Raw genomic sequence first — 57,230 nt, 5'->3', positions numbered from 1 at the left:
ATCGAGCCGTGCCACCTGACCCGGCTCGTCCGCGACTCGCATGGCGGGGAACGCGGTCTCGGCGGCCACGATCGCCGCGTTCTTGAGGGTCCGTGCCAGATACTCGGCGATGTCCGAGCCGCGGCGGGACGCGCGGTAGAGGTGCGCGGCCATCCCGGGGGCGTAGGGGTAGGCGCCGTGGGTCCAGATGACGGGGAGCGTCTTGTTGGCCAGGAGGCCGACAGCCCAGAGATGGTACGGGGCGCCCTGCTGCGTTTCCGGGTCCTGCCCCTCCGGCTCCGGTCGCCGGTACGGGAGGAGGGACCGCAGCCGTGCGTACATCCCGCCCCGGCCGTCGTTGACGGCGCCGTACAGGGCGTGTGCCTGTTGCCAGAGGGCCCTGCTGGGCGAGGGCCACAGGGGCTTGGACACGCCGTTCGTCGTCATGCTGTACACGGCGTCCTGGAGGTGACGCGCCTGGTCGAGTTCCAGGAGCTCACCGGCACCGATCAGAACCCGGTCGACCATGGCCTGCCCGTGCGGACCGTGCGCCGGACGCAGCAGTACGGAACGTCCCAGGACGCTGTGCAGGTCCGCGGAGCTCCGGGGCGCCCGGGGCTTCCGCTTCTCGTCGAACCTGCGCTGCTCAAGGACGGACGTGGTCCAGGAGGTGTTGAGCGGCTCGCCCGGTCCGTCGGGCGGATAGAGGTTCAGGCGCAGCGTCTCGCCGAGCGTTCCGCCCAGGGTGACGACCCGGATTCTGCCGGTCAGGCGGCCCGCCGCGAGGTTGGTGACCCGGGCGCCGAGCACGCTCCCGGTGATGCGTGCCCGCCCGTAAGGACCGTAGACGTGCTGGGTGAGGGTGGCGCGGAACGCGTCCGCCGCGGGGAGCGGATTATCCCGTTCGAGATGATGATGGTCGAAGTGCTGGTTGTAGTCGCCGGAATGCTCAAGGACCAGCTGAGCGGTTCCGGTGCCGCTCGTGCGGAGATCGTGCGCCAGGTCGGAATTCTGCGCCAGGGGCTGCGTGGGGTGGAACAGGTCCCAACAGTCTGCCGGTTGGCTCGACAGCCACGCGGCGGCCGGTGCGAGAGACCGTTGCCCCAGGACCCAGGCGAGCCAGTCCTCGTCGGAGGACGGGCAGGTTCCGGAAGCGAAGCAGATGGCCAGCAAGTACTCGATGACGGCGACGCTCTCGCCCGGCGAGGCGCAGTCGAGGGCGGCGAGGTCGTCGGCCCGCTCGAAGACCGCGCGCAGGGAATGGTGCGCGGTCGCACCGTCGAGACCGACGGCGGGGATACACGGCTGCGACCGAGGGTCCCAACTGGCGCGCTGCCCGGCGGAAACCGCCGGTCGGACCTCGGGCAATCAGTGTCACTTCCTTCTCTTCGATACGGAACCCCCGCGCATGCGGGGCAAAGCCCAATCCAGGGCTCTACGGCCATCCGACGGGCCACTCCCGCGGAAAGCGGGAAACGCTTCCCCGGCCGGGACGGTTCCTTTCGGTTCCCGTACTCGCCATCCGGCCGGATGGCACCTGCACAAAGGACTAAAATTCGAGGTGCCGATGTCTCGGCACCCCTGGCAGGACCTCACCGGGAGACCGGCGAGGTGCGAACGGTTCCCGCCCCGTGCGCGCGGAACGGGAACCGCTCACTGCCGGGGTCGGCCGTTCTCGGCGCGTTGTCGGCGTCGAGAACGGCCTTCTACCAGAGCTGGTCGACGACCTTGGCCGCCACTGCGCTGACCACTCCAGCCACGAGGATGAGGACCAGCTCATCCCTGCGGCGCCCCAGCCACCTGCGTGTTGCCCTGCCCATGTCGCTCCTCCGCGTCGAGGTCTGCACCTCGGCGGTCGCCGAGCTGCAGACAACGCCCCGGCCCGAGCGGGCGGCAACAGCCAGATTCTGTCGATCAACGTCCAGTCGGGGAAGGCGATTTCAGGCCGTCACGGAGCGGGGTGTCCCATGTCCAAGCCAGAGCCGTTCGACCATCCGAGTTCGATCCCGGGTGCCGTTCGCTTTCGATGCCAGATGCCCTGCGGGGGTGTGGCGGGTGGCGCTGGGGTGCCGCCGGGCTCAGCGTGGGCGTCGGCGTACGAGGATGCTGAGCGTCGTCCGTGCGTCCTTGCGGCGATCCTGCGCGGAGGCGAGGACGGAGACGAGGGCTGCGGTGATCAGGGCGACCCCATAGAGTAGACCGGCGGTTCCGCTCAAGAGTGCGGTGTAGAACGCGAGTTCATGGAGCTGAAGCATGAGGTGACCTTCTGTCGGGAGCCGGTTTCGGCTGCTTGCGGTGATGGGCTCCAGACTGGCGGCGTCGCACCCATGCAACCCAGTTGCGCTGCTCACGCCGCACGATTTCCGCAGGTCAAACGCTTGGATTGGTACGGCGGCGGCCGAGTTTTCCGCGTAACGAACACGACTGGGAGCGGGCGGTGGAGGGTTCGGCCGGGGGAGCGCGGGAGGCGCTGCGCGGAATGCTTCAGCAGGCGTGGAGTTCCCGGAGCCTCACGCAGACGGGTGTGGCCAGGGAACTGCGTGTCTCCCGCACGATGCTGCAGAACTGGCTCAGGGGGGATAGGGTCCCCTCGCTGGATCACGTGCGTGCCCTCCTGGCCGTACTGGCCCGGTCGCAGAGCGGGAACGGCTCGCCGATGACGTACTCGGACGCCGAGTGGGAAGCCGCCGTGACGGCGGCGAAGGCGGAAGCGAAGAGCACGCAGCACCGGCAGATCCCCATCAACCGGCGGAAGGCCGACCACGGCCTTCGCTTCATCGGCCTGCACGGCTCGGCCCCCGACGTGTCCGCCTCCGAAGTCCGCCCGCGCGTACACGAACGCGCGGAGATGAAGGCGTTCGTGCAGGAATCCCGTTCCGGCGCGCCGTCCTACCTGTGCTGGCACGCCGACGGCCCCGTGGGCAAGACGATGCTGCTCGCCGGTTACGTCCGCCACCGGCCCCCGAGCGGCAGCGACATCCTGACCTTTTTCGTCTCCGCCGCCCACGGCACCGACACCCGAGCCGCGTTCGAGAACGAGATCTCGACCCAGATCGACCGGCTTCTCGACAGAAAGGAGCGGAGCCCCGTGCCCAAGGGCACCCGTGCGTGGAACGCCCGATTCGCCCAGGCCGCCGAGAAGAGCGCGGGACACGGACGGAACCTCCTGCTCGTGGTCGACGGACTCGACGACGACGTGGCCTGGTCGGGCGAAATGGCTCAGTCGGGCGACGGAGCCGGGCCGGCGCCGGGCGACGACGGCGGGGTCCGTGGGTCCGGAGACCGTTCCAGGGGTGGGCCCGGGAACTCGGCCCGGGCCGGACGGAGAACCGCGCGCGAGAGCATCGCCGCGCTTCTGCCTGCCGTCCCACCGCCCACCATGCGCGTCATCGTCTCTCTCCGCCGCTGCGCCCCCCTTCCTCGCGACGTCCCCCAGAAGCGGCACCCCCTGCGGCAGAGCCAGAATCTGCGCACCCTCCTGCCGATCGCCGGGGTGCCGAGGTTCCGACAGCCGCCACCCGACGCCACCGCGCTGGGTGAACCGGTCGCGGGACTGCTGGCCATGGCGGACGGCGGCCTGCGGATCACGGACCTGGCGGAGCTGACCGGGCTCTCCGTGGACCACCTCGACCGCCTGGTGCGCGGCCCGGCAGGGCGCGCCCTCGTGACCGAGGACCCCGTGCTCGGGACGTACGCCTTGGCGGACCCCCGCGTCGTGCACGCGGTGCGCGAGGACCTGGGAAGTTCTGCGGTCCGGCGGTACACCGAGCAGCTGCTGCTCTGGGCGCGCGGGTGGCGCGCGGCCGGCTGGCCGGACGACACTCCTCCGTACGCCTTGGCGCATCAGCTCCGCCTGCTCACCGGCAGCGCCGAACGCGTCTCGTACGTACTGGACCTGCCGCGCCTGCGGCGGCTCGCACGCACCGCCGGGCCCGACGTCCCGCTCGCCCAGCTGGACGCCTTCGAGGCGGAAATTCACACGGCGGCGGGCATCACGTCCGCCGAGCGGCTGGCGCAACTGACCGCCCTCTGCGGTGCGCGGACGCTGCTGCGCCGGGCAACCGATACGTACGTTCCCGACGGGGCCCCGGCTCTCTTCGTCCGGCTCGGGGACGCGGAGCGTGCGCGTGGCCTGGCCCGCTCCGCGCCCACAGCCGTTGACAGAGCCGTCCACCTGGCGGAGGTGGCGGTGGAGCTGGCCCACGCGGAACAGCCCTCCACGAGCCCGGTCGGCCCGAACGTCGACGCCCTCGTCCAGGAGGCGGCGGAGTGGCTGGCCCGGGGCCGCGAGGACCAAGGCTTTCCCGGCGCCTTGCGGGAACCCGAGTCGTACGCACGACTCCTCTCCGCTGCCAGGGCGCTGGCCGGTCTGAACGGTCCTGGTACCGCCCGGCCACTGTTCCGCGCGGTGCTCCGGGACCCGGCGGCGGGGACGGCGGCGACAGCCGAGGCAGCAAGGGAACTGGACGCCGTCATGGCGCTGTGCTCCCGGGCGGAGACGCTCAGCGCGGGCGACCTGGGAGCCCGTACCGCGGCTGTCGAACTCTACGGAGCGTTGGCGAAGGTGGCACCCCATCTCGGCTCCTACGTCGGCCATCGCATCGAGGCCGTCTGCGAGGATCTCGGCGACGCGGAAGGACTGGGGACGGTCGACGTCCTGGCCACCGCGGCGTCGGTGCTCGTCGCTCTGCCCGCGAGGCGACAGCGCAAAGCCGCCGAGCAACTGCAGCGGGCCCGCACCCGGATGCGTCGGGCGATCGAGGTGTTGAGGGACCCCGACTCCTCACCCGACGCCTTGTCGGAAGCCGATCGCGCCCACCTGCGCCGCGAACTCGCCGGGACGCTGGAGCGCCTGGCCGAGGCCACAGTGGCCATGAAGGCGGTGGGCGACCATGACGGCACCAGACGCCAGATGGAGGCCGTACCGGAGGACCAGCGTGTCGGAATCCTCGGGGACCCCCTGCTGGAACGCGCGCAGTCGATCCTCTGCGCGGCTGAGAAGGAGAGGGTGCGACGGGCCGACGAGGCTGTCGAGAAGAGCGAGAAGGAGCGCAAGGCGAAGCGCAGGAAGGCTGACGCCGAGCGGGCGGTATTGAACGAGGCGCGGACGAGCCGCCGTGTACGAGCCTCCCGGGCAACACAGCCCACACGAAAAGAACTTGAGAGCACGCGAGCCTCCTCCTCGTCCCGCCGTCCCGACTCGCACCGGCGATCGACCGGCCTGGTGGGCCCAGGCGACGGCCTGTACCCCGATCGTCTGGAGCAGCCTCTCCTACGCATGCTTCTGGAGGTGGACGACGAGGTCGGTGCGGGGCGTCTGGTGCGCGGCCGGCAACTTCTGGAGGCGGCGCTGCGGAGCCGCCCCGCAGCACAGCACGGGGGCGCCTCGCATCTCCTCGATAACTGGACTGTGGAACTCTGCCAGGTCATGGGCGCGGCAGGCGCATCGGACGAGGCCGAAGTGCTCGTGCGGCACCTGCCCGACCCCCATGCCCGCGCGCGACATCTGGCGGCCCTTTCTCTCGGCTGTTCGCTCGCCGGACACGAGGGCCCGGGCGCCCGTCACGCCCGGGCAGCGGCTGGGCTGCTGCCCGCCGGAGCCGTCCCCGATCTGGCCAACGCCATTGCCCAGGCCCTTGCCCACGTCGGGGACGAGGCCGCTGCCACCGCCGTGATCACGGGGGACAGCGCGCAACGGCTGCAGGCGTTGACGGCCGTAGCTGCCGGACTCGCACGACACTGCCCGGAGGCGGCCGCGCGCGTCGCCGAGCCGCTGGTGGACACTCTTGCGCGGCGGATGGCAGCGGCCGGCCCACGCGTGCCTCTCGCCGAGCTTGCGGCGCTGCTTCTTGCCTACCCCGACGTCCGGAGCCCGGCCCCTCGGCTGAGCGACACCCTCGGCCGGGCCGTGCTGAGCGTCGCAGCCCCCGCCATGGCGGCGCCGGAACAGGCGATGGCCGTCCTCGCCCTGCTGGAACGGCTCCGCTGCCTTCCGGACGAAGCGGTGGACGCGGCCGAGAGTTCGGTCGGCAGATGGAGGCGCGCCCCTCAGCGGGGATCGCAGTCGTCGGCGGAACTGGCGCTCCTGGCAGCGGTGGACGGTGACATGGCCGCCGTGCGGCGGCACGCGGACATGGCGCGGACGTGGGACGATCGGGCGGTGGCGCTCGGTGCCGCCGCCGCCCATCTGGCGGGCCTCCACGTGGCGCCGGCCGCGAACAGCGGCGCCCATGACCGAGTGCTCCGGACCTGCCTGGCACTCGCCCGTACCGCGGCCCACGGCAGTCCCCCCGACACGGAGGCGGCCCGGGGCATCGCCATGCAGCTCCTGCGATCCGACGCGTGGACACGCGTGATCCCGCTGCTTCCTTCTCTGGCTCCCGGGGCACCGAGGCGCCTTGGCGCCATGGCGCGAGACGTGCACCGTTGGCTGGTGTGACCGAGCCGTATGCGCTTCGCTGCGAGCGGCGACTTTCCGTTCCCGCTTTTCCCTTTCCTCCATGTTCCCTCGGCCGACCGTGACGGAGAAGGGCGCGGTGGCCTTCACCGTACCGGTGAACATCTCGCCTTACTGCTAAGCCCTGTTGGCCCGGCCGAGGACGTAGGTGTACACGATCGGCACGCCGGTGGCGGCTTGCTCGATGTCCCAGTAGAAGGGGATGTCGGCCTGGGCGTACTGGTCGACGGTGCTGCCCGGGCCGGCCCACGGTCCGTCGAGGCCGCGACGCCCGGCATCCGCAGGCCCGACTCCTCCCACCTGCCCCTTCACGCCCCGCCCCGTGGCGCGCGGGTGTCCCGGGCGTGGGTGCGTGAGGATGGGGGCATGGCGAACCGACTTGCGCAGTCCACCTCCCCCTATCTGCTTCAGCACGCGGACAACCCCGTCGACTGGTGGGAGTGGTCCCCCGAGGCCTTCGCGGAGGCCGAGCGGCGGGATGTGCCGGTGCTGCTGAGTGTCGGGTACTCCGCCTGCCACTGGTGCCACGTCATGGCGCACGAGTCGTTCGAGGACGAGGCGACGGCCGCGTACATGAACGAGCACTTCGTGAACGTGAAGGTCGACCGGGAGGAGCGGCCGGATGTGGATGCGGTGTACATGGAGGCGGTGCAGGCGGCGACGGGGCAGGGGGGCTGGCCGATGACCGTGTTTGTGACGCCGGGGGCGGAGCCGTTCTACTTCGGGACGTATTTTCCGCCGGAGTCGCGGCACGGGATGCCCTCGTTCCGGGAGGTGCTCGAAGGGGTGGCGGGGGCCTGGACGGAGCGGCGGGAGGAGGTCGGGGAGGTGGCCGGGCGGATCGTGCGGGATCTGTCCGGGCGGAGCCTGGCGCACGGGGGCGACGGGGTGCCGGGGGAGTCGGAGCTGGCGCAGGCGTTGCTGGGGCTGACGCGGGAGTACGACGCGACGTACGGGGGGTTCGGCGGGGCGCCGAAGTTCCCGCCGGCGATGGTGGTGGAGTTCCTGCTGCGGCACCACGCCCGCACGGGGGCCGAGGGCGCGCTGCAGATGGCGGTGGACACCTGCGAGGCGATGGCGCGGGGCGGGCTGTACGACCAGCTGGGCGGCGGGTTCGCCCGCTACTCGGTGGACCGCGAGTGGATCGTGCCGCACTTCGAGAAGATGTTGTACGACAACGCCCTGCTCTGCCGCGCGTACGCGCACCTCTGGCGCTCGACCGGGTCGGAGTCCGCCCGGCGGGTGGCGCTGGAGACGGCCGACTTCATGGTGCGGGAGCTGCGGACGGCGGAGGGCGGATTCGCCTCCGCGCTGGACGCGGACAGTGAGGACGCGGAGGGTCGGCACGTCGAGGGAGCGTACTACGTCTGGACGCCTGCCCAGCTGCGCGAGGTGCTGGGGGAGGAGGACGCGGCGTTCGCGGCCGGGTACTTCGGGGTGACAGAAGAGGGCACCTTCGAGGAGGGTGCCTCCGTGCTGCGGCTGACGCCGTCCGGGGTGGTGGACGCGGAGCGGGCCGCAGATGTGCGGGCCCGGCTGCTCGCCGCCCGGGAGCGGCGGGCGCGGCCCGGCCGGGACGACAAGGTCGTCGCCGCATGGAACGGGCTGGCCATCGCGGCGCTCGCCGAGACGGGCGCGTACTTCGACCGGCCCGATCTGATCGAGCGCGCCACGGAGGCGGCCGACCTGCTGGTCCGGCTCCACATGGGCCCCGTCGCCCGGCTGGTGCGCACCTCGAAGGACGGCCGCGCCGGGGAGCACGCCGGCGTGCTGGAGGACTACGGCGATGTCGCGGAGGGCTTCCTCGCGCTGGCGTCGGTCACCGGGGAGGGGGCCTGGCTGGAGTTCGCCGGGTTCCTGCTGGACATCGTGCTCCAGCACTTCCGGGGCGAGGGCGGCCAGTTGTACGACACCGCCGACGACGCCGAGCGGCTGATCCGCCGCCCCCAGGACCCCACGGACAGCGCCACCCCGGCCGGCTGGACGGCGGCGGCCGGTGCGCTGCTCTCGTACGCCGCGTACACCGGCTCCGAACCCCACCGCGCCGCCGCGGAGGGCGCGTTGGGCGTCGTCAAGGCGCTCGGGCCGCGTGCGCCCCGGTTCATCGCCTGGGGGCTCGCCGTCGCCGAGGCGCTGCTCGACGGGCCGCGCGAGGTGGCCGTCGCCGGGCCCGTGGGCGGTGAGCTGCATCGTACGGCCCTGACCGGGACGGCGCCCGGGGCGGTCGTCGCCGCCGGGGAGACCGCCGGGGCGGAGTTCCCCCTGCTCGCCGACCGGCCCCTGGTGGGCGGTGCGCCGACCGCGTACGTCTGCCGGCACTTCGTCTGTGAGGCGCCGACCACCGACCCGCAGGTGCTGGCCCGCGCGCTGGGCGGTGAGTGACGGGGGCGGCGGCGAGGGTGCGAGGGCGCTCCTGCGGTTCCCCCGTCAGAGGCGCAGGCCGTTTCGCGGGGCTTTCGGCGTTTCGTCGGTCGTCGCCGGGAGATCTGCGCGCTTGCCGTTGATCCGCAGGCACCGGCCCGCGCGCTGGGCGGTGAGTGACGGGGGAGGGCGATCTCTCGCCGCCGTCAGAGCCGCAGGCCGTTTCCCAGGGCCTCCAGCGCTTCGTCGATCATCGCCAGGAGATCGCCCCGCATGCCGTGCTCGCCCCAGTACAGCGTGACCTCGCACAGCGCGCCCAGCACCGCCGCCACGAAGATCCGGACGCGCAGGTCGTCCGGGTCGCGGCCGGTGCGGTCGGCGAGGACCTGGGCGAGCGTTCTGGCCGTGTTCGACATGGTCTCGGTCATCCGGGCCCGGATGGCGGGGATCTCGACCATCAGCCGGGTGCGCTGGCGCAGTTCCTCGTCATCCGTGGTGATGAACCGCCCCAGCGCCTCGCGCATCATCAGCCGCAGCGACTCCAGCGGCGGTTCGTCCGCCGGGCGGCTGCGGAGCGCGGCCTCCATGACCGGGTCGTACTCGTCGGTGAGGACGATGTCCTCCTTGGTCGCGAAGTAGCGGAACACGGTGCTCGGCGAGACCTCCGCCGCCTCCGCGATCTGCTCGATCGTCGTCGCCTCGTACCCCTGCTCCTCGATCAGGCGGTAGGTGGCCCGCCGGATCGCGACCCGGGTCTTGAGCTTCTTGCGTTCACGCAGACCCATCGGGGGCTGCGCCCCGGATGCGGCGAAGGAGGGGGTGCGGGAGGTGGCGGCCATGCGGGCCATTGTCAGGCATCGACCGGGGCCCCGGCCACGTCGGCGGTGCGGCCGGCCCGGCGGCCGGTCCTCGGCAGGAACGCCCGGACCAGCAGCGCCCCGGCCAGGGCGGCGGCCGCGACGACGAGGAGGACCAGGCTCATCCCGTGCAGGTACGCCGCGTCGGCGGAGTCCGCGAGCCGCGGCGCGCCGAGCCGGGCGGCGACGGCGTGGGCGGCCACGACGGAGTCCCCGGCGGTGTCCGCGGCGGCGGCCGGCACCCCGGTGGTGTCGAGCCGGTCCCCGTACGCCCCCGCGAGCACGCTGCCCAGCAGGGCCACGCCGAGCGCGCCGCCGGTCTGGCGGACGGTCATCAGCAGGCCCGAGCCCCGGCCCGCCCGGTCGGCCGGCAGGGCGCCGAGCGCCGCGTCCATGGAGGGGACGATGGCGAAGCCGAAGCCGAAACCGGCGACGGAGAGCCACAGGGCGGTGAAGCCGTATCCGCTGTCGACGGTCGTACGGCTGCCGAGCAGCGCGGCGAGGGCGAGGACGACGAGCCCGGCGGAGATGGTGGCGCGGGCCCCGAAGCGGGCGGTGACCGGCGCGCCGGCCTTCGCGGTGAGGATCAGCCCGCCCATCATCGGCAGCATCCGCAGACCGGTGCCGAACGCGTCGTGGCCGAGGACCGCCTGGAGGTGGGCCGGCAGGACGAACATCAGCCCCGAGATCACGAACATCACCAGCGTCGCGGCGAGCGCGCTCAGCAGGAACGCCCGCTGCCGCAGCAACCCCAGGTCGAGCATGGGGACGGCGGTGCCGCGCTCCCGTACGACGAGGCAGCCGAGCAGGACGGCGCCGGCCGCCGCCGCCGCGAGGACGAGCGGGTCCGTCCAGCCCCGGCCCGGGGCCTCGATGATCGCGTAGATCAGGACGGCCAGGCCGGTCGCGGTGAGCGCGGTGGAGAGCGGATCGACGCGGGGCGCCGCCGGGTCGCTGGTCTCGGGGAGCAGGAAGACGCAGGCGGCGATCCCGAGCGCCACCATCGGCATGTTGACCAGGAAGACCGAGCCCCACCAGAAGTGATCGAGCAGCCAGCCGCCGGCGATCGGGCCCAGCGGCATGCCGATCGCCGAGGCGGCCGAGACGATCCCCACCGCCCTGATCCGGTCCTCCGGGTCGCCGAAGAGCGAGGGCAGGACGGACAGGGCCAGCGGCATCACGAACGCCGCGCCCACGCCCATGACGCACCGGGCCGCCACCACGGCGGCCACCTCGTCCGCCAGGGCGCCCACGACGCTTCCGGCCAGGAAGACCGCGAGCCCGGCGAGCAGCATCCGGCGGCGGCCGAAGCGGTCACCGAGCAGTCCGGCCGGGAGCATCAGCGCGGCGAACACCACGATGTACGCGTCGGCCATCCACTGCTGCTCGCCCGTCGTGGCGCCGAGATCGCCCGCGAGGGTCGGCAGCGCCACGTTGAGGATCGTCATGTCGAAGCCGAGGACGAGCATGCTCGCCACCAGCGCGCTCAGGGCCCACCACCGTCGCTCCACCGTATGCCCACCCCGTCCACGTCCCTCATCCTGATGGCTACTGTTAAATGACAGTAACTCTCAAAAGGGAGTGAGTGTCAATGAGTGGGGAGGGGGTGAGGAGTGGGTGCGCGGGCATGCGAAAGGGCCGCGGCTCGGCAGCCGCGGCCCTTTTCCGGGGAGGGGAGAGGTGTGTCAGGTGTGGTTGTACGCCACCAGGGAGATGCCGACGTAGTGCACGACGAACGCCGCGAGCGTCAGTGAGTGGAACACCTCGTGGAAGCCGAACCAGCGCGGTGACGGGTTCGGCCGCTTGATGCCGTAGATGACCCCGCCCGCGCTGTAGAGCACCCCGCCGACTATGACCAGCACCAGCACCGCGATCCCGCCCGTGCGCATGAAGTCCGGCAGGAAGAAGACCGCCGCCCAGCCCATCGCGATGTAGCAGGGCGTGTAGAGCCAGCGGGGGGCGCCGACCCAGAAGACCCGGAAGGCGATTCCGGCGACCGCCGCCCCCCAGACCGCCCAGAGCAGCGGTGTCCCGGTGGACTCCGGCAGCAGGAGCAGGGTCAGCGGCGTGTACGTGCCCGCGATGATCAGGAAGATGTTCGCGTGGTCCAGCCGGCGCAGGACCGCCTCGCCGCGCGGCCCCCAGGTGCCCCGGTGGTACAGCGCGCTCACGCCGAACAGCAGGCACGCGGTGAGCACGTAGATCGCGCAGGCGACCCGGCCGCGCGTGCTGTCCGCGAGCGCGACCAGCGCGATTCCGGAGATGAGGACCGCCGGGAACATTCCGGCGTGCAGCCAGCCGCGCAGGCGTGGCTTCAGCGGGAGGGCATCGGTCCCGGCGGAGGGCGGAGGCTCGGCGGTGGCGGCAGTCATTCCCGCATCGTACCTACGCCTCCGTAGGTAGCGGATGTGAGTGGTGATGCTCACGTGTGCGGCCCCCTGGACATATGGGCGCGACGGTCGGATGATCAAATGAGTGCGGTCGGCACCGGATGAGCGCCGGGGAGTTCGAAGGGGTAGAAGCATCCGGGCCGCAGCCCCCACGGGGCCAACCAGACACAGACACCCTCATCAAGGAGCGATCGTGGCGCGCGACATCGCGGCTCCCCTCACTGTCCCCACCAACCACCGGGAGCTGGTCTCCTGGGTCGACGAGATCGCAGCCCTGACCGAGCCGGACCGCGTGGTCTGGTGCGACGGTTCGGAAGCCGAGTACGAGCGCCTGTGCGGGGAGCTCGTCGCCAAGGGCACGTTCACCAAGCTCGACGAGATCAAGCGCCCGAACTCCTACTACGCCGCCTCCGACCCGAGCGACGTCGCCCGCGTCGAGACCCGTACGTTCATCTGCTCCGCCGAGGAGGAGGACGCCGGTCCGACGAACCACTGGAAGGACCCCGCCGAGATGCGGGAGATCTTCACCGGCGAGCAGGGCGTCTTCCGCGGCTCCATGCGCGGCCGGACCATGTACGTCGTGCCCTTCTGCATGGGCCCCGTCGGCTCGCCGCTCTCCGCGATCGGCGTCGAGATCACCGACTCCGCCTACGTCGCCGTCTCGATGCGCACCATGACGCGCATGGGACAGGCCGTCCTGGACGAGCTGGGTTCCGACGGATTCTTCGTCAAGGCCGTCCACACCCTCGGCGCCCCGCTGGCCGAGGGCGAGCAGGACGTCCCGTGGCCCTGCAACGAGACCAAGTACATCTCCCACTTCCCCGAGGACCGCGAGATCTGGTCCTACGGCTCCGGCTACGGCGGCAACGCCCTGCTCGGCAAGAAGTGCTACGCGCTCCGCATCGCCTCCGTCATGGCGCGTGACGAGGGCTGGCTCGCGGAGCACATGCTGATCCTGAAGCTCACCCCGCCGCGCGGCGAGTCGAGGTACGTCGCGGCCGCGTTCCCGAGCGCCTGCGGCAAGACCAACCTCGCCATGCTGGAGCCCACGATCCCCGGCTGGACCGTGGAGACCATCGGCGACGACATCGCGTGGATGCGGTTCGGCGATGACGGCCGGCTGTACGCCATCAACCCCGAGGCGGGTTTCTTCGGCGTCGCGCCCGGCACCGGCGAGCACACCAACGCCAACGCCATGAAGACCATGTGGGGCAACTCCGTCTTCACCAACGTCGCGCTCACCGACGACGGGGACGTCTGGTGGGAGGGCATGACCGAGGAGCCGCCCGCCCACCTCACGGACTGGAAGGGCAACGACTGGACCCCCGCGTCCGGGACGCCCGCCGCCCACCCCAACGCCCGCTTCACCGTCCCGGCCGGGCAGTGCCCGACCATCGCGCCCGAGTGGGAGGACCCGAAGGGCGTGCCGATCTCGGCCATCCTCTTCGGTGGCCGCCGCGCCTCGGCCGTTCCGCTGGTCACCGAGTCCTTCACCTGGCAGCACGGTGTCTTCCTCGGCGCCAACGTCGCCTCCGAGAAGACCGCCGCCGCCGAGGGCAAGGTCGGCGAGCTGCGCCGCGACCCCTTCGCCATGCTGCCGTTCTGCGGCTACAACATGGGCGACTACATGAACCACTGGCTGGAGGTCGGCGCGGACAAGGACCAGTCCAAGCTGCCGAAGATCTACTACGTGAACTGGTTCCGCAAGGACGACACCGGCCGGTTCGTCTGGCCCGGCTTCGGTGAGAACAGCCGCGTCCTGAAGTGGATCGTCGAGCGCCTGGACGGGAAGGCCGAAGGCGTCGAGACCCCGATCGGCGTCCTGCCGGCCAAGGGCTCCCTCGACACCGAGGGCCTGGACCTCTCCGACTCCGACCTCGACCTGCTGCTCACCGTGGACCAGGAGGTCTGGCGCGAGGAGGCGGCGCTGGTCCCCGAGCACCTCAACACCTTCGGCGACCACACGCCCAAGGGTCTGTGGGACGAGTACCGGGCCCTGGTCCAGCGCCTGGGCTGAGCACGCCCCGCGCCCGTTGTGGCGGCCGGCCCCCGGAACCCGAGCGGTTCCGGGGGCCGTGTCCGTTCGCGGGGGTGCGGTCGGGCCGTGCCCGTTCGTCGTGCGGTCGTGACCTCTCCGAGCTGTCGGTGCGAGCGCGCCGCCGCCTACCGTCGGAGCGAGCCGTACCGGGGGGTGCGGGAGGGGCGGGGGCCATGACGGACACGAAGTATCCCGAGTACCCGGACCGTCCCGTGGTGCGGTATCCCAGGCATCCCGATACCCCGCTCCTTCCGCGGCGGCCGAGGATGCCCCTCTGGCTCACCGTTCTGCTCATGGTGCTCGCCGCGCCGGCGGTGCTGTATCCGGTCGCCGTCGTCGTCGGCTACGTCTACGCGTACGGCGAGGCCCACGCGGACATGCGCTTCCCGTCCCAGGACGTGACCCTCACCTCCTGCCACCGGGACGCGACGAGCGGTGTGCCCGTGGCCCGCGTCCGGGTGGAGAGCGGGGCCGCCCGGCCCGGGAGCTACCGGGTGGACGTCCGCTTCCGCGATCCCGGGGGCAACGACGGCGGAGCGGGCCGGAGCGTGCCGGCCGGGCGCACCACCGTGGTCGTCGGGGAGCTCGCGGTCGGCGCCGTGGCTGACCGGGACGTCGCCGGCCCGGTCCCCGTGCGGGGCCGTCCGGAGTGCGTGATCCACGACGTGGTGTTCCGGTCGTCGGAGTTGGCGGCGAAGGGGGCCCCGTTCCCGTCTCCCCTGTCCTGAGCGGGCCTGCCCTTCGGCTACGGGGGAGCGGGCCCCCTCCTCCGTCACGCGTGGGCGGGCCCGCTCGTCCGCTACGGGATGGGCGGGCCCGCTCCTCCGCTACGGGGTGGCACCCGGTCCACGCGCCTCCACGGCCGTGGACCGGGGCCGTTCAGTGGGCGCCGACCAGGCGTCCGGGGGTGCCGGACGGGTCGGTGCCTGCGGCCTCGGCGGCCGCGCTGTGGGCGTCCATCCGCTCGGCGGAGAGGATCGCGGCCACGGTGTCGGCCCGCGACGCGGCCACCACCAGGGCCCGGCCCGCGAGGGCGTGGGCGCGGCGGTGGAGCGCGGCCGCGGGGGCGTCGGAGCGGCCGGCGTGGCGGGCGGGCGGTGCGCCGCGCAGCCGGGCGACCTGCTCGGCGATGCGGTCGCCCGCCGTGTCGAGCCCCAGTTCGTCGGTGACCGCGAGGAGGGCGGCCAGATGCCCGGCGAGCTGGATGTCCAGCTCCTCCTCGCGGCTGCGGTGCGGGAAGTCGCCCGAGTGCTCGGCCGGTGTGTGGACCGATGTGGTGCGGATCGGTTCGTACATGGAGGGCCTCCTCGTGACGCTGGGAGATCCATCCTAGCTTGGATTGAGTCTAAAGTTGTCCATCTTCGAGATGGCGGGGGAGCGGGCGGGGCCGCGTTCCCCGCTACACCTGGCTGTATCCGTCCAGGAAGTGGGCGATCCGGCCGATCGCATCGGTCAGATCCTCCGTCGACGGCAGGGTCACCACCCGGAAGTGGTCGGGATCCGGCCAGTTGAAACCGGTGCCCTGCACCACCATGATCTTCTCGGCCCGCAGCAGGTCCAGGACCATCTGACGGTCGTCCTTGATCTTGTAGACCTTGGGGTCGAGACGGGGGAAGAGGTACAGCGCCCCCTTCGGCTTCACGCAGGTCACGCCCGGGATCTGCGTCAGCAGGTCGTACGCCGCGTCCCGCTGCTCCAGGATCCGGCCGCCCGGCAGCACCAGATCGGTGATCGACTGCCGGCCGCCGAGCGCGGTGGCCACCGCGTGCTGCGAGGGCATGTTGGCGCACAGCCGCATGTTGGCGAGGATCGTCAGCCCCTCGATGTACGAGGTGGCGTGCGCCTTGGGCCCGCAGACGGCCAGCCAGCCGGAGCGGTAGCCGGCCACCCGGTAGTTCTTCGACAGCCCGTTGAAGGTGAGGACCATCAGGTCCGGGGCGATCGTCGCGGTCGGGGTGTGGGTCGCGCCGTCGTACAGGATCCGGTCGTAGATCTCGTCGGAGCAGACCACCAGGTTGTGGCGGCGGGCGATCTCCGTCAGCCCGCGCAGCATCTCCTCGTCGTAGACCGCGCCCGTGGGGTTGTTCGGGTTGATGATGACGAGGGCCTTGGTGCGGTCGGTGATCTTCCGCTCGATGTCCGCCAGGTCCGGCATCCAGTCGGCCTGCTCGTCGCAGCGGTAGTGCACGGCGGTGCCGCCGGCCAGCGACACGGAGGCCGTCCACAGCGGATAGTCCGGGGCCGGGACGAGGACCTCGTCCCCGTCGTCGAGCAGCGCCTGCATCGACATCTGGATCAGCTCGGAGACGCCGTTGCCCAGATAGACGTCCTCGACGTCCAGGTCGATGCCCTTGGTCTGGTAGTGCTGCATGACCGCCCGGCGCGCGGACAGCAGGCCCTTCGCGTCGCCGTATCCGTGCGCCCCGGACAGGTTGCGCAGGATGTCCTCAAGGATCTCGGGCGGGCACTCGAAACCGAACGCGGCGGGGTTGCCCGTGTTCAGCTTGAGGATGCGATGACCCGCTGCTTCCAGCCGCATCGCCTCTTCGAGCACGGGGCCCCGGATTTCGTAACAGACGTTGGCGAGCTTCGTGGACTGGATCACCTGCATGTCTGCGAGCTTACGACCACGTTTCACGGCCCGCCCGGCTTTGTCCGGCCCGTCACCCGTGCGGGCAGCGCCGCCCGTCCGCCCCGGCTTCCATCGCCATGCGCCCGCCGCCCCGGACCGTGGGAACCCCGGGCGCGGGGCGCGGCGCGGCTTGGAATGGGGTGGAGGAGGGACGTGACGGAGCGGATCGGGTGAGATGCGCCACGGCGCGGTGCGGGACCGGGGTCCCGGGGTGCCGTCGCGGCGTACGGACGGGCCCGGGAGCCGTCGCCGGGTGCGGGCCGGGTCCCGGGGCGCCGAGGCGAGGGGCCGCGCCCCCGCGTCACTCCGGCAGGACGGCCCCGTCCGGCACCCGTATCCCGAAGACGTCCACGAGCAGGCGGACCGTCTCCTCGCGGTCCGCGAGCTTCCGCTCCTCCCGGCTCCCGTCGTTCGCCGTCACCACCAGCGTGCGGCCGGTGAGGGACAGATGGGCGTCCAGGGTGACGTGCTGCGCGTACAGCCGCTGGGAGAACGGGGACCGGGGGTTGGTCGCGATGTGCCAGTTGACGACCTCGAAGTCGGGCGCCTCGAAGGGCTCCTCCGTGAACACGTACTGCGTCTGCCACTCCTCCTCGCCCGTCGCGGCCCGCAGCTCGTAGAGCGGCAGCGGCCCGTCGTGCGCCACCCGGACCAGCCGGTGGCGGCGCGGGGCGTCCGCCACCTCGGCGCCGTCGGCCAGCGGGACCGGCTCCAGCAGGGCGCCCATGCCCCCGAAGCCGACGTCGGCGACGTACGGCACGGGCTCGTCCGCCACCGTGACCAGCAGCAGCATGTGCGTGCGCGGCCGGACGTCCCCGGGGCGGGCGCCCAGCACCACCCGCCCGGCCAGCAGCCGCACCCCGAAACCGAGGGCCCGCAGGGCCGCGGCGAACAGGGTGTTCTGCTCGTAGCAGTACCCGCCGCGACCGCCGCGCACGAGCTTCGCCTCCAGATCGGGCAGGGCGAGCGAGGGCACCGTGCCCCGCACCGGGTCCAGGTTCTCGAACGGGATGCCCAGCGCGTGCGCGCGGTGCACCGACCGCAGCACGGCGGCGGTGGCGGCGCGCTCCCCGGACCAGCCGATGCGGGCGAGGTAGGCGTCGAGGTCGAGTCCGGCGGAAGCGTCGCGAGTCATACGGAAATCCTGCCAGGCGGGTCCGACAACGCACCGCGCGCGGCCCCCGGTCCCGCCCGCCGGTCCCCCCCCCGGGAAGCGCCTGCCGGCCCGCCCCGCCGGGTCGGCGCGGAAAGCGTGTGACGGCCGCGCGGGCGGCACCATAGGGTCACCGCATGGACCGGCACACCAGACACGATTCCGGCGACCGGGCCCTGCGGCACGTCGCCTCCCTCTCCTCGGGGGACCCGCTCGACCCCGCGCTGCGGCTCACGCTGAACCTGCATCCCGACCGCGCGTCGGCGGGGCTGCCGGTGCTGGAGGCCCTGGCCCGGGACGGCGTCTACCACTCGCAGTTCGTCACCGGCACCAGCAACGGCGGCCTCACCGCGCACCCCGGCGGCGACCGCTGGCTGTGGGAGAGCCGGATCTTCGGCGGTGCCTACGACGAGGCGCCCGCCGAACAGCGGCCGGTGTACGGGGCGCTGAACTTCCGGCGCTCGCCCGTCGGGGCCGCGCCCCGCTTCGGCTCCGCCCATCTGCGATTGACGGGCGAAACGTTGCACCGCGCCACCTTCTGCTACCCCGACAGCGCCGCAGAGCCGTCCGACTTCGGCGTCGCCGCCGGGACGCATCTGATCGCCCTGGCCGAGGCCGACGACCAGGACGCCCTGGACGACTACATCGAGGCGCAGGTCCACGGCCCGGTGCTGCTGGACCGCGACGTGGAGGCCCTGGTCCTCGATCCCTGCTACCGGGGCACCCCGGTGGAGTCGGCCGCCCGCGCCCTGCCCTTCCGTACGGAATGGCACGCCGGATTCCGGCTCTCCGTGGAGCGGCTGCGCGAGCACGGGGACTACCGGGGCGAGGAGTTCGTCGCCCTCGGCGCGAAGATCGCCGAGGACGGCTTCCTCGACCCGCGGATCATCGGAGACGCCGCCCGGACCGGCCGGTACGACCTCCAGGCGCTCAAGCGGGTCTGGCATCTGCTCGCCCGGTTCGGCGCGCCGTCGCTGTCCGGCCGCCGCACCACCCGACCGGACCGGGCACAGGATGTCGGGCCCGGCACCCCCGCCCCTTCCTAGCGTGGTCGGCGTAAGGAAGGAAGGAGACCGGGGTGCTGGAACGGCTGAATCTGGCCATGGACCGCATCGAGGAACGGCTGACCGGTGAGGTCGACGTGGCCGAACTGGCGGCGCTCGCGACGACGTCCGAGTACCACCTGCGGCGGATGTTCTCGGCCCTGGCCGGGCTGCCGCTGTCGGAGTACGTCCGGCGCCGGCGGCTGACGCTCGCGGGTGCCGAGGTGCTGGCCGGTGAGCGGACGCTGCTGGACGTGGCGGTGCGGTACGGATACGGCTCGGGCGAGGCGTTCGCCCGCGCGTTCCGGGCCATGCACGGCATCGGTCCGGGCGAGGCCCGGCGCACCGGCGCCGCGCTCAGCTCCCAGCCCCGGATGTCCTTCCGTCTCGTCGTCGAAGGGACCAGCAGCATGCGATACCGGATCGTGGAGAAGGAGGAGTTCCGTGTGGTGGGCCGGAAGGCGCGTGTTCCCCTGGTGCACCAGGGGGTGAACCCGGCCATCGCCGCGTTCGTCAGGGGGCTCGGCCGGGACACGGTGGAGCGCATCGCCGCCCTGTCCGACCAGGAGCCGGAGGGGATCCTCGCGGTCAGCGACGGTCTCGACCCGAGCCGGGCGGAGGGCACCGAACTGGACTACTACCACGCCGTGGTGAGCTCGGCGCCCGTGCCCGAGGACATGGACGCGCTCACCGTCCCGGCGGGCACCTGGGCGGTGTTCGAGAACGAGGGCGCCTTCCCGCAGGCGCTCCAGTTCCTCTGGCGGGACGTGTTCACGGAGTGGTTCCCGTCCAACCCGTACCGCAGCCGCCCCGGCCCGGAGATCCTGAGCGTCCGCCTCTCGCCCGACGGGGCCGACGCGCGGGCGCGGTTGTGGATCCCGGTGGAGCGCGCCCCCGCCGGCTGACCGGCCGTCCGCCCCCGGTGGCGGCCGCCGTCCCCCGTGAGAGCTACGCGCAGGTGTCCACCGCACGGTGACGATCTCCGTGCGCCGGATCCGTAGCGTCGGAGCGAAGCCGCGGAAGAGGTCCGGGGCTCCGGAACAAGGGGGACGCATGAGGATCGTGTGGCAGCTGCTGACGGTGGTCGCGATCTGGGCGGGGGGCGGTCTGACCGTCCAGGCGGTGGGCGGGAACCCCTGGCTCGCGCTGGTGACCGGGACGGTGACCGCCGTCCTCTCGGTGGTCGCCTACCGGTGGATCGTGGGGCGCACCGAGCACCGGCCCGTCACGGAGCTGTCCGGCGACGGCGCCGCGCGGACCACGGCGCTCGGCACCCTGCTGGGCGCGGGTCTGTTCGCCGCCGTCGTCGTGAACCTGGCCCTCCTCGGGGACTACCGGGTGGACGGCATCGGCTCGGTGTCCGGCGCGGTGGGGCTGGTGGGCTTCATGGCGGCCGCCGCCGTGACGGAGGAGGTGGTCTTCCGGGGCGTGCTGTTCCGGGTGGTGGAGGAACGGCTCGGGACCTGGGCCGCGCTGGCCCTGACCGGGGCGGTGTTCGGGCTCATGCACCTGTCCAACCCGCACGCCGATCTCTGGGGCGCGTTCACCGTCGCCGTCGAGGGAGGCGGGATGCTCGCCGCCGCGTACGCCGCGACGGGCCGGCTGTGGCTGCCCATCGGTCTGCACTTCGGCTGGAACTTCGCCGGGGCCGGCATCTTCGGTGCCGAGGTCTCGGGCAACGGCTCGTCCGACGGCCTGCTGGACGCCTCGACCTCCGGGCCCGATCTGCTCACCGGCGGCTCCTTCGGCCCCGAAGGCAGCGTCTACTCCCTGGTGTTCACCGTGCTGGTGACGCTCGTCCTGCTGCGGACCGCCCACCGGCGCGGCCGGATCGTGCCCCGGCGGGGGCGGCGTGCGGAAGCGGCCGGGGCGCGCACTACGGTCGCCCCGTGAGCCTTCCCCGTACCCTCCCGGCGTTCTGGCAGCGACTGGACGTCACGGTCCGCGACCTTCCGCTCGGACTGCTCCTCGCGGCCATGTCGTACCTCCCGGGCCTCCAGCACCGGGGTACGGAGCTGGGAGGGCTGCCGGGGCGCTCCTTCGACGCCCTGACCGCGCTCGCCGTCGCCCTCCAGTGCCTGCCGCTGGCGGTGCGGCGGCGGCTGCCGGCGCTCTGCCTGGCCCTGGTGACGCTCGGCTTCGCCGTGGACCAGCTGCGCGGCTACCACCTGATCGCGGGCATCGCGCTGCCCGTCGCGCTGCTGAGCGCGGGCTCCCATCTGGAGCGGCACCGGCGCACCACCGCGCTGGTCTTCACCACGGTGTACGCGGCGCTGGCGGTGGCGCTCTCGGCGGCCGGCCCCGGCGAGACCCCCGTCGGGTACGCCGGGTTCCTGTCGGCGCTGGCCCTCGCCTGGGGCGCCGGAACGTGGCTGCGCCACACCCGCGCCCTGGAGGCCGAGCACCGCCGCCGGGTCGCCGAGGACACCCTGCTGGCCGAACGCACCCGGATCGCCCGGGAGTTGCACGACATCGTGACCCACCACGTGACGGCGATGGTCGTGCAGGCCGAGGCCGCCCGCTATCTGACCGCGGCCCCCGACCGGCTCGACCGGACCCTGGAGACCGTGGGGGACACGGGCCGCCGGGCCATCGCGGATCTGCGGCAGCTGCTGGACCTGCTCAGCCCCAGCGAGGGCAGCGGGCCGAGGACCCCGGCGGTCGGCCGGATCCGCACGCTGGTGGAGCAGACCCGCGACTCCGGCCAGCCGGTGGAGTTCACGGAGGAGGGCACCCCCGCCGCCGCGACCGGCAGCGCGGAGCTGGTGGCCTACCGTGTGGTGCAGGAGGCGCTGACCAACGCGCTCAAGTACGCCCACGGCAGCCGCACTTCGGTGCGGGTGCGGCACACGGGGAGCGAGATCACGGTGGAAGTGGGCACGGACGGGTCCGGGACCCGGGCCCCGGTCGCGGGCGGCAGCGGGCGCGGGCTGGCGGGGCTGCGGGAGCGGGTCGGCGTCCTCGGCGGCGACTTCGACGCGGGCCCGCACGGCGACGGCGGCTTCCTCGTCACCGCCCGGATACCGGCGGGGAGCGCCTCGTGACCGAGCAGACCCCCGCCACGGCCCCCGACCCCGTCCGCGTCCTGGTCTGCGACGACCAGGTCCTCGTCCGCACCGGACTGGCCACGATCATCGACGCCCAGCCGGACCTGGAGGTCGCTGGGGAGTGCGGCGACGGGCGCACGGCGGTCGAGATGGCCCGCCGGCTGCGGCCGGACGTCGTCGTGATGGACATCCGCATGCCGGTCCTCGACGGCATCGAGGCCACCCGCCTGCTGGCCGGCTCCGGGGTGGCGGACCCCGTCAAGGTGCTCGTGGTGACCACCTTCAACCTGGACGCGTACGTGTACGAGGCGCTGCGGGCCGGGGCCAGCGGCTTCCTGCTGAAGGACGCGCCGCCGGCCCAGCTGCTGCACGGGATCAGGACGGTGCGGACGGGGCAGGCGCTGCTGGACCCGGAGGTGACCCGGGCGCTGGTCGGGCGGTACGCCGCGCGGATCCGGCCCGCCGACGGTGCCCCGGAGGTATCCGCGCTGACCCCGCGCGAGCGGGAGGTGCTGCGGCTGATCGCGGACGGCCTCTCCAACGGCGAGATCGCGGCGGCCCTGGTGATCAGCCCGGAGACCGTCAAGACCTTCGTCTCGCGGATCCTCGCCAAACTCGGCCTGCGCGACCGCGTCCAGGCGGTCGTGTACGCGTACCGACAGGGGCTGGTGTCCTGAATTCGCTCCTTGTGGCGATCCCCCGTGTGCGTAACCATGCGCATGTCAAACCGGAAGAACTTCGGTTGCAGAGGCCCCACACGCTCTGCACAGGTCACTTGAGGGGACCCCCACATGAAAAAGCCTCTCGTCGGTGCGCTCTTCACGGTGCTGCTCCTCGGCGCCGGCGCCCTGCCCGCGGTCGCGGCCACCGGCCATGACGCGCCACTGCCTCAGGCGGACGTCCGGGCGAAGGTCAAGCCCAGGGCGGTGAGCTTCGCCGGGACCGTCGCGCTCAGCAACTGCTCCGGATCGGTCGTGCGCACCCCGAGCTCCCAGCCCGGCGACCCGGCGCTCGTCCTCTCCAACGGGCACTGCCTGGAGACCGGGTTCCCCGGGCCGGGCGAGGTCGTGTTCAACCAGCCCTCCAGCCGCTCGTTCACTCTGCTCAACGCCTCCGGCAGCGGCGTCGGCACGCTGCGGGCGAGCAAGGTCGCGTACGGCACGATGACCGACACCGACATCTCGGTGTACCAGCTCACCTCCACGTACGCCCAGATCGAGAGCGCCTACGGCATCAAGGCGCTGGAGCTCGACACCGCGCATCCGGTCCAGGGCACCGCGATCACCGTCGTCTCCGGGTACTGGAAGCGTACCTACAGCTGCAACGTCGACGGCTTCGTCTACCGGCTGAAGGAGGGGGAGTGGACCTGGAAGGACTCGGTCCGCTACACCTCCGCCTGCCAGACCATCGGCGGCACCTCCGGGTCCCCCGTCGTCGACAACGCCACCGGCAAGGTCGTCGCCGTGAACAACACGGGCAACGAGGACGGCCAGAGCTGCACGGACAACAACCCGTGCGAGGTCGACGAGAACGGGCAGGTGACGGTCCGCGAGGGCATCAACTACGCCCAGGAGACCTACGGGATCGCCGCCTGCGTCGGTGCCGGCAACGTCTTCGACCTGAATCGTACGGGGTGTGTGCTGCCCAAGCCGTGACGGCCGGACCGCTCTCCCCGGGGCGGAGGTGTGCTCCGTCCCGGGGGCGTGGCGGTGACGCGGATGACCCGGACAGCTCAAGCGGGCTGCTCAATGGGCGTTATGGGCGAAATGCGGCTATAGGCTCCGCGCATGATCAGCCATGCCCTTCCTCTGGCGGCGTCCGGTCTGAAGATCGACTGGACCAAGATGCCGACGTACAACACGATCATGTCCGTCGCCGCGGGCGCCGGCCTCCTGCTGGTGGTGGCGCTCGGATACCAGCTCCTCGACTCCCGTCGCACCGTCACCCCCGAGGGCTGGGCCCTGGCGTTCGGGGCGATCGGCTTCACCCTCGTCACCACCGGCCTGCACATGACCCTGACCTGGCCGCTGGCCGGGCAGGGCTTCCCCTTCGACAACGTCATCTTCGGCGAACCCGCCCTCGCCTTCGGCGTCTTCCTCCTCGCGGGGGGCTTCTACCTCTGGAAGCAGGGCGCCCTCGTCGTCGACGGCGCCGACCGCGTGGCCCGCGCGGCCCGGATCGCCGGCCCCATCTCGGTCTTCGTCTTCGGCCTCGGGCTCGCCTGCTTCGGGATCGCCGCGGCCGGCTGGAAGTACACCCTGTTCGCCGCGCCCCCCGAGGAGCCCATCTCCGGCGAGTTCGCGGACATGCCGATGCTGGAAGCGAGCTTCATGTCCGGCCTGTACGTCCTCGTCGGCATCGGAGCCCTCCTGTTCCCGTTCGCGCTGCGCCGCCCCCGGACGTGGATGGCCCCCGTCATCGGCGTCGTCTGGGCACTGGCCGGGCTGGCGTTCCTGTTCTTCGGCGGGCTCAACTACTTCACCCACATCGGACTCATCGTCAACACGATGTGACCCGTCCCGCCTCGCGCCAGGGCCCGCCGTGGCAGCATGCTGCCTCCGGCTGGCAGCTGACTGCCGTACGGAGGGCCCCCGGGCCGCCCCCGCCGGCTGCCAGACTCGGCCGCGACGCTCCGGGCGCTCCGCCCGGAGCGAGCGACGGACCTCCGCGGTGGCCGCGGAACGGGGGAGCAGCACGAGATGGACAACGACAGGAACCGCGGGCGGGCCCGCACCGGGGGACGGGCGCGGCGTACGGTCTTCGGCGCACTGGCCGCCGCATGCCTGGCGGCGGCCGTCGCCGGCGCCGCGGGGTCCGCCCCGTCCGGCACCGCGCCGGAGGGGACGCGCATCGCGGCGGTGGGCTTCGACCCCCGGATCTGCGACGTGAAGTGCGTGGCCAACGGCTGGCAGAGGGACGACCGGTAGGCCGGGACGGGCGGGGTCAGATCCAGCCGCGCTCACGGGCGAGCAGCGCCGCGTGGGCGCGGTTCTCCGCGCCCAGGATCTGGAACAGCTCGGAGACGTGCCGCCGGTAGGTGCGCAGGGACACCCCCAGCTTCCGGGCCCCCGCCTCGTCCTTCGCGACGGTGCACATCGCCTCCAGTACGCGCAGTTGGAGCGGCGAGACCCCGGCCGACGCGTCCTGCGACTGTCCCGCGGCGGTCTCGAAGTCCTCCGCCGCCTCCCACAGCCGCTCGAAGTTGTTGATGATCGTGGTGACGATCCCGCGCTCCCGCGAGCAGAGCGCGCCCCTGGCGGTGTCCGAGGGGTCGATCGGCACCAGCGCGGTGTGCCGGTCGTAGATCAGGATCAGCTCGTCCAGCGTGTCGAGGACCCTGATCCGCGCCCCCGCCGCGTTCAGCTCGCGCAGATACGACAGCGTGAGCGGGTCCGCGAGTGCCGAGGCCCGGACCAGATTGCGGATGACCACCCCCCGGCGCAGACACCTCATGTCGAGCGGCCGGGCGTGGGCGATGTTCTCCGGTGTCAGCGCGTCGTAGGGCTCCGCCGACTGGACCTCGGAGCGGGCGAAGAAGGAGAGTTCGTCCAGGCGGGTGCGGATGTCCGCGATCTCGGTGAGGCGTTCGGTCGGTCCGTCCGCCGCGCCGGACTCCCGGGCCGGGGACTCGCCGGCCAGCGAGTCGATGACCGGTTGCAGCCGGGAGAGCATGCGGATGCTCTCGTACAACTCCTCGAGGCGCTGTTCGGCCAGGCGCCCCACGACGGCCTCCGGGGAGCGGGCCCACACCCGGCCGCCCTCCTCCTTGAGCAGCCGCAGCTCGCGGAAGCGGCGCAGTGCGCCCTCGGTCTCCTCGGGCGCGCACCGCAACAGGATGTGCACGTCCTCCAGTTCGGCGCCCGGGTTGCGCAGCAGATGCCGGTAGACGTCCTCCTCGGCCTCCGTCAGCCCGAGTATCTGCATGGTGTGCGCGATCAACGCCGGTGACCCTCCCCCGTGAGCCGCGCCCCGACGGGGGCCGTGCGGTCCGGGGGAGTGTAGAGCGCGAGCGCGCGGGCGGTAAAGGGGCGCCCAGGCAAGGGAGTTGGGGCGGCGCGCTACGTGCCGTCGTGCGCGGCGAGCACCGTCAGGGACCAGCGGACGCCCTCGGGGGCGTCGACCGACAGGCCGTACTCCTCGTCGCCCAGCACGCCCGCCTCGAACTGGTTCCTCGACTCGGTGACGGCCGGCCACTGGTCGCCGCACGGCACGTCGAAGGTCGGCTCGGGCGTCATCGCGACGGTCACGGAGCCCTTGCCCCGGCAGTCGACGTAGATCCAGTGCTCCCGGCCGCCGTCGGCCCGGAACGAGCCCAGGTCCTTCTTCCCGGTGCCCGGCCGGGCGGTGAGCACCACCCGGCACGGCTCGGGGTCGGCTTCCCCGCACGGCCCGGAGCGCGGCACCCGCATCTCGGTCGCGGGAGCCGGTGCCTTCGACGCCCCGGCGCGCGCGGCCGTCCGAGGGCCGGGGTCCGCGCCACACCCGGCGGCCAGCAGCAGGGCGCCGCAGGCCAGCAGCGCGCCCACCGGGCGGGCCGGTGGCAGCGACCGTCGTGTCCCCCGCATGATTCCTTCTCTTCTCGTCCGCATCGGTACTCCGCCTCACGTTCGGGGCGGGTGCCGGCCGGCCGCACGGGAGACGGCCGGCCGGCACCCGGGATCGGATGCGTCAGCGGGAGACGACGGTGAACTTCCACCCGTTCTCGTGGGTGGGGGCCCAGGCGCTGTAGCCGCTCGCCAGGGTCGTCGTGGAGCAGTTGCCGTTCACCCGGTAGTAGCGCCAGTTGAACTTCTTGCCGAACGAGCCGTAGCGGGACTGGAGGTACTTGCCGGACGGGATGTTCTTGGTCACCTTGTGCCCGACCGTGATGGTGGAGGTCTTGGTGACGGACGCGCCGGTGGTGACCTTGGCCTGGGCGATCACCCCGCCGACACTCGCCTCGCCGCTCACGGAGAAGGAGTACTTCAGCGATCCGCTCTTCTTGACGGACACGGTGACCTTCCCCGGGCCCTTGCCGTCCTTGAACCGCGCCGAGGCGATCGAGTGGTGGACGGTCCTGACCGAGGTGACCGAGTAGTTGCGCTCGGTGGGGCAGCCGGTGGCGACCCGGCCGGTGGCGGCCGCGGGGGTGGCCGCGAGCAGGCCGCCCAGCAGGACGACCCCCGTTCCGACGGCGGTGGCGCGGGCGGTGAACTGACGGGTGGACATGGTGGACTCCTCGTCCTCGGCGCGCGGAAACGCGCTCGGGCTCATCGTGGAAGACCCGCGCCGGGGGCGTGTGGTGAAAGCGGCGCCGAGCAGGCGGGACTCCCACCACACGCCCTGGGGGCCGGCTGTGTGCCGTCGTCCCCGGCGGGCAGCGCCAACGATGGCAGGAGGCGAGGGGCGGCGGGCCGCTTCCGGCGTGCACCAAGTGGCCAGTCGCTGGCAGCATCCTGTCGCTCCGTCAGGAAGCCGGACGCCCTCCTCGGGCGTCGTCCGGCGGCTCCGCGCTCAGCCCCGTTCCCGCCCCGCCCCCCGCACCGCGCGCCCCGCCAGGACCTGGGTCCGGCGGCCGTCCTCGATGACGAAGCGGCCGTCGACGAGGACGTGGGGGATGCCGGTGGGCAGGGCGCGCGGAGTGTCGAAGGTGGAGCCGGCGGCCACCGTGGCGGGGTCGAAGAGGACGAGGTCGGCCCGGTAGCCCTCGCGGACGTAGCCGCGGTCGGGCAGGCGCAGCCGGGCGGCCGGGCGGGAGGTGAGGTGGGCGACGCACTCCTCCAGGGAGAGGACGCCCAGCTCGCGCACGTACCGGCCCAGGTACTCGGGGAAGGTGCCGTAGGCGCGGGGGTGCGGTTTGGCGCCCTGGAGGATGCCGTCGCTGCCGCCGGTGTGGACGCGGTGGCGCATGATCCGCCGGACGTTCTCCTCGTGGCCGACGTGCTGGAGGATCGTCGTCCCGAGCCGGTCGCCCAGGAGCAGCCGGCGCGCGGTCGTCCAGGGCTCCTCGCCGCGCAGCCGGGCCGAGGCGGCGACCGTGCGGCCGACCTCGCCGGCGAGCGCCGGATCGCTGACGCCGGAGATCTCGATGGTGTCCCACTCGATGGGCACCCCGTGGCAGCCGTCCGAGCCCACCACCTCCAGATCGTGGCGGATCCGTGCGGCGGTCCCGTCGTCGGCCAGCCGGGTGAGGACGGCCTCGGGCCCGCCCTCGCCCGCCCAGCTCGGCAGCATGGCGACCAGGGTCGTGGAGCCCGGGGTGTACGGGTAGGTGTCGAGGGAGATGTCGGCGCCACCGTCGAGCGCGCGGTCCAGGAGCGCGAGGAGTTCGGGGGCGCGCCCCTCGTTCACGCCGAAGTTCATCGTGGCGTGGGCGAGGTGCAGGGCGCAGCCCGCGGCGCGGGTGAGCCGGACCATCTCCTCGTACGCCTCCAGCGCCCCGGCGCCGTACGAGCGGTGGTGCGGGCAGTAGTAGCCGCCGTAGGAGGCCACCACCCGGCACAGGGCGGTGAGTTCGGCGTCGTCCGCGTACATGCCGGGGGTGTAGGTCAGCCCGGAGGACATGCCGACGGCGCCCTCGGCCATGCCCCGGGCGACCAGCTCCCGCATCCGGTCCAGCTCGGCGGCGGTGGCAGGGCGGTCCTCCCAGCCGACCGCGTACATCCGGACCGTGCCCTGCGGGATCAGATAGGCGGCGTTGACGGCGATGCCCTGCCCGCCGAAGTTGCGGTCCAGGCGGTCGAGGTATCCGCCGACGGTGGACCAGTCGAAGTCGATGTCGTCGCCGTCGCCGTTCCAGCCGGTGATGGCGCGCCGGACTTCGGCGCGGGTGCGGTCGTCGACGGGGGCGTAGGACAGGCCGTCCTGGCCGAGGACTTCGAGGGTGACGCCCTGGGCGGCCTTGGCGCTGTGGTCGGGGTCGCGGAGCAGCGCCAGGTCGCTGTGGGCGTGCATGTCGACGAAGCCGGGGGAGAGGGCGAGCCCGGAGGCGTCCAGGACGCGGGCGGCGGTGGGGCGGGGGCCGGGCGCGTCGGCCCGGTGGATCTCCGCGATCCGGCCGCCGGACAGGGCCACGTCGGCGCGGTAGGAGGGGGTGGCGGTGCCGTCGACGACGCGGGCGTCGCGGATGACCAGGTCCATGGGGTGCCTTTCGGCGGGTCCGGGGCGGCCGGGGCGGTGCCGTGGGACACGCCCCGGTCCCGGACCCGGGTTCATCGATGGGCTCAGAAGTACGTGCGGACGTAGTCCGTGACCGTGCCGTCCGCCTCCACCAGCGGGATCAGCTGCCACTTGTCGAAGCTCGTGCAGGGGTGCGACAGGCCGAGGCCCACCCAGTCCCCGACCTCCAGCTCCGCCCCGGCCCCGGTCCGCAGCCAGGTGTGCTGGTCGGACAGGCCGGTGACCTCGATGTCCGTCGCCGGCCGCACCGCGCCGTCCCGCCCGGACCGCACGACCTGCGCCTCCGGGAGATCCAGGTCGTACGCCGCGTCCCGCTTGCCGGCGTTCAGGAAGGCCTGGCCGGCGTCGGGGCGGGAGACGACCTGGGCCCAGAGCCGGAACGCGGGCCGGAGCGCGCCCTCGCCGGGGACCCGGTTGAAGGGGGTGATCCGGCGGTAGTGCCCGTCGTCGTGCGAGACGTACGCCCCCGAGCGCAGCAGCTTCAGCACCGGCCGCGAGAGCGCGGGGATGCCGGCGAAGACGTCCGCGACCGCGTCGAACCAGGCGCTGCCGCCCGCGCTGACGACGATCCGCTCGTCCTCGCCCAGCCCGGCGAAGCGCCCGGCCGCGTCGAACTCCGCGGCCAGCGCGACCAGCCGGCCGAGCCACGCCCGGACCCGCTCGCCGTCGGCGCGCGGGACCTCGCCCTCGTACCCGGCCACGCCCACCAGGCGCAGCGTCCCGGCCGCGGCCACCGCGTCCGCGACGGCCGCGCAGCCTGCCTCGGTGCGGGCGCCGGTGCGGGCCCCCTCGCCCGCGCCCAGCTCCACGACGACGTCCACGGGGCGGGCGGCGCCCGCCGCGCGCAGGGCCTCGTCCATCAGCTCGACGCCGCGCACCGAGTCGACGTAGCAGACGAAGACGAAGTCCGGGTCGGCGTCCAGCTCGCCGGCGAGCCAGCGCAGCGCGGCCGCGTCGACCAGCTCGTTGGCCAGGAAGATCCGGCGCACCCCGAACGCCCGGCAGACGCGCGCCTGGTGCGGGACGGCCACCGTGATGCCCCAGGCGCCGCGCTCCAGTTGGCGGGCGAAGAGGCCCGGGGCCATCGAGGTCTTGCCGTGCGGGGCGAACGCCAGGCCGTGGCGTTCGGCGTACGTCTCCAGCAGCGTGAGGTTGTGGTCGACCGACTCGGCCGACAGTGCGAGCACCGGGGTGGTGAATCCGCCCGTGAACAGAGCGCGCCGCTGGGCGGCGAGCGCGCCGACGGTCAGCCCCTCGGCGTCGGGCGGCAGCCCCTTGAACCGGTGGTCGACCGGCTCGTCCGCGAGCGCGGCGAGTCCGGCCAGTCCGGTCACGGGGTGCTCGACAGCCATGGGGCCTCCTCGGCCGAAGTGGGTCCTGTGCGGATCCCGTGCGGAGGGTGTCCCGCCCGCACGGTGGGTTGCAGCATATGCAATGCCCATTGCGTATATCGCTCAGGGCTGTCTAACATCCGAGCCGATACCCGGTCAATGCCACGACCGGTGGAGCCCGCCCGACCCCGAGGAGCCCGCGTGCCCGGAACCCCGGCCAGGACCGACGCCGACACGGCCCCCGACGTCGTGTGCCTCGGCGAGTCCATGGTGACGTTCCTGCCCTCGCGTCCGGGCCGCCTCGCCGACGTCCCCTCCTTCGGACGCGGGATCGGCGGCGCCGAGTCCAACGTCGCCTGCGCGCTCGCCGCGGCCGGACACCGGGCCGCCTGGGTCAGCCGGGTCGGCGCCGACGGCTTCGGCGACCACCTCGTCGACACCGTCGCCGGCTACGGGGTCGACACCTCCGGAGTGGAGCGCGACCCCGCCCGCCCCACCGGCATCTACTTCCGCACCGCGACCGACCGCGCCACGGACGTCCACGAGGTGGCCTACTACCGGGCCGGCTCCGCCGCCTCCGCCATGTCCCCCGACAACGTCCCGCTCCACGCGCTCCTCGCCGGCCGCGTCCTGCACCTCTCCGGCATCACCGCCGCGCTCTCCGACAGCTGCCTGGACCTGCTGCGCGCGCTGACCGCCCCGCGCCCCGGCCGGCCGCTCGTCTCCTTCGACGTCAACCACCGCCCCGGTCTGTGGCGCGGCCACACCCGCTCGCCCGAGGTCCTGCTGGAGCTGGCCCGCCGCGCCGACCTCGTCTTCGTCGGTGAGGACGAGGCGGAGGATGCCTGGGGCCTGCGCGGTACGGCGGCCCTGCGCGCCGCGCTCCCCGAACCGCCGGTCCTCGTCGTCAAACGCGGCGCCGAGGGCGCGACGGTCCTCTCCCGCACCGGCGGCGACGCGACCGAGACCCATGTCCCCGCGCTCCGGGTCGACGTCGTCGCCCCCGTCGGCGCCGGCGACGCCTTCGCCGCCGGCTTCCTCTCCGCCACCCTGCGCGGACTGCCCGACCGGGAGCGGGCCCGGCACGGCCATCTGATGGCCGCCGCCGTCCTCACCGTCCCCGGCGACCTCACCGACCCGCCCGCCCGCGACCGCGCCGACCGCCTGGCCGCCCTCGACGACGCCGCCTGGGGGAGACTGCGACTTCGCCCCGGGTGGACGGGGGACGACCAGGAGGTACGTACGCCATGAGCCAGACCGTCGACCGGGCGCTGAGCATCCTGCCGCTCCTCGCCCAGGGGCCCGCCGACCTCGGACAGGTCGCCGACCGGCTCGGCGTCCACAAGTCCACCGCCCTGCGGCTGCTGCGCACCCTCCACGACCACGGACTGGTCTACCGCCAGGACGACCAGCGCTACCGCCTCGGCGCCCGGCTCTTCGCCCTCGCCCAGGAGGCCGTCGAGAACCTCGACGTACGGGAGATCGCGCACCCGCACCTCGTCGCCCTCAACGCGGAGTGCGGACACACCGTCCACCTCGCCGTGTACGAGGAGAACGAGGTCCTCTACATCGACAAGGTCGAGAGCCGCTACCCCGTACGGATGTACTCGCGCATCGGCAAACCCGTCGCGATCACCGTCGCCGCCGTCGCCAAACTGCTCCTGGCCGACCTCTCCGAACCGGAGCGGCGGGCCATCGCCGAACGGCTCGACTACCCCATGTACACGTCCCGTTCGACCCCCGGTCCCGGCGCCTTCCTCAAGGAACTGGCCACCGTGCGCGAACAGGGATGGGCCACCGACCTCGGCGGCCACGAGGAGTCCATCAACTGCGTCGGCGCCCCCGTCCGAGGCGCCGACGGGCGCGTCGTCGCCGCGATGTCGGTCTCCGCGCCGAACGTGGTCGTCACGGCCGAGGAACTCCTCACCCTGCTCCCCCTGGTCCGTCGCACCGCGGACACCATCAGCCGGGAGTACTCCGGCACCACCCGACCCAAGAGAGTCTGATCAGCGATGACCGACAAGACCGCCCTCACTCCGAGCACCCACACCACCCCGCCGGCGAAGTTCTCGCACGGCGTGCGCAAGGGAAACATCCTCCAGGTCGCCGGCCAGGTCGGCTTCCTGCCCGCCGTCGAGGGCCAGGCCCCGACCCCGGCCGGCCCCACCCTGCGCGAGCAGACCCTCCAGACCTTCGCCAACGTCAAGGCGATCCTGGAGGAGGGCGGCGCGAGCTGGGACGACGTGATGATGATGCGCGTCTACCTCACCGACGTGGACCACTTCGCCGAGATGAACGAGATCTACAACGCCTACTTCGCCGAGCAGGACCTCAAGGAGGCCCCCGCCGCCCGCACGACGGTCTACGTCGGCCTGCCCAAGGGCCTGCTCATCGAGATCGACGCCCTCGCGGTCCTCGGCTGACCCGCACCCGTACCGGACGGACCCGGCACGGCGCTCCCTGACAGGCGCCGTGCCGGGTCCTTCGTTCCGAGGGGCCCGCGCGGTCTACGCGGCCGAGGCGCAGATGATGCTCCGGCCCTGGTTGACCGGCCAGTACCAGAACCGCTCGCCCCGGCCCGCCGGACAGGTCCAGTTCTCCCCGGCCTTCGGCGCCCGGTAGAAGCCGGTGATGCGCAGGATGGACTGCCCGGCCACGGGAACGGTCGACGCGTCGCAGTTCCACACCACGGTCAGGTCCGCGCTGGTCCCGCCCCGGACCTTCGCGGGGAAGCACTGCCCCACCTGGTACACCCGGTCCAGGCAGAGCGTCCGGGTGATGCCGTCGTCGCCGGACCGGCTCCACCAGGTGAACCCCGCGCCCGTGTCGCACGAGGCCGACGCGCCGTCCCGGGTGCTGACCCGGTTGACGTGCATGTACGCGTTCGAGGCGCGGCAGCCGACCCGGATCGGGCGGTCGGCGCTCATGTTGCCGTGTCCGTCGTTGTAGACGTTCAGGCAGTCTCCCGCCCGCACCGCCGCGAACGCCCGGTCGGTGGCATCCGGCGTCGGGGTGGGGGTGGGGGTGGGGGTCGGCGTGGGCTCCTCCGTCTCCTCGTCGTCGTCCGAGGAGCCCGCCGAGGAGTCCGTGGCACGGTCCGCGTCGTCGCCCGTCGAGCCCGTGGTGCGCCCGGCGCCGTCCGTATCGGTGCCGCTGCCGTCCGTCTGGGGGCCGAGGCCGCCCGAGGCGACGGAGCCCGCGCCGCCGCTCCCGGACGAACTCCCGCCCCCCGTACCGCCCGTCGTCTCCCACGGGTGCCACACCAGCAGGGCGACGACGAGCCCCACGGCGACCAGCCAGCCCAGCGCCGTCGAACCGCCGGACGAGCCCGGCGAGGACGGTGTGCCCGGCGAGGACGGCCGTCCTGACCCCGACGAGGACGGTGTGCCGGCACCTGCCGAGGCCGTACGGGCCTGGGCGCGCGCCGCCCGTCGGCGGGCCTCCCGCTCGGCCCGCTCCCGCGCCGCCCGCTGCCGCTCGGCCTCCTCCCGGGCCGCCCGCTCCCGCGCCTCGCGCGCCCGCTCGGCCCGTTCCCGCTCAAGGCGCTCCCGCTCCGCACGCCGCTGGGCGCGCTCGCGCTCGGCCCGTTCGTGCTCCTGCGCCGCGCGCTCCCGCTCACGCCGGGCGCGCTCGGCCTCGGCCCGCTGGGCCGCCAGCCGCTCGGCCTCCTGACGGGCCGCCTCCACCCGCTCGGCCTCGGCCCGCTCCTGCTCGGCCTGCTCCGCCCGCCGCTGCTCGGCCAGTTCGGCCAGGGCGGCCATCTCCCGGCGCGCCCGGTCGGTGCGCGTGCGCTCCTTGCGGGCCCGGTCCCGGGCCGCGCGGGCCAGCCGCTCCGGCGGGTAGACCAGCGTGGGCGGGGGTGGCGCGGGGCCGACCCGGGTGGGCCCGGGGACGGTCGCCGCCGTGGGCGCCCCGGCCCCCGCCGCCGGGCCGCCGGCCAACTCCACGCCCTGCGCGGCGTAGGCGCCGATCAGCTCGGTCCAGCGCGGCGGCAGCCATCGCGTACCACTGTGCGAGGCCGGCAGATGGGCCTGGTCGCGGCGGAAGCGGGTGAGCAGGTCCGCCGGGGACGGGCGGCCCGTCGGATCGACCGCCAGACAGGGGCGGATCGTCGCCACCAGCTCCTTGGGGAGCCCGGTGAGATCGAGTTCGCCGCGCTGCACCCGGGCCAGCAGCCGCAGGGTGTCGCCGTCCGCGCGGTAGGGCGGGCGCCCGGTGGCGAGCAGGAAGAGCGTGGCGCCCAGCGAGTAGACGTCGGACGCCGCCGTGGACGCCTCGCCGCGCGCCTGCTCGGGCGAGGTGAAGGCGATGGTGCCCAGGGTGAGCCCGGTCAGGGTGAGATCACTGGCGTGCGAGATGCCGAAGTCGATGACCCGGGGGCCGTCCAGCGGCAGCAGCACGTTCTGCGGCTTCACATCGCGGTGGACGATGCCCTCGCCGTGCAGGGTGACCAGCGCCTGGGCCGTACCGGCGGCGATCCAGCGGACGGCGGAGGCGGGCAGCACCCCGCAGGAGCGCACCAGCTCGGACAGCGGCGGGGCCGCGATGTAGTCGATGGCCATCCACGGCCGTTCGGCCTGCGGATCGGCGTCCCGCACCCGCGCGGTGAACGCGCTGTCCACGCGCTGCGCGAGCGCCACTTCGCGGGCGAAGCGGCGCCGGTCGACATCGCTGACGCTGCCCTCGGCCAGCAGCGTCTTCACGGCGACGAGTCCGCGCCCGCCGTGCCGGGCGCGGGCCAGATAGATGCGTCCCATGCCGCCGGACGCCAGCCGTCCGATCAGCCGGTACGGTCCGAGCGTCGCCGGATCGCCCCCGCCCAGCGCCTGAACTCGCGCCCCGGCCATGTCACTTACCTCCTGTCCGTGCCACCCTCAAGCCCCCCAACGGTGCCACGCGCCCGCGCGAACGGCCATCGAACCGGCCCGTCCCGGACACACTGTTGCGCGTCCGGGACAGGGCCGGAACGGACCGCCATGTCCCGGACGTGCAGCAGCGCCGCCGGGGGAGCGGCGGCGCTGCTGGTCAGAGGTGGTCCGGGGCGCCGGGGGCGCCGGCCGGCCGGTGGCCTGGGCGGGACGACACGGGGACGTGGGGCCGGCGCCCCGTGTCACGTGCCCGCTACGGGAGGCCGTGGACCTTCGGGCCGACCGCGTTCGACCAGGCGTTGCCCGCCGTGGCGTCCCAGTTGGTCGACCAGGTCATCGCACCGCGCAGACCCGGGTAGGTCTTCGACGGCTTGAAGGTGCCGCAGTTGGTGCCCGCCGTCAGGCAGTCCAGGGCCGCGTTGACGACCGAGGGGGAGACGTAGCCGCTGCCCGCGCCACGGGTGGAGGCGGGGACGCCGATCCCGACCTGCGACGGGTCGAGGCCGCCCTCCAGCTGGATGCAGGCGAGCGCGGTGAGGAAGTCCACCGTGCCCTGCGAGTAGACCTTGCCGTCGCAGCCGAGCATCGCGCCGCTGTTGTAGTACTGGGTGTTGACGACGGTCAGGATGTCCTTGACGTTGAGCGCCGTCTTGAAGTACTCGGCGCCCGTCGACTGCATGTCGATGGTCTGCGGGGCCATCGTGATGACGAGGCCGGAGCCCGCCTTCTGCGACAGCGAACGCAGCGCCTTCGTCATGTACGTGGAGTTGATGCCGTTCTCCAGGTCGATGTCGACCCCGGTGAACCCGTACTCCTGCATCAGCGCGTAGACGGAGTTGGCGAAGTTGGTGGCGGAGGCGTCGCTGTTGACCGAGATGGACCCCTTCTCACCGCCGACCGAGATGATGACGTTCTTCCCGGCGGCCTTCTTCGCCGCGATGTCGGCCTTGAACTGGTCGACGGTGTAGCCGTTCAGACCGGCCGAGTCCAGGTTGAAGGTGACGGCGCCGGGCGTGGAGGTGGCGTCCGCGAAGGAGACCGCGATGATGTCGTAGTTCGCGGGCACGTCGCTGAGCTTCTGCACGGTCGCGCCGTTGTTGAAGTTCTGCCAGTAGCCGGTGACGGCGTGCTTCGGCACGGTGGTTCCGGGGTTCGGGTTGCCGCCGCCGCTCTTGGCCGTACGGCCGCTGACCGTCGCGGACTTGACGGACTCGCCGGCCGCGTTGGTCGCGGTGACCGCGAAGGTGTACGCGGTGTCGGCGGCGAGGCCGGTCACGGTCGTCGAGGTCCCGGTGGAGGTGGTGGCCTTGACCCCGTCCTTGTACACCGTGTAGCTCGTCGCGCCGGAGACCGAGTTCCAGGTCAGGGCGAGGGAGGACGACGTGGCCGTACCGACGGCCAGACCGCCGGGGGCCGCGGGGATGGACGGGCCCGGGTCCGTGCCACCGCCGCCGTCGGGGCCGGTCACGGAGATGTCGTCGGCCAGGTAGGCGGCCTGCCCGTACCAGCCGTGCGTGTAGACGGTGACGGAGGTGGTGCTGGGACCGGTGGTGAAGCTGGTGGAGAGCTTCGTCCAGCTGCTGGAGCCGGGGGACCAGGTCGCTACGTCGGTGGTGCCGGTGCCGGTGGCGCCCAGGTAGGCGTAGCCGCCCTGCACCCATCCGCTCAGCGCGTAGGTCGAGTTGGGCTTCACGGCCACGGTCTGGGTGCACTTGGCGTTGTCCTGGCCGGCCGGGGTGGCCTGGAGGGCCGCGGTGCCACCGTGCACGGGGGAGGAGACGGTGGTGCCGGAGCCGCCGGAACAGGTCCAGTTGGCGAGGCCGGACTCGAAGCCGGCGTTCTTGGCGACGTTGACGTCCGCGGCCTGCGCGCTGCCGACGAGGCCGGTGAGGGTCAGGGCACCGGCGGCGACCACGGCCATGGCGGAACCGAGGAGCGGACGGGTGTGCCGTCTGCGGTGGAGCGGCGCACTGCTTTCCGGGGAACGTTCCACTTGCTGCCTCCGTGGGGGAGTCGGGGGGAAGACGGGGATGTGGGGAGGGGAGCGGCACGGGGGTGCCGGGGGTGTGGAATCGAGGAACGGTGGCCACCGCTGGGCGCTAAAACTGGTCCAGACCAATCGAGTTGTCAAGACCTCTGGCAGTGATGGCTCGCAACGCGCGTGGTGGGAGGGGGTGCGGGCGGCTCGCGACGGGTGCGCGTGGGAGCGCGACCGAGCGGCTCGTGCGACCGCGGTGGACATTCCGAACGGGTACCGGTCCGATCCCGGTCCGGCGCTCTGGGCCCGGGGGCCCCAATCAGGGCCCAGAGTTCACCTTGGGCCCACCCGTCCCGGAAGGGCCCCGGGAAGGAAAGCGCTCACGCGCTTCTGACGTGCGCGGAAGCCGAATGGATCATGAATTGCCTTGGTGGGCACGACTAAGCCGGTGAATGGTACGGAATTTAACAACAAGCCACTTGGGTCGATTTGTCACGCGAACGCCCCGGCGCGAGTCGGTGAGCCCCACCTCACTGGGCCCTGAAGGGTGTTCTCTGCCTTGCCGTACGTGGATAAAGTGCAGAGGTAGGGGTGCCCGAACGAGGACCACAAGGCAGGACGATTGCGGCCGGCTGTACGCGGCGGCCGGAGCCGAACGGGGAACAGCGTGCCGACAGCAATAGCAGTGACCAGTGCTGACCTCGTGCTGCCACCGACCGATCAGCAGACACCCACGGCCGTCGTGCTGCGCGCTCCGGACGAGCAGCCGCTCGAACAGGCCATCAGCGATATGCACATGCTGCTCGAGCAGCACGGATACGTCATCGCGGTCTATCCGGCCAGCATCGCGCCCACGCACGAACGGCGGCTGCACACCATCCGTTCCGTGCTGGAAAGCGACCGTATCGCCCTGCTCAAGGTGGATCTTCCCCCCTTGGGCGTTGCCGTACTGGTGCGCCAGTTGCGGCAGTTGTCCATTTGCGACTTCAGTGCCGGAGTCGTCGCCTCCGCCGCGCGGCTGCTCTCCCACTACATCTACTCGGGCGCGCTGCTCAACTCGGTCACCAAACTCGACCGGGTGCCCGTCAGCCTGAAGACCCACGCGAAGTCCTGGGTCCCGGGATCCCAGTTCGGGGTGGTAGCCAACCCGACCCCGCAACTCATCAAGATCGGTAACGGTGACCTCACCGGACCCGAATTCGGCACCCATCTCCTGGTCGCCAAGGGGCAGTTGCAGTCCGACTGGGTGGCGAACACGATCGCACCCGCCTGGCAGGTCCAGGCCGTGCACGACGCCGCCCTGCCCGCGGAATCACCCCGGTGGTGGGGCACGTCGAAGATGATCGAATTCGCCGCGTTCCTGCCCGACATCTCCCTGATTTATCAGCTGGTTTCCTCGGTGCGCAGGGAGATCTGCACCTGGTGCGGAAATGAGCTGATCGGCGACCGGTGCGGCCTGTGCTCGGCCCCGCTGAAGCCGCCGGAGAACCAAACGCACGGATCCGGTGTCCTGAACCAAGGAGCACCTATGCGCCAAGGTTCGTAGCCCCCGCGGCGTCCGCGCCCCACCGGCGCGCCCGCGGCCCCGGGAACGGCGCGGCACGCCGTTCCGTCCCCGCCACGCTCCACCCGCTCTGTCCGCTCATCGGCCCACGTCTCCCAACGAGGTTGCTCCGCTCATGAACTCACGGCAACGCCGCGGCGTCATCCTTCTCCTTCTCTCGGTCCTCTGTGCCTTCGGTGCGTTCGCCGGTGTGCTCTCCGTGATCAGTGATGTGAACTCGAAGGTCGGTCCGGAGGTGACTGCCTACCAGGTCAAAAACGACATAGCCCCGTATCGGCCCCTGGACCCCGGCCAGTTCGAGAAGGTCTCGATGCCGAAGCGCTGGCTGTCGAAGAACGCGGTCACCGACCTCTCGGTCCTCAACGGCAAGATCGCGGTCACCAACCTCCGCAAGGGCTCCCTGCTCCAGGACGACATGCTCGTCAAGCGTCCGAAGCTGGAGAACGGCCAGCAGGAGATCGCCATCATGATCGACGCCGCCACCGGCGTCGCCGGCAAGATCCGGCCGGGCAACCTGGTCAACATCTACGCGACCTTCGCGGGCCAGACCGACAAGGACAAGCCCACCTCGCGCGTGATCGTCCCCAACGCCAAGGTCATCGACGTCGGCCAGCTCACCGCGCTGGAGCCCAAGGAGGACGACCGCACCGGCCCGAAGCAGGCCGTCCCGATCACCTTCGCCCTCGACACCACCGATGCCCAGCGCGTCGCGTACGCCGAGTCCTTCGCGGAACACGTCCGTCTCGCCCTGCTGCCCGACGACAGCCCGACCACGCTCCGTCCGGGCGAGGGCAGCTACAACCTCGACGAAGACAAGAACAAGTGAGGACTGGATGAGCACGCGAATCCTCCCGGCGGTCGGCGACGCCGACGCCGCCCGATCCATCACCACGCTGCTCGCCCAGCTCCCCGACGCGGAGCCGGCCGGGCCGCTGGGTGATTCGACCTCCCTGCTCGACACCCTGGCCCGGCTCGCCTCCGAGTCCCTGGACGAGCTGCCCGAGGTCGTGCTGGTGCACGAGCGGATCGGTCCGGTTCCAGCCCTTGAGCTGATCCGGGAGGTGGCCCTGCGCTTTCCCGCGGTCGGGGTCGTGCTCGTCACCGCCGACGCGAGCCCCGGGCTCTTCTCGGCAGCCATGGACTCCGGCGCCCGCGGCCTGGTCGGCCTGCCCCTCTCGTACGAGGAGCTGGCCCAGCGCGTCCAGGCCGCCGCCGGCTGGTCCGTCGGGGTCCGCCGCCACCTCGGCGCCGGCCCCGAGGTCTTCAGCGGCCCCGGCGGCACCGTCGTCACCGTCAGCGGCGCGAAGGGCGGCGTCGGCACCACCGTCACCGCCGTCCAGCTCGCCCTGGCCGCGGCGGCCTCCGGCCACTCGGTGGCCCTCGCCGACCTCGACCTCCAGTCGGGTGACGTGGCGTCCTATCTGGACGTGCAGTTCCGCCGTTCCATCGTCGACCTCTCCACCATCCAGGACATCTCGCCCCGCGTGCTCCAGGACGCCCTCTTCATGCACGACAGCGGGCTCGCCCTGCTGCTCGCGCCCGCCGAGGGCGAGCGCGGCGAAGAGGTCAGCGACCGCGTCGTACGCCAGACCATCAGCGCGCTGCGCCACCGCTTCGAGATCGTGATCATCGACTGCGGTACGCAGATGAACTCGGCCAACGCCGCGGCGATCGAGATGGCCGACCGCACCCTGCTCATCACCACCCCGGACGTGATCACCGTCCGGGCGGCCAAGCGCATGGTCCGCCTCTGGGACCGCCTCCAGGTCCGCAAGGCCGAGGAGACGGTCACCGTGATCAACCGCTTCACCCGCAACACGGAGATCCAGCCGCCGCTCGTGGAGAAGATCACCGCCACCAAGGTGGCCCGCATCGCCGTCCCGGCCAACTTCAAGGAGCTCCAGGCCGTCGTCGACGCCGGCCGCATGCAGGACCTGGAGGCCAAATCCACCGTGAAGCAGGCCCTCTGGGGCCTCGCCGGAGATCTCGGTCTGGTGAAGAACGCCGAAGGCGCCGATAAACAGGGCAAGTTCAAGGGAGACCGGGGTTCGGTCGGCGGCCGGCGAGGCCGGTCCAAGTGAGCCCCGGAGGACGCGACGAGACGAAGCCGACCGATACGCACACGTGACGTCACCTGCGAAACGATGGGACCGAGGGGGACCGTTGAGCCATGACTCTTCTACGAACGGACCGTCCGCCGACCGCGGCGGACAGGGGTAGCGCGGACATAGGCCGCGACACCGGCACGAGGCGGGGACGGAAGCGGGGGGACCGGGGGCAGAGCGCGATCGAGTTCGTCGGGACCCTGCCGGCCATCCTGGTCACCCTGGCCGTGATGTGGCAGGCCGGGCTGGTCTGCTACACGTGGATCCTCGCCGGAAACGCCGCGGACAAGGGCGTCAGGGCGGCGGCCGTCGCGGAGTACGGATCGCGGCAGGCCTGCGAGCGGGCGGCCCGCGAGGACGTTCCCGGCGCCTGGGACGTCGTCGTGAAGGACTGCCAGGCGGACCCCAGCGGTCTGGTGAACGCGAAGGTGGAGGTGCAGGTACCGCTTCTCTTCCCCGGAGCGTACGACCTGCCGTGGCACGCGACCGGCACTGCCAAGGCCAAGAAGGAAACGGGGGGATTCGGATGGTGACCCGCACGCTGGGCCGGCCGATCGCCTCCGGGGCGACGGAGAGCCCGGCCTACCGGTCCGCACGCCATCGCGGCCAGGCCGCCGTCGAATACGTCGGCGTGCTGACCCTGCTCCTGATCACCGCCATGGCCGTCGTCCAGCTCGGCATCGCCGTCTACGCGAAGCAGCAGGCCAGCACGGCCGCGCGGGCGGGGGCCCGGGTGGAATCCGACAAGGGCCAGAGCGGACGCGGCGAACCGGTCGCCATCGCGTCGCTGAGCAGATGGCTGAGGGACGACGTCGAGGACCTGCGTGTGGACAGGGGGTACGACTCGGTCTCCGTCAAGGTGGAGATCCACATTCCCTCGGTGGTGCCGATGTTCGACTTCGGCAACGTCGAGAAGCGCGTCACGATGCCGCGCGACCACCGCTGAACCCGCACCACCGCACCACACCAGGGAGTAGACGACATGAGCCTGCGGGCGCGCATCACCAGTCCCGAGCCGGCCAACGGGCTGAGCGAAGAGAGCCGGCTGGTCCAGGTCTACCGCGCCAAGCTCCTGGAGGAGATCGACCTCGCCGAGATGTCCGCCCTCGCGGCGGCCGAGCGCAGGGCGCGGCTCGAACGCGTCCTGGGCCACATCATCAGCCGTGAGGGCCCCGTCCTCTCCCCGATGGAGCGCGCCCAGCTCATCCGGCGGGTCGTCGACGAGTCCCTCGGACTCGGCATCCTGGAACCCCTGCTCGAAGACGCGTCCATCAGCGAGATCATGGTCAACGGACCCGATCAGGTCTTCGTGGAGCGTGGCGGCCGGCTTGAGCTGCTGCCCATGCGCTTCTCGTCCAACGAGCAGCTGATGCAGACCATCGAACGCATCGTCTCCACGGTCAACCGCCGTGTGGACGAGGCGAACCCGATGGTCGACGCGCGTCTCCCGTCCGGCGAGCGTGTCAACGTGATCATCCCGCCACTGTCGCTCAAGGGCCCGATCCTCACGATCCGGCGCTTCCCCCGGGCGTTCACGCTCCAGGAGATGATCGGGCTCGGCTCGCTCGACGAGCACATGCTGATGCTGCTCGCCGGGCTGGTGCGCGCCAAGTTCAACGTGATCGTCTCCGGCGCCACCGGTACCGGGAAGACGACCCTGCTCAACGCCCTGTCCGGCCTCATCCCCAACGGCGAGCGCATCGTCACGATCGAGGACTCCGCCGAGCTCCAGCTCCAGCAGTCCCACGTGATCACCCTGGAGAGCCGTCCGGCCAACGTCGAGGGCAAGGGCCAGGTCACCATCCGCGACCTGGTGCGCAACTCCCTGCGTATGCGCCCCGACCGCATCATCGTCGGTGAGGTCCGTGGCGGTGAGACGCTCGACATGCTCCAGGCCATGTCCACCGGTCACGACGGCTCGCTCGCCACGGTCCACGCCAACAACGCCGAGGACGCGCTGATGCGTCTGCAGACCCTGGCCTCCATGTCCGAGGTCGAGATCCCGTTCGTCGCGATCCACGACCAGATCAACAGCGCCGTCGACGTCATCGTGCAGCTGACCCGTCACGCCGACGGATCGCGCCGCATCACCGAGATCGCCGTCGTCGACTCCCACGGGCGGGAGGACTACCGGATCATCTCGGTCTGCCGGTTCGCCGCCCAGCCGATGGCGGCGGACGGCAGGATCTACGGGCAGTTCGAGTACTACCCGCTGCCCCGCCGGGTGGCCCAGCGCCTCTACGCCACCAGCGAGGCGATTCCGGCGGCCTTCGGCGTCGCCCAGTCGGAGGAGCAGCTCCAGATGCGCAAGTCCGCCGCCTGACCCCGCCGCCCCGTGCACCGTCCCCAGCCCGCCGCTCACTCAGAAGGCCTCGCCCGACATGGATAATCTTCCGCTCCTGACGATCGGCGTGACACTGTTCGCCGGTCTGTTCGCCGTCATAGGCGTCCACATCTTCACCTCGGGCAAAGCTCAGCAACAGACCCTCGTCGACCGGATGTCCCAGACCGGGCAGATGACCATCGGCGGCCGGAGCCGGCGTTTCCGCGGGGTCGACCGACGGCTGCGCAGAACGGGGCTCGGCAAGCGCATCGAACGCAAGATCGCGGCCACCGGCCTCGACCTCACCCCCGGTGAGTACTTCGTCTACGTCGTGGCGGCGCTGCTCGCGCTCTACTTCGTCGTCGGCTCGATCTTCGCCCCCTTCTTCGGCCTGCTGGCGGCGCTCATCGGCCTCTGGGGCGGCAACGCGTTCCTGAACTACCAGCGCGCCAAGCGCACCGAGGCCTTCATCAACCAGCTCCCCGAGCTGACCCGCGTCCTGGCCAACGCCACCCAGGCCGGTCTGGCCCTCCGTACCGCCATCAGCATGGCCGTGGACGAGCTCGACGACCCGGCCCACGAGGAACTCCAGCGGGTGGCCGACCGGCTCGCCGTCGGGCACTCCCTCGACGACGCCATGAACGAACTCGTCGAGCGGCTGCCCTCGCGCGAGCTCACGGTGCTGGTCTCGACCCTCATCCTCTCCAACCGGGCCGGTGGCACCATCGTCTCCTCGCTGCGCAACCTCACGGGAACGCTGGAGGAGCGCAAGGAGACCCGGCGCGAGGTCACCACTCTGCTGTCCCAGGTGAAGGTCACCGCCGTCGCTGTGCCCATCCTCGGTATGGGCTTCCTGCTCATCATGAACGGCATGCGCGACGGTGCCCTCGACGACATGACCGCCTCCACCGTCGGCCGCATCTCCGTGGTGATCGCGGCCGGGCTCTACGGCCTCGGATTCTTCTTCATCAACCGGCTTACCCGCGTTCGTATCTGACGGCCCGGACCACACGGAGAGGACATCATGAACCTGCTGATCGCTGCCGTCTTCGGGCTCGCCGTCTACGGCGCCTTCCACGGCATACGCATGTACCGCGCCGAGGCCAAGCTTCCCGGCGACATCGAACTCGCCCTGGAGGTCGGTTCCACCCGCACGACCGCCGCGGGGGGCCTGGCGGACCGCATGGGTATGCGCTACGCCCCTCGCGTCCTGTCCATGATGGGGCCCAAGCGCGTCGACAAGATGCGCCGCAAGCTGGACATGGCGGGAAACCCCGGCGGTATGACCATCGACCGTTACGCGGCCCGCCGCGCGTTCTACGGCGGCCTCGGCGCTCTCGCGGCCCTGGCCATGCTGATGAACGGCCAGCCCGTTCTTGCGGTCATCCTCCTCGTCTACGGGTTCTTCTGGACGGACGTGCTCATCCGGTCCGCCATCATCCGGCGCAAGGACGACATCGACCGCACGCTCCCGGACTTCCTGGACGTCCTCGCGGTCGTCGTGTCGGCCGGCCTCGGCTTCCGCCAGGCCCTGGAGCGCGTCGCGGAGAAGTACCAGGGCCCCTGGGCCGACGAACTGCGCATCACCCTGCGCCAGATGGACATGGGTGTCAGCCGTCGCGATGCCTTCGACCAGCTCCGCAAGCGGAACGAGTCCGAGCAGGTCTCGATGTTCGTCTCCGCCCTCCAGCAGGGCGAGGAGCTCGGTGCCCCCATCGTCGACACGCTGATCCAGATCGCCAACGACATGCGGCGCACCGACGCCCAGAACGCCCGGCGGAAGGCCGCGAAGGCCGTGCCGAAGGCGACGCTGATCGTCACGAGCTTCATGCTGCCGGGAACGATGATCCTCATCGCGGTCGGCTTCTACTACGCGGCCGACGTGAACATTGGCGACGTCTTCGGCGGCTGACGCGTACGCCGCCGGGGGAGCACCGGACTGTCGAGGAGGTGAGAGGAAGAGAATGGGCTTCAGACCGATCCCGCTGTCTCTGACTGCTGGTCCCGATGCGCAGACAGCGGAGAGTAACCCAGCGCACGTGCCGGCCCTGCCGATTCAGCTGAACGCTCTGCAAGCCTTGTGCCGTCAGCTCTTCGGGTTCCGGCTCGCCATGACATTGCTGGCCACCCCCTTCGCCCTGCGTGGTGTGCATGAGCAGTTCGGCAGTTGGTTGGTGGGCGCGGCTGTGCTGGTCACCGTGATGGTGTCCTACGTGCTCATGCGTGACTGGGAGCGGTTCGGCCCGATCCTGCTCCGCCATCCCGCGCTGCTCGCCGTGGACATGCTCTTCGGTGCGATGCTGCTGTTCGCTGCGACCCCCGGCTCGACCCTCTCGTACGTCACCGTCTGCACCCCGCTGCTCGCCGGTCTGGTCTACGGCTGGCGCGGCGGGGCCATCTTCGCCGTACTCCAGTCGCTGCTGCTGGCCGCTTCGTTCGGGGTCAGTCAGGAAGTCGAGGCGGATGTCTCCGCCCTGCTCGTCGTAGGCCTCTGCATCATGGCCGGGGCCGTCGGCGCCTCCCTGCGGGGGCTGCTCCTCAGGTTCGGTGCCGCGTCCCAGGCACTGACGGAGACCCGGGCCCGGCTGGCCGTCAGCGGCGCGGTCGAGGAGGAGCGCGCCCGTCTCGCCCGGGAGATGCACGACTCCGTGGCCAAGACCCTGCACGGCCTGGCCATGGCGGCCGACGGTCTCGCCAGCACCGCCGACCGCATGGACCCGATGACCGTGAAGCACCAGGCGGAGCTGGTGGCACGCTCCGCCCGCCGCGCGGCGGCCGAGTCCCGCGAACTTCTCTCCGATCTGCGGCGCGAGTCCGGTCTCGACGGCGGCGTGGACGTCCTGGACGAACTCGCGGCCCGTACGGCCGACTTCGGGCGCCGCCACGGGGTCAAGGCGGTCTACCGCCGGATCGGCGACGGCGCCGTCCCGCTCATCCCGCATGCCGTCGCCCGACACGCCCTGACCATCGCCAGCGAGGCCATGGAGAACGCCCAGCGCCACGCCCGCCCCGGCTATGTCGAGGTCTCGGCGGGACTGGTCCGCGACGTGGTGCGGATCAGCGTCTACGACGACGGCGACGGTCTTCCCCGGGGCACCTCACTGGACGACCTCCGCAAGGCCGGCCACTTCGGCCTCGTCGGCATGGTCGAGCGCGCCGCCTCCATCGGGGCGCGCATCCGCATCGGCCGCGGCAAGGCCGAGCGCGGCACCGAGGTCCGCCTCGACCTCTCGCTCGCCGCGATGAACCTGGCACCGCCGGCCACCGCGCCACCCCCGCCCCTGCTGCCGCAGGTCCCCGGACAGCCCGCACGGCTCGACAACTGAATACGCGTGACCGCTCCAGACCACCCCACAGTCCCCATCCTTGAGAGAGGAGGCCCGCACCATGCCGGACGAGATCTCCCGCAGCTCAGGAGAGCAGTGGACGCAACAGCCGCATGTCTCGCAGCACACGTCCTCGCATCCCAGCCCGCTGAGCTCGCCCCCCACCGCCGGTGTCCCCGCACCCACCCCGTCAGGCGGTCTCCCGGCCTTCCCCGGCCCGGAAGCCATGCCCGCCGTACAGGCCCTCAGAGTGGTCGTCGCCGACGACAACCCGGTCGTACGGGCCGGTCTGACCGTGCTGCTCCAGGGCCGCGACGACATCGACGTGGTCGCCGAGGCCGGTGACGGCCGGCAGGCCTACGAGATGGCCGTTCGGCACCGGCCCGACGTCGTCCTGCTGGACGTCCGGATGCCCGGCGTCGACGGCATCTCCGCCCTGCCGCATCTGGTGCGGCTGGCCCCGGTGCTGATGATGACGTACAGCCGGGAGAGCGAGATCGTCCACGAGGCCCTGCGCCTGGGCGCGGGCGGCTATCTGGTGCACGGCGAGTTCACCGCCGACCAGCTCGTCGCCGCCGTCCGCGACATCAAGGACGGCCGGGCCCACTTCACCTACTCGGCCAGCAGCGCCCTGCTGGATTCCGTACGCGGCGGGGGCCTGGGCCAGGACGGCCGGCCGCTGCCGGAGGGCCTGGGAACGGCTTTCACCGGGCCTGGCTACCGGCCCGCTCCACAGGGCCATGTATCTGCACCCGCACACGACACGCACGGACCCTGGCCCTCGCATGCGGCGACGAATCACCAGGTCGGCGGCGTACGCGAGGAGTTGGGCGCGCGCGGATTCCCGCAAAAGGCTTCGCTTCCGCAATCTTCTGTGGCACATTCTTCCCAGGGGGTTCCCGTTGCGGCCCCCCAGGGTGTGCCAGGAGATCTGAGTGAACGGGAGGTGGAAGTGATGGACCTGATCGCGTCGGGCATGACGAATCAGCAGATCGCGGCCACCTGCTTCATCAGTCAGAAGACCGTCAAGAACCACATCAACCGCATCTTCGCCAAGTTGAACGCCGGCAGCCGCGGCGAGGCCATCGCCGTCTGGCACCGGATGTCGTCCGGGGGGTCGACGAGGCATGGCTGAGCACACGATGGGCCCGAAGGCCCAACTGAGGGAGTGGGCCCGTAGTTGGGCCCGCAGGCCCATGCGAGTGGGTGTTGCCCCGGCGTACGTTTCTCATGTCGACAGCGAGACCGGCCAGGAGGAAGCCGGAAGCGCGAACGACACGAAAACTTACGCAACTGCGTCGGCCGACTTCCGGTCGGCCGAACTCGGAGGGGAACACCATGTCGAACATCACCCTGAAGGCCGCCACCGCCACCCAGACCTACATCAACGGCTGGAAGAACACCGCCGTGGACGCGATCAAGCGTCGCAGCGACAAGGGTCAGGGCGCGATCGAGTACGTCGGCATCACGATCCTCGTGGTGGCCATCGTCGTGGCGCTGCTCAACACCAACCTGGGCGACACCATCGCCGGCGCCTTCTCCGACGCGATCAACTCCGTGCTCGGCGGGTGATTCGTCGACTGAGGTCCGAGGCAGGGCAGGCCGCACCGCTGTACATCACAGCGGTGACGGGCCTGCTCTTCCTTGCGTTGATCTTCTTCACGTTCGGTGAGGCCGATGTCAAGCGCAACGGCGCCCAGAGTGCGGCGGACGCGTCCGCCCTCGCTGCGGCGAAGCAGTCGCGGAGCTTGATGAAGCTGGAACTGAAGGCGATGGTCATGGACAGGGTCTTCTACACCAAGGTGTTCAACACGCCGTTCGGCGGCAGCGGGATCGGCGGCGGCTGCTGGAAGGCGTATGAGTTCGCCGAGCACAACAACGCCACCGTCGACAGCTGCGGTCCTCCGATGAGCGGGGACTGGGGCGCACGGGTTGCTGTGCGGGGCAAGACCCCCATGACCGCGAAGCTCGTCTCGGGTGCGAAGGGCAAGCGCGCGAAGTCGCACGCCACTGCTGTCGTCGAGTCCCGGTGCAAGTTCATCCCGAACCCGGACTGGACCTCGACGTCCATCGGAACGGTGGTGTGCAGCAGCGGTGTGACATGGGTGGTCAGCCCCAAAGCCCTGGCCTCCATGCCTGACATGCCCGACCTGTTCTCCGTACGCCTCGTCGAAGACTGACCACGATCACACGCAAAGGAAACCGGACCGATGGGAAATCCGCACATGAGGACCATGCGCCGTGCGGGGGGCGCCGCCGTTCTGGCAGCGACCCTGGCGCTCTCGATGACTGCTTGCGGCAGTGACGACGGGAACAAGCCGAAGGATGCTGCTTCTCAGGCTTCCGATTCGCCGTCCACGTCCGACAAGGGTGACGGCGGCGGCGAGACCGTGCCGGACACGAGCACCGTCATGGTGACGTCCAAGAACGACGCCGGCATCGAGATGGCCATCAATTCGGCCAAGCGCGACAGTGGTGGATTCCTTACGGTCACCGGCCAGTTCAAGAATCCGACCGGAAAGACGTACAGCATTCCGATCGCTTGGAACGGCAAGGAAGTAGCAGTCTCACTGAAGGGGCGATCCCTCGCGGACATGACCCTGGTGGACTCCGTGGGCAAGAAGCGCTACTACGTCTTGCGCGACACGGACAATCGGGCACTGACCACCATCGACTACAACGTCTTCTTCAAGGCGGGGCAGACGATGACGTTCTTCGCCCAGTTCCCGGCTCCTCCGGAGTCCACCACCAAGGTCGAGCTTCACTTCAACAGCTTCGCCCCCGCACCGATTGAGATCTCCTGATGAGCGCCGTCACCCTCGGCGCCCGTCGGGCGTCCGCCCACCTCGCGGTCACGGTTGTGGCGGGTGCGCTCGCCTTCGGGGTCATGGGTGCCCCGCAGGCGTTCGCGGACGACAGTCCGTACCCGTCGGCCTCGGCCGAGCCGCCGGTCAAGATCGATCCGAACGACTCCGATCTGAAGCTCCCCGAGGGCGCCACGCTCGCCCCGTCCAAGGTGCTCGACATCAAGTCGGTCATCGAGGACATGGGCGGGGAGGAGCGTCGCGAGGACACCAACTCGGACATCAAGTTCGCTCTCCAGGCCGAGGTCCTCTTCGGCAAGGACAGTGCCACGCTGAGCGCCGCGGCCAACGGCCGGATCAACGCGATCGCGGCGGAGATCAAGAAGCAGGACGCCAAGAAGGTCCGGGTGTTCGGCTTCACGGACAACCTGGGCTCGTCCGCCCACGGTGACGTCCTCTCCAAGCAGCGTGCCGAGGCCGTGCACCGGGTGCTGCGGCAGGCCCTGTCCGGCAGCGGCATCGCGTTCGAGGTGAAGGGGTACGGCGAGCAGTACCCCATCGCCAGCAACGCCACCGAGGAGAGCCGCAAGAAGAACCGCCGCGTGGAGGTCTCCTTCGCGCGGGCAGAGGGCTCGACGAGCTGAGCCCCCGCTTCCGGCGCCCGGCCCCCGCGACCTGATCGCGGGGGCCGGGCGCCTCGGCGTTCGACCGGCGCCACCGCCTCGCGCACGGCCGGGACGACGCGTACCTGGACGTCGACACGGTTCCGGTGGACGAGGAGGACTGGGAGCGCGCCGAAGCCTGTCACGAGGAGATACGCGACGCACTCGCCCTGACGTACCTGGACCGGTCGGAAGGCAGAAGCCGGGGGAGGGGGTGCCCGGCGCCCTGGTCGGGGGCGCCGGACACCCCCTCCGCGCGCGGGGTTGGTGGACCCCCCTGCAGTCCACCACTCCCGCCGCCGTTCGGGCCGGAAACGGTCCCGGCCGGAACGGAGGTGCGGTGGGTCACGCCACGAGACGGCTCCAGGTGCGGGCGTCGGCGATCCCGTCGGCGGGCAGCGAACGGGTGGTCTGGAAGCGGATGACGCCGGCTCGGGTGCCGGGGCCGAAGGCGCCGTCGGTGTCGGTGGTGATGCCGTGGGCCGTGAGCTGGAGCTGCAGGGCTTCGACGGCTGCGCCGGAGTCGCCCTGGCGGGCGGGGGCGGCGAGGTGGTTCCAGGTCTGGAGGCCGGCGACGCCGTCGGCGGTGGCCTGCTCCGCGGCCTGGAAGGCGTACACCGCGGCCTCGGTCGCCGGGCCGTAGTCGCCGTCCGCCGTGAGGGCGGCGCCACGGGTGGTCAGGAGGAGCTGGAGGGTGCGGACGCGCTCGCCGCTGTCGCCGGAGGACAGGACGGGCCACAGCGGAGGGGTCGGGTCGCCGCCGATCCGGGCCGCGACGTCCTGACGGAGCTGGGGCAGCAGGGCGTAGAGGCGGTCCCCGGGGCACAGCGTGCTGGTGAAGTCGCGGTGTCCGTAGATCTGGTACGCGGGCAGCCCGTACTGACGGCACACCAGCTCGCACAGGTCCACGAGCGCCGCGTACTGCGCCGCGCGCGGGTCGACCGTGGAGTACGTGCCCTCGTTCTCGATGCCGATGGCCACCGTGTTCTGTCCGGGGCAGTGCGCCGACTCCACCTGCCGGGTCCCGGCGGTCAGGGCCGCGAGGCTGCCGTGCCGGCCCTCCATCACGTACGCGCCCCGGCTGATCGTGAAGTGCTGGCCGGTGTCGGTCCACCCCTCCTCGTCCATCTGGTACGCCTGCATGGACCGGGCCAGTTCGAAGGCGTGGGCCTGCGAGTAGTCCGTGACGTTCGGGTCCGCGGTGTGGTGGACGATGATCTTCTGCGGCGGGGTGGGGAGCACATTGACGGGGCTGCTCGGCGGCCGGGCGCCCCAGGTCGCGCAGTCCGCGATCACCGGGCCGGACGCGGCGCGCGCCCGGTCCGGAGCCACGAACGGCAGCAGGACCGCCGCCCCCGCCGCGAACGTTCCGGTGAGGACGGTGCGGCGGCGCGGGCGGGGGCCGGGGTGTGCGTACGCGGTCATGGCGGAGCTGCCTTTCGGGCGTGGCGAACGGGACGGCGGACGGGTCGGCGAGCGGGCCCGGGGCGGTGGTGCGGGCTCCGGTGCCGATCGCGCCAGGCGACGGTGCCCGGTGGCGCCCCGGTGGTACCGGGCGACGGTGCCCGGGCCTCCCTCCGCCGGGCCGTCCGTACGGACCCGCAGGTACCGGCGGGTGAGCGGGACGGCGGACGGGCGGACCGGTGCGCGTGGATCCGGTGCGCGACCGCGCCGGCCGAGGGGGCGGAGGTGCGTGGCCCGGGAAGCGCCGCACGGGGCGGCGGCGGCCGGGCCGACGCCATGAAATCTACCGACCGTTCTCCGGCCACCCGGACCATCCGCCGTCCCGGGTGGCCGGAGAGCCGTCCCGGATTCGTCTGGGACGTTCCTGGGACGGGGCACGTTACGGCCCTGACCTGCGTAGACGCGGGCCCCGGCGAACGCGCACGAGGCGGGCCCCGCGCCCCCTCCCGGGAGCCGCGGAACCCGCCTCATGCGTACGGAGGCCGTACGGAGGCCGTACGGGGGCCCGTGCATGACCCGTACGGAGGCCGTAGGCAGCCCGTACGTACCCCGTACAGAACCCGCGCCGATGCCTACAGCAGGTTGTACGCCTGGAAGCCGTGGCCGATCTGGACCGCGCTCTTGAAGACGGCCGGTGCGCTGCCCGTGCCCGAGTACCGGAAGAGGTCGCCGTTCGGCTTGCGGGCGACGAGGTCCGTCTTGCCGTCGGCGTCCATGTCACCGATCGACAGGAGGCGGTCGTACACGTTCCAGCCGCCGCCGATGCGCGTGCGCGCGGCGAAGGGGGCCGTGTAGTCGCCGGTGCCCTTGTAGAGCCACAGGACTCCCGAGGTGTCCCGGGCGACGATGTCGGCCTTGCCGTCACCGGTCAGGTCCGCCTGGCCGGCGAGCTGGGTGTACTGGCCCCAGCCGCCGCCGATGCGCCGGCGGGTGGTCACCGTGCCGTCCGGGTAGCCGAGGTAGCCCCAGAGCACGCCGGCCTTGTCCAGGCCGATCAGGTCGGCCTCGGGGGCACCGCCGAGGTTGCCCGGCGAGAGGACCGTCGTGTAGATGTTCCAGCCCTTGCCGACCTGCTTCGTGTACGCCTGGAAGTCGTCGTCGATCCAGGTGTAGTGCAGGGTGCCGTCCTTGTGCAGGTTCCAGGTGCCGTCGCTGTAGCCGTCCTTGTCGTTGTCGACATCGATGGACGCGGCGGCGAAGTCGTAGGTCACCCCCACGTCGTACTGCGGCTTGAAACCGCCCTTGCGGTCCGCGAAGTACAGGAAGAGGTTGGCCGTCCGCTTGTGGACGGCCGTCATCGAGAACGTCGGCGTCGCCACCACGGGTCCGGCGACGGCCTGCGGGGCCGCGCTCGCGGCGGACCGGCCGTCCGCGCCGCTCCGCGCGTCCGCTGCGGCCCGCGCCCCGGCCGAGGCACGGGCGCGGTCGGCGGCCGACGGGTCGTCCGACGCGACGGCCGTGCCGGCGGTGGTGGCCAGCGCCACCGTGAGGGCGGTCGTGGCGAGTGCGCCCCGCAGGGCACGCGCACGCCCGCGTCGACTGATGATCATGAAGAGGTCCCCCCTGGGATGTGGCCTGTGGGACACGCCGGCCCGCTCAACAGGGCGCGTCGTTCCCGCCGTTGATCACACTCTCTCACGGGCCTCGGACACCCGACCGGAGAGGCGGGGGCGGCGGGGCGCCGGGCCTCTCGCCGTCGCGTCGCCCACCCGTCGGCGGGGTCGCTCAGCGGACGTAGTGCAGGCCCGTGGTCGTCGTCGTGTCGTTCACCAGGTACATCCCGTTCCCGTTCCCGACGTACAGCGTCGCGGCGTGGATGGGGTAGCACATGCCGTTGGACTTCCCCTTGTCCACCGCCGCCTCGGCGAACTTCAGCCGGGTGCCCGCGTTCTCGACGGCGAGGAGCTGCCCCACGGCCTCGCAGTGGCCCATGCCCACCATGTCGGTGACGAAGCGGACGGCCTTGCCGCCGATGTCCGAGCGGGAGACGTAGACGTACGCCGGGTTGTTCCACGCCTGGCCGTCGTACCGCCAGGTGCCGACGAAGTACGAGGGCACGGCGCCGGCTGACCCCGAGCCGCCGGAGGCGGAGCCCGAGCCGGACGTCGCACCGGAGGAGGTGGAACCGGAACTCGAACCGGAACCCGTTCCGGAACCCGATGCGGAGCCCGATCCGGAGGCGCTTCCGCCGTCCGTCGCCGAGGAGCCCCCGGCCACGGAGGAACCGCCCGTCGCGGAGCCGCCGGCCCCGTCCGTACCGGCCCCGGGCTGCGTACCCGCCCCTGCCGCCCCGCTGCCCCCGGCCGCACCGCCCCCTGCCGCCCCACCGCCCTTGTCCGCCGAGGGCGATGCCTTCCCGCCCGGTGACGGGCTCGTGGCGGACGGCGTGCCCGAGGCACCCGACGAGGTGGACGGGGACGGCGCGCCGGACCCCGTACCCGTGCCCTCGGCCGGGGTCGCGGCATGCGAGCCGTTCGTGTCGTGCGCCCAGGGCTGGAGCACGGCGACCGTGCCGCCGCCCACGGTGATCACGGCGACGGCGGGGATCACCACGAACCAGTTCCGCCGGAGCGGCTTGCGGGCGCCGGACCCGTCGTCGGAGGCCCGGCGGCCACCCGGAGCCCCTACCGGAACCACGTCGGGAACGGCCGCGCCCGGCCCGGCCCCGGCCTCCCCGCCGGTCCGCTCCTCTTGCCGCCGGCCCTTGAGGAGTCCGACCGTCTCCCGGTCCCGGGGCTCCTCCCGCAGCGGCGCCGCGTCCACGTCGAGCAACTGGGCCGCGCGGTCCGCGAGCTGGACGACGATCTCGGCCGGCAGCCATCCACCGCCGGCGCCCGGGGCCACGGCGGCGGCCCCCTTACCGGCACAGTTCCCGTTCCCGCCACCGGCACCGGCACCGGCAGCGTTCCCGGCACCAGCGCCGTTCCCTGCACCGGACCCGCTCCCGGCCCCGTTCTCGCCCCCGGCCCCGGGCGCGCGCAGATCCGCGACGTCCGGGCGGTCGGCCACCTCCTTGACGAGACAGCGGGTGATCAGCGCCCGCAGGGCCTCGTCCCGGACCCCGTCGAGTCCCGGCTCCTCGGTCACGGTGTGGAAGTTGATGGCGTGCTGGTTGGTCACGCCCTGGCCGAAGGCCAGCTGCCCCGCCGCCGCGTACGTCAGCACGCAGCCCAGGGAGAACACATCGCTCTTCGGGCCGAGTTCGAGCCCGCGTATCTGCTCGGGAGACATGAAACCGGGCGAGCCGATCGCCACCCCGGTTCCGGTGAGCGCCGATTCGGCGGAGGTCTCCAGGGCCCGCGCGATCCCGAAGTCGATGACCTTGGGGCCCTTGACCGTGAGCATCACGTTGGACGGCTTGAGGTCGCGGTGGACGATCCCCGCCGCGTGGATGTCGGCCAGCGCCTTCAGCAGCCCGTCCGCGAGCGCGTGCACGGAGGCCGCGGGCAGCGGACCGTAGCGCCGCACCACCTGCTCCAGGCTCAGGCCCGGTACGTAACCGGTGGCCACCCACGGCGGATCGGCGTCGGGGGCCGCGTCGAGGACCGGGGCCGTATAGCGTTCCCCGACCCGTCGCGCGGCGTCGATCTCGCGGCGGAACCGGGCCCTGAACTGCGGATCCGAGACGTGCTCCTCGTGCACCACCTTCACGGCGACGGTCCGCCCGCCCTCCGACCTGGCCAGGTACACCCGGCCCATGCCGCCGACGCCGAGCCGGCCGAGCAGCAGGTACGGGCCGATCCGCGCCGGATCCGCCGCCGTGAGCGGCACGAGGTCGTCGAGTGCGGCCGGTCCGGCCTGCTCCCGGCCGTCGTCCCGCCCGTTGCCCGTGCCTGTGCTCATGCTGATCGGACCCTCCCGTTGTCCCGCCCGTGGGGCGCGGTCCCGCCCCCGGACTCCGGGGTCCGTCGCCGGGACGCGTGGCCGCGCGCAGAAGGAGGGACGTGAGGGGTCAGAGTTTGGTTTCGCCAACTATGCTGCTGCGCAGCGCTGTTGGCCGTCAAGGATCACAGGCCCGGGGTCCGGGCCCGGCCGGCCCGGGACCCCGGGGATCGGCCGGATAGGTCGGGGCCGGGCGTCGGGCCTCAGGAGCCCGTGGTGCCGTCGACCGTCTCCCGGATGATGTCGAGGTGCCCGTTGTGCCGGGCGGTCTCCTCGATCAGATGGAGCAGGATCCAGCGCAGATCGGGGTGGCGGCCGTCGCTGCGGGGCTGCTGGGCCGGGGTGTCCAGGTCGTGGGAGGCGACGAGCGCGCGGTAGCGGGTGCTCTGCTCCTCGTACTCCGAGAGGACCCGGGCCAGCGGCATGTCGACCGCGATCCGCATCTCGCGGTCGGGGTCCTCGTCGGTCCAGGGGCCCTCGTCCTCGCCGCCGAGGAAGACGACCTCGAACCAGAAGTACTCGACCCAGCGGAGGTGGTTCACGATGCCGGCGAGGGTCATCAGGGGCGAGCCCGGGAGCGGGGCGCGGACCGCGTCCTCCTGGGAGAGCCCCTCGCACTTGGCCAGGGCGGTGGCGCGCGTGTAGTCGAGGAAGGTGGTCAGCTGGGTGCGTTCGTCCCAGGCGGAAGGTGCGTCAGTACGTGTCATCGCCGTACACCTTGACGGTGCGGGGCGCCGCTGTCCACGGCTTATCCGCACACCGGGGCGGGCCGTGCGGCGGCGCGCGTACGGCAGCGGGACCCGGCGGCGCGGCGGCGTGCCCACGGCGGCGGGACCGGCAGCGCGGGAGGGGGCGGCCGGCGGCCGGACCGGCCGTGCGGAGGGGTGCGTCCCGCATTGGGGTCCGGCCGTGGGCCCGTGGGCCCACGCACCGCGCCGCGCCGCTCATTACGCTCGGGGCGACCGAACGCGAACCTCTCGCCGCGCCGCCGGAAGCCGGCCGTACGAGGGTGTCCGCGTGCACCAGGATCTTCACGCTCTACCTGACCAGCAGGGCGACCTCGTCCCGTCCGGCGCGTGCCCGGAAGGATCGGTGCGTCCGCACTTTCTGCGCGAAGGACGTGTCGATGAGTGACGGATTCTTCTCCTCCTACCACCTGGGCTGGAGCCGCCCCGACGCCGAGTCGCTGCTCGGCGATCTGGAGTCGGCGGGCGTACGGCCCGACCACCCGGTCACCCGGCGCATCTCCCTGGTCGGCACCGGCACCCGGCACACCGCGACCCAGTCCTGGGTCACCCGCGACCAGCTCGTCCTGCTGGCCGGGCTGCAACGCCTGGACCGGGTCGACTTCCTGCTCTGGCTGCGCACCGGGGCCGGCATACCCACCCGGGTCCACCGCACCGACACCGGCACCGTCGCGCTCTGCTTCTCCCTCTCCCGGCTCAGCCGCGACGAGGGGGAGACCGTCGTCCGTGCCGCACGGGAGGCCGTCGGACGGGCGTCGGTGCTCTGCGTCGGATTCGTCGTCGACCGCGAGGGGGCCTCGGCGGCGACCGACTGGCAGGGTTTCATCGAGAAGGGCACGGTCTACTTCGACCACTGGCCGGACACCCTCGCCGTGCGGCCCGAAGTGGCCGCCGTACAGCCACAGTTGACGGGGGTCGGTTCGTATCCGCAGTCGCCCTGGGTGGTGTACGGGAGCGACGTGCCCAGCCGGTGACGCCCGTCCCCGGACCCGGGCGCGCCGGGGGTGGGGCCCCCCCCCGCCCGGGGGGGGCCAACCCGCGGGCGGGGGCGGGGCGCCGGGG

At 72.1% G+C, this 57,230-nt stretch carries 48 protein-coding genes and 1 pseudogene (1 of these 49 running past the window's edge); 30 read left to right on the top strand and 19 right to left on the bottom strand.

Features of this window, described 5'->3' with window-relative positions; all coding sequences use genetic code 11:
• Positions 1-1,347, bottom strand: the 5' portion of a protein-coding gene (locus tag ACWCXC_RS24015; RefSeq protein WP_450890498.1) for a type I-E CRISPR-associated protein Cse1/CasA. The gene continues 285 nt to the left of window position 1, outside the view; only the first 1,347 of its 1,632 coding nucleotides appear in the window; it begins with the start codon at positions 1,345-1,347; the stop codon falls past the left edge of the window.
• Between the two features lie 1,111 nt (positions 1,348-2,458).
• Here ACWCXC_RS24015 and ACWCXC_RS24010 point away from each other — a divergent pair.
• Complete coding sequence (locus ACWCXC_RS24010) at positions 2,459-6,418, top strand: helix-turn-helix domain-containing protein (protein WP_450890533.1); 3,960 nt, start codon at positions 2,459-2,461, stop codon at positions 6,416-6,418.
• A gap of 66 nt (positions 6,419-6,484) precedes the next feature.
• Here the strand turns inward: ACWCXC_RS24010 and ACWCXC_RS24005 are convergent.
• A pseudogene (locus ACWCXC_RS24005) lies at positions 6,485-6,664 on the bottom strand (Uma2 family endonuclease); the annotation flags it as partial.
• Positions 6,665-6,802: 138 nt separating this feature from the next.
• On the opposite strand from ACWCXC_RS24005, the gene ACWCXC_RS24000 reads away from it, so the two are divergent.
• A complete protein-coding gene (locus tag ACWCXC_RS24000) occupies positions 6,803-8,818 on the top strand; it encodes a thioredoxin domain-containing protein (RefSeq protein ID WP_450890497.1) in 2,016 nt (671 codons plus the stop codon).
• A 185-nt stretch (positions 8,819-9,003) separates the two neighbouring features.
• Here ACWCXC_RS24000 and ACWCXC_RS23995 read toward each other — a convergent pair whose 3' ends face one another.
• From ACWCXC_RS23995 to trhA, 3 genes are all read right to left on the bottom strand, one after another.
• Positions 9,004-9,636 (bottom strand): TetR/AcrR family transcriptional regulator, encoded by a 633-nt coding sequence (locus ACWCXC_RS23995; protein WP_450890496.1) that lies wholly within the window; start codon positions 9,634-9,636, stop codon positions 9,004-9,006.
• Between the two features lie 11 nt (positions 9,637-9,647).
• Positions 9,648-11,123, bottom strand: coding sequence for an MFS transporter (locus tag ACWCXC_RS23990; RefSeq protein ID WP_450890532.1), 1,476 nt, complete (start codon positions 11,121-11,123; stop codon positions 9,648-9,650).
• A gap of 216 nt (positions 11,124-11,339) precedes the next feature.
• Positions 11,340-12,026: a PAQR family membrane homeostasis protein TrhA gene (gene trhA / locus ACWCXC_RS23985; RefSeq protein WP_450681548.1), complete on the bottom strand. Its 687-nt coding sequence runs from the start codon at positions 12,024-12,026 to the stop codon at positions 11,340-11,342.
• 211 nt (positions 12,027-12,237) lie between these two features.
• Between trhA and ACWCXC_RS23980 the strand changes: the two genes are divergently transcribed.
• The gene (locus ACWCXC_RS23980; protein ID WP_450681549.1) at positions 12,238-14,061 is read left to right on the top strand and encodes a phosphoenolpyruvate carboxykinase (GTP); all 1,824 of its coding nucleotides are present in this window, start codon (positions 12,238-12,240) and stop codon (positions 14,059-14,061) included.
• A 287-nt stretch (positions 14,062-14,348) separates the two neighbouring features.
• On the top strand, positions 14,349-14,810 hold the full coding sequence (locus ACWCXC_RS23975; protein ID WP_450890495.1) for a hypothetical protein: 462 nt from the start codon (positions 14,349-14,351) through the stop codon (positions 14,808-14,810).
• Between the two features lie 151 nt (positions 14,811-14,961).
• Here ACWCXC_RS23975 and ACWCXC_RS23970 read toward each other — a convergent pair whose 3' ends face one another.
• From ACWCXC_RS23970 to ACWCXC_RS23960, 3 genes are all read right to left on the bottom strand, one after another.
• Positions 14,962-15,378, bottom strand: coding sequence for an SCO4983 family protein (locus ACWCXC_RS23970; protein WP_450681551.1), 417 nt, complete (start codon positions 15,376-15,378; stop codon positions 14,962-14,964).
• A gap of 103 nt (positions 15,379-15,481) precedes the next feature.
• Positions 15,482-16,693, bottom strand: coding sequence for a pyridoxal phosphate-dependent aminotransferase (locus tag ACWCXC_RS23965; RefSeq protein WP_450681552.1), 1,212 nt, complete (start codon positions 16,691-16,693; stop codon positions 15,482-15,484).
• A 322-nt stretch (positions 16,694-17,015) separates the two neighbouring features.
• Complete coding sequence (locus tag ACWCXC_RS23960; RefSeq protein WP_450681553.1) at positions 17,016-17,849, bottom strand: arylamine N-acetyltransferase family protein; 834 nt, start codon at positions 17,847-17,849, stop codon at positions 17,016-17,018.
• Positions 17,850-18,004: 155 nt separating this feature from the next.
• Here ACWCXC_RS23960 and ACWCXC_RS23955 point away from each other — a divergent pair, with 155 nt between their 5' ends.
• The 8 genes from ACWCXC_RS23955 to ACWCXC_RS23920 all read left to right on the top strand — a co-directional run bounded on the left by ACWCXC_RS23955 (position 18,005) and on the right by ACWCXC_RS23920 (position 24,884).
• The gene (locus ACWCXC_RS23955) at positions 18,005-18,913 is read left to right on the top strand and encodes a DUF3626 domain-containing protein (RefSeq protein ID WP_450890494.1); all 909 of its coding nucleotides are present in this window, start codon (positions 18,005-18,007) and stop codon (positions 18,911-18,913) included.
• Positions 18,914-18,945: 32 nt separating this feature from the next.
• Positions 18,946-19,815, top strand: coding sequence for an AraC family transcriptional regulator (locus ACWCXC_RS23950; RefSeq protein WP_450681555.1), 870 nt, complete (start codon positions 18,946-18,948; stop codon positions 19,813-19,815).
• 148 nt (positions 19,816-19,963) lie between these two features.
• Positions 19,964-20,803 carry a CPBP family intramembrane glutamic endopeptidase gene (locus tag ACWCXC_RS23945; RefSeq protein WP_450681556.1) on the top strand — a complete coding sequence of 280 codons (840 nt, stop codon included), beginning with the start codon at positions 19,964-19,966 and terminating at the stop codon, positions 20,801-20,803.
• The gene (locus ACWCXC_RS23940) at positions 20,800-21,954 is read left to right on the top strand and encodes a sensor histidine kinase (protein WP_450681557.1); all 1,155 of its coding nucleotides are present in this window, start codon (positions 20,800-20,802) and stop codon (positions 21,952-21,954) included. The genes ACWCXC_RS23945 and ACWCXC_RS23940 overlap by 4 nt, the downstream gene beginning before the upstream one ends.
• The gene (locus tag ACWCXC_RS23935) at positions 21,951-22,634 is read left to right on the top strand and encodes a response regulator (protein ID WP_450681558.1); all 684 of its coding nucleotides are present in this window, start codon (positions 21,951-21,953) and stop codon (positions 22,632-22,634) included. The genes ACWCXC_RS23940 and ACWCXC_RS23935 overlap by 4 nt, the downstream gene beginning before the upstream one ends.
• Positions 22,635-22,748: 114 nt before the next feature.
• Positions 22,749-23,612, top strand: coding sequence for a S1 family peptidase (locus ACWCXC_RS23930; RefSeq protein ID WP_450681559.1), 864 nt, complete (start codon positions 22,749-22,751; stop codon positions 23,610-23,612).
• Between the two features lie 132 nt (positions 23,613-23,744).
• Positions 23,745-24,470 carry a DUF981 domain-containing protein gene (locus ACWCXC_RS23925; protein WP_450681560.1) on the top strand — a complete coding sequence of 242 codons (726 nt, stop codon included), beginning with the start codon at positions 23,745-23,747 and terminating at the stop codon, positions 24,468-24,470.
• Positions 24,471-24,656: 186 nt separating this feature from the next.
• On the top strand, positions 24,657-24,884 hold the full coding sequence (locus ACWCXC_RS23920) for a hypothetical protein (RefSeq protein WP_450890493.1): 228 nt from the start codon (positions 24,657-24,659) through the stop codon (positions 24,882-24,884).
• 16 nt (positions 24,885-24,900) lie between these two features.
• On the opposite strand, the gene ACWCXC_RS23915 is transcribed toward ACWCXC_RS23920, so the two are convergent.
• The 5 genes from ACWCXC_RS23915 to ACWCXC_RS23895 form a co-directional block, all read right to left on the bottom strand.
• Positions 24,901-25,881, bottom strand: coding sequence for a helix-turn-helix transcriptional regulator (locus ACWCXC_RS23915; RefSeq protein WP_450681562.1), 981 nt, complete (start codon positions 25,879-25,881; stop codon positions 24,901-24,903).
• A gap of 134 nt (positions 25,882-26,015) precedes the next feature.
• Positions 26,016-26,522, bottom strand: a complete 507-nt coding sequence (locus tag ACWCXC_RS23910) for a hypothetical protein (RefSeq protein ID WP_450890492.1) — start codon at positions 26,520-26,522, stop codon at positions 26,016-26,018.
• 103 nt (positions 26,523-26,625) lie between these two features.
• Positions 26,626-27,165: a hypothetical protein gene (locus ACWCXC_RS23905; protein WP_450890491.1), complete on the bottom strand. Its 540-nt coding sequence runs from the start codon at positions 27,163-27,165 to the stop codon at positions 26,626-26,628.
• Positions 27,166-27,450: 285 nt separating this feature from the next.
• Positions 27,451-29,076, bottom strand: a complete 1,626-nt coding sequence (locus ACWCXC_RS23900; protein ID WP_450890490.1) for an N-acyl-D-amino-acid deacylase family protein — start codon at positions 29,074-29,076, stop codon at positions 27,451-27,453.
• A gap of 83 nt (positions 29,077-29,159) precedes the next feature.
• Positions 29,160-30,467, bottom strand: coding sequence for an amino acid deaminase (locus ACWCXC_RS23895; RefSeq protein ID WP_450890489.1), 1,308 nt, complete (start codon positions 30,465-30,467; stop codon positions 29,160-29,162).
• A gap of 180 nt (positions 30,468-30,647) precedes the next feature.
• Between ACWCXC_RS23895 and ACWCXC_RS23890 the strand changes: the two genes are divergently transcribed.
• Genes ACWCXC_RS23890 through ACWCXC_RS23880 form a run of 3 tightly spaced genes read left to right on the top strand, consistent with a single transcriptional unit; the run spans position 30,648 to position 32,869 of the window.
• Positions 30,648-31,697 (top strand): sugar kinase, encoded by a 1,050-nt coding sequence (locus ACWCXC_RS23890; RefSeq protein ID WP_450890488.1) that lies wholly within the window; start codon positions 30,648-30,650, stop codon positions 31,695-31,697.
• Complete coding sequence (locus tag ACWCXC_RS23885; RefSeq protein ID WP_450890487.1) at positions 31,694-32,452, top strand: IclR family transcriptional regulator; 759 nt, start codon at positions 31,694-31,696, stop codon at positions 32,450-32,452. Before ACWCXC_RS23890 ends, ACWCXC_RS23885 begins: the two co-directional genes overlap by 4 nt.
• 6 nt (positions 32,453-32,458) lie before the next feature.
• Positions 32,459-32,869 carry a RidA family protein gene (locus tag ACWCXC_RS23880; RefSeq protein ID WP_164641300.1) on the top strand — a complete coding sequence of 137 codons (411 nt, stop codon included), beginning with the start codon at positions 32,459-32,461 and terminating at the stop codon, positions 32,867-32,869.
• 84 nt (positions 32,870-32,953) lie between these two features.
• Here ACWCXC_RS23880 and ACWCXC_RS23875 read toward each other — a convergent pair whose 3' ends face one another.
• Together ACWCXC_RS23875 and ACWCXC_RS23870 are read right to left on the bottom strand one after the other, a co-directional pair.
• The gene (locus ACWCXC_RS23875) at positions 32,954-35,293 is read right to left on the bottom strand and encodes a protein kinase domain-containing protein (protein WP_450890486.1); all 2,340 of its coding nucleotides are present in this window, start codon (positions 35,291-35,293) and stop codon (positions 32,954-32,956) included.
• A 274-nt stretch (positions 35,294-35,567) separates the two neighbouring features.
• Positions 35,568-37,307, bottom strand: coding sequence for a chitinase (locus tag ACWCXC_RS23870; RefSeq protein ID WP_450681570.1), 1,740 nt, complete (start codon positions 37,305-37,307; stop codon positions 35,568-35,570).
• 670 nt (positions 37,308-37,977) lie between these two features.
• On the opposite strand from ACWCXC_RS23870, the gene ACWCXC_RS23865 reads away from it, so the two are divergent.
• From ACWCXC_RS23865 to ACWCXC_RS23800, 14 genes are all read left to right on the top strand, one after another.
• Complete coding sequence (locus ACWCXC_RS23865) at positions 37,978-38,838, top strand: hypothetical protein (protein ID WP_450681571.1); 861 nt, start codon at positions 37,978-37,980, stop codon at positions 38,836-38,838.
• A 133-nt stretch (positions 38,839-38,971) separates the two neighbouring features.
• Entirely contained in the window at positions 38,972-39,682 is a 711-nt protein-coding gene (gene cpaB / locus ACWCXC_RS23860) for a Flp pilus assembly protein CpaB (protein ID WP_450890485.1), read from the top strand.
• Between the two features lie 7 nt (positions 39,683-39,689).
• Positions 39,690-40,937: an AAA family ATPase gene (locus tag ACWCXC_RS23855; RefSeq protein WP_450681573.1), complete on the top strand. Its 1,248-nt coding sequence runs from the start codon at positions 39,690-39,692 to the stop codon at positions 40,935-40,937.
• A gap of 89 nt (positions 40,938-41,026) precedes the next feature.
• A complete protein-coding gene (locus ACWCXC_RS23850) occupies positions 41,027-41,494 on the top strand; it encodes a TadE family protein (RefSeq protein ID WP_450890484.1) in 468 nt (155 codons plus the stop codon).
• The gene (locus ACWCXC_RS23845) at positions 41,488-41,907 is read left to right on the top strand and encodes a TadE family protein (protein ID WP_450890483.1); all 420 of its coding nucleotides are present in this window, start codon (positions 41,488-41,490) and stop codon (positions 41,905-41,907) included. Before ACWCXC_RS23850 ends, ACWCXC_RS23845 begins: the two co-directional genes overlap by 7 nt.
• A gap of 36 nt (positions 41,908-41,943) precedes the next feature.
• Positions 41,944-43,284, top strand: a complete 1,341-nt coding sequence (locus ACWCXC_RS23840; RefSeq protein WP_450681576.1) for a CpaF family protein — start codon at positions 41,944-41,946, stop codon at positions 43,282-43,284.
• Between the two features lie 58 nt (positions 43,285-43,342).
• Complete coding sequence (locus tag ACWCXC_RS23835; protein WP_450681577.1) at positions 43,343-44,281, top strand: type II secretion system F family protein; 939 nt, start codon at positions 43,343-43,345, stop codon at positions 44,279-44,281.
• A 27-nt stretch (positions 44,282-44,308) separates the two neighbouring features.
• Positions 44,309-45,196 carry a DUF5936 domain-containing protein gene (locus ACWCXC_RS23830; protein ID WP_450681578.1) on the top strand — a complete coding sequence of 296 codons (888 nt, stop codon included), beginning with the start codon at positions 44,309-44,311 and terminating at the stop codon, positions 45,194-45,196.
• 52 nt (positions 45,197-45,248) lie between these two features.
• On the top strand, positions 45,249-46,610 hold the full coding sequence (locus ACWCXC_RS23825) for a sensor histidine kinase (RefSeq protein ID WP_450681579.1): 1,362 nt from the start codon (positions 45,249-45,251) through the stop codon (positions 46,608-46,610).
• 61 nt (positions 46,611-46,671) lie between these two features.
• Positions 46,672-47,745 carry a response regulator gene (locus ACWCXC_RS23820; protein ID WP_450681580.1) on the top strand — a complete coding sequence of 358 codons (1,074 nt, stop codon included), beginning with the start codon at positions 46,672-46,674 and terminating at the stop codon, positions 47,743-47,745.
• Positions 47,746-47,948: 203 nt separating this feature from the next.
• Positions 47,949-48,182, top strand: a complete 234-nt coding sequence (locus ACWCXC_RS23815; RefSeq protein WP_450681581.1) for a hypothetical protein — start codon at positions 47,949-47,951, stop codon at positions 48,180-48,182.
• On the top strand, positions 48,179-48,790 hold the full coding sequence (locus ACWCXC_RS23810; RefSeq protein WP_450681582.1) for a pilus assembly protein TadG-related protein: 612 nt from the start codon (positions 48,179-48,181) through the stop codon (positions 48,788-48,790). Before ACWCXC_RS23815 ends, ACWCXC_RS23810 begins: the two co-directional genes overlap by 4 nt.
• Positions 48,791-48,820: 30 nt before the next feature.
• Positions 48,821-49,414 (top strand): hypothetical protein, encoded by a 594-nt coding sequence (locus ACWCXC_RS23805; RefSeq protein ID WP_450681583.1) that lies wholly within the window; start codon positions 48,821-48,823, stop codon positions 49,412-49,414.
• Positions 49,414-50,058, top strand: a complete 645-nt coding sequence (locus ACWCXC_RS23800; protein WP_450681584.1) for an OmpA family protein — start codon at positions 49,414-49,416, stop codon at positions 50,056-50,058. Before ACWCXC_RS23805 ends, ACWCXC_RS23800 begins: the two co-directional genes overlap by 1 nt.
• A gap of 363 nt (positions 50,059-50,421) precedes the next feature.
• Here the strand turns inward: ACWCXC_RS23800 and ACWCXC_RS23795 are convergent, their stop codons facing one another.
• The 4 genes from ACWCXC_RS23795 to ACWCXC_RS23780 all read right to left on the bottom strand — a co-directional run bounded on the left by ACWCXC_RS23795 (position 50,422) and on the right by ACWCXC_RS23780 (position 56,129).
• Complete coding sequence (locus ACWCXC_RS23795; RefSeq protein WP_450890482.1) at positions 50,422-51,501, bottom strand: peptidoglycan recognition protein family protein; 1,080 nt, start codon at positions 51,499-51,501, stop codon at positions 50,422-50,424.
• Between the two features lie 611 nt (positions 51,502-52,112).
• Positions 52,113-53,090, bottom strand: a complete 978-nt coding sequence (locus ACWCXC_RS23790) for an FG-GAP repeat domain-containing protein (RefSeq protein ID WP_450890481.1) — start codon at positions 53,088-53,090, stop codon at positions 52,113-52,115.
• A gap of 175 nt (positions 53,091-53,265) precedes the next feature.
• On the bottom strand, positions 53,266-55,383 hold the full coding sequence (locus ACWCXC_RS23785) for a serine/threonine-protein kinase (RefSeq protein ID WP_450890480.1): 2,118 nt from the start codon (positions 55,381-55,383) through the stop codon (positions 53,266-53,268).
• Positions 55,384-55,625: 242 nt separating this feature from the next.
• Positions 55,626-56,129 (bottom strand): DinB family protein, encoded by a 504-nt coding sequence (locus ACWCXC_RS23780; protein ID WP_450681588.1) that lies wholly within the window; start codon positions 56,127-56,129, stop codon positions 55,626-55,628.
• Between the two features lie 419 nt (positions 56,130-56,548).
• Here ACWCXC_RS23780 and ACWCXC_RS23775 point away from each other — a divergent pair, with 419 nt between their 5' ends.
• Positions 56,549-57,142, top strand: a complete 594-nt coding sequence (locus ACWCXC_RS23775) for a hypothetical protein (protein WP_450681589.1) — start codon at positions 56,549-56,551, stop codon at positions 57,140-57,142.
• The last annotated feature ends 88 nt before the right edge of the window (positions 57,143-57,230 follow it).

Source organism: Streptomyces sp. NPDC001515, assembly GCF_053597115.1.
This window is presented reverse-complemented; position numbering and strand designations above follow the sequence as displayed.

Bases quoted from the DNA above. Each gene is read 5' to 3' on its own strand.
- ACWCXC_RS24010 (WP_450890533.1), top strand. From the start codon at position 2,459: ATGCTTCAGCAGGCGTGGAGTTCCCGGAGCCTCACGCAGACGGGTGTG.
- ACWCXC_RS24000 (WP_450890497.1), top strand. From the start codon at position 6,803: ATGGCGAACCGACTTGCGCAGTCCACCTCCCCCTATCTGCTTCAGCAC.
- ACWCXC_RS23995 (WP_450890496.1), bottom strand. From the start codon at position 9,636: ATGGCCGCCACCTCCCGCACCCCCTCCTTCGCCGCATCCGGGGCGCAG.
- ACWCXC_RS23990 (WP_450890532.1), bottom strand. From the start codon at position 11,123: ATGCTCGTCCTCGGCTTCGACATGACGATCCTCAACGTGGCGCTGCCG.
- trhA (WP_450681548.1), bottom strand. From the start codon at position 12,026: ATGACTGCCGCCACCGCCGAGCCTCCGCCCTCCGCCGGGACCGATGCC.
- ACWCXC_RS23975 (WP_450890495.1), top strand. From the start codon at position 14,349: ATGCCCCTCTGGCTCACCGTTCTGCTCATGGTGCTCGCCGCGCCGGCG.
- ACWCXC_RS23970 (WP_450681551.1), bottom strand. From the start codon at position 15,378: ATGTACGAACCGATCCGCACCACATCGGTCCACACACCGGCCGAGCAC.
- ACWCXC_RS23965 (WP_450681552.1), bottom strand. From the start codon at position 16,693: ATGCAGGTGATCCAGTCCACGAAGCTCGCCAACGTCTGTTACGAAATC.
- ACWCXC_RS23960 (WP_450681553.1), bottom strand. From the start codon at position 17,849: ATGACTCGCGACGCTTCCGCCGGACTCGACCTCGACGCCTACCTCGCC.
- ACWCXC_RS23955 (WP_450890494.1), top strand. From the start codon at position 18,005: ATGGACCGGCACACCAGACACGATTCCGGCGACCGGGCCCTGCGGCAC.
- ACWCXC_RS23945 (WP_450681556.1), top strand. From the start codon at position 19,964: ATGAGGATCGTGTGGCAGCTGCTGACGGTGGTCGCGATCTGGGCGGGG.
- ACWCXC_RS23930 (WP_450681559.1), top strand. From the start codon at position 22,749: ATGAAAAAGCCTCTCGTCGGTGCGCTCTTCACGGTGCTGCTCCTCGGC.
- ACWCXC_RS23925 (WP_450681560.1), top strand. From the start codon at position 23,745: ATGATCAGCCATGCCCTTCCTCTGGCGGCGTCCGGTCTGAAGATCGAC.
- ACWCXC_RS23920 (WP_450890493.1), top strand. From the start codon at position 24,657: ATGGACAACGACAGGAACCGCGGGCGGGCCCGCACCGGGGGACGGGCG.
- ACWCXC_RS23915 (WP_450681562.1), bottom strand. From the start codon at position 25,881: ATGCAGATACTCGGGCTGACGGAGGCCGAGGAGGACGTCTACCGGCAT.
- ACWCXC_RS23910 (WP_450890492.1), bottom strand. From the start codon at position 26,522: ATGCGGGGGACACGACGGTCGCTGCCACCGGCCCGCCCGGTGGGCGCG.
- ACWCXC_RS23905 (WP_450890491.1), bottom strand. From the start codon at position 27,165: ATGTCCACCCGTCAGTTCACCGCCCGCGCCACCGCCGTCGGAACGGGG.
- ACWCXC_RS23900 (WP_450890490.1), bottom strand. From the start codon at position 29,076: ATGGACCTGGTCATCCGCGACGCCCGCGTCGTCGACGGCACCGCCACC.
- ACWCXC_RS23895 (WP_450890489.1), bottom strand. From the start codon at position 30,467: ATGGCTGTCGAGCACCCCGTGACCGGACTGGCCGGACTCGCCGCGCTC.
- ACWCXC_RS23885 (WP_450890487.1), top strand. From the start codon at position 31,694: ATGAGCCAGACCGTCGACCGGGCGCTGAGCATCCTGCCGCTCCTCGCC.
- ACWCXC_RS23880 (WP_164641300.1), top strand. From the start codon at position 32,459: ATGACCGACAAGACCGCCCTCACTCCGAGCACCCACACCACCCCGCCG.
- ACWCXC_RS23875 (WP_450890486.1), bottom strand. From the start codon at position 35,293: ATGGCCGGGGCGCGAGTTCAGGCGCTGGGCGGGGGCGATCCGGCGACG.
- cpaB (WP_450890485.1), top strand. From the start codon at position 38,972: ATGAACTCACGGCAACGCCGCGGCGTCATCCTTCTCCTTCTCTCGGTC.
- ACWCXC_RS23855 (WP_450681573.1), top strand. From the start codon at position 39,690: ATGAGCACGCGAATCCTCCCGGCGGTCGGCGACGCCGACGCCGCCCGA.
- ACWCXC_RS23850 (WP_450890484.1), top strand. From the start codon at position 41,027: ATGACTCTTCTACGAACGGACCGTCCGCCGACCGCGGCGGACAGGGGT.
- ACWCXC_RS23845 (WP_450890483.1), top strand. From the start codon at position 41,488: ATGGTGACCCGCACGCTGGGCCGGCCGATCGCCTCCGGGGCGACGGAG.
- ACWCXC_RS23840 (WP_450681576.1), top strand. From the start codon at position 41,944: ATGAGCCTGCGGGCGCGCATCACCAGTCCCGAGCCGGCCAACGGGCTG.
- ACWCXC_RS23835 (WP_450681577.1), top strand. From the start codon at position 43,343: ATGGATAATCTTCCGCTCCTGACGATCGGCGTGACACTGTTCGCCGGT.
- ACWCXC_RS23830 (WP_450681578.1), top strand. From the start codon at position 44,309: ATGAACCTGCTGATCGCTGCCGTCTTCGGGCTCGCCGTCTACGGCGCC.
- ACWCXC_RS23825 (WP_450681579.1), top strand. From the start codon at position 45,249: ATGGGCTTCAGACCGATCCCGCTGTCTCTGACTGCTGGTCCCGATGCG.
- ACWCXC_RS23820 (WP_450681580.1), top strand. From the start codon at position 46,672: ATGCCGGACGAGATCTCCCGCAGCTCAGGAGAGCAGTGGACGCAACAG.
- ACWCXC_RS23815 (WP_450681581.1), top strand. From the start codon at position 47,949: ATGTCGAACATCACCCTGAAGGCCGCCACCGCCACCCAGACCTACATC.
- ACWCXC_RS23805 (WP_450681583.1), top strand. From the start codon at position 48,821: ATGGGAAATCCGCACATGAGGACCATGCGCCGTGCGGGGGGCGCCGCC.
- ACWCXC_RS23800 (WP_450681584.1), top strand. From the start codon at position 49,414: ATGAGCGCCGTCACCCTCGGCGCCCGTCGGGCGTCCGCCCACCTCGCG.
- ACWCXC_RS23795 (WP_450890482.1), bottom strand. From the start codon at position 51,501: ATGACCGCGTACGCACACCCCGGCCCCCGCCCGCGCCGCCGCACCGTC.
- ACWCXC_RS23790 (WP_450890481.1), bottom strand. From the start codon at position 53,090: ATGATCATCAGTCGACGCGGGCGTGCGCGTGCCCTGCGGGGCGCACTC.
- ACWCXC_RS23785 (WP_450890480.1), bottom strand. From the start codon at position 55,383: ATGAGCACAGGCACGGGCAACGGGCGGGACGACGGCCGGGAGCAGGCC.
- ACWCXC_RS23780 (WP_450681588.1), bottom strand. From the start codon at position 56,129: ATGACACGTACTGACGCACCTTCCGCCTGGGACGAACGCACCCAGCTG.
- ACWCXC_RS23775 (WP_450681589.1), top strand. From the start codon at position 56,549: ATGAGTGACGGATTCTTCTCCTCCTACCACCTGGGCTGGAGCCGCCCC.